Origin of the sequence: Faecousia intestinalis, from assembly GCF_040096185.1 — a bacterium.
Taxonomy (GTDB): Bacteria; Bacillota; Clostridia; order Oscillospirales; family Oscillospiraceae; genus JAZOXB01.
The window spans coordinates 1-45,968 of record NZ_JBBMFF010000145.1 but is presented as its reverse complement, the minus strand read 5'-3'; the positions used below and the strand labels follow the sequence as shown (position 1 = coordinate 45,968).

Below are 45,968 nucleotides of genomic sequence, written 5' to 3'. Positions count from 1 at the left end.
GGAACGCGCCGGGGGCTGCGGCCCCCGGTCCCCCATTAGGGGTGGAAAAGGAGTCGCGCACCGACGTACGAGTACGAGTACGACGAGGCGTTGCCCGCGTTCAAGCAGAAAAGGCCGGCATAGCCGCCGAAGATCCAGTAGCCACCGACGAGGAGGACACGCCAGCCAGAGTTGTAGTAGGCGTAGTCCGGAATGTAGGTCGTCTCGCTGCCGCCGACCGCCGTGGGATAGAACGCCCAGGGCATGGCCGACGATACGCCGATGGCCGTGATGTACCCATCGCTCTGTATCTTGGAGCCGATGTTCGTATAGTTGGCCGCGGTGTCATCTGCATAGCTCGCAGGGTTCAGGCAGACATATACCGTTCCGTCGGAGAAGTTGATCCCGTCGATAAACTCGAAGACATTGCCGTAGGGATTCTCGATGTGCCGGTACTGGACGGCGGTCTTTCCGTTCGTCCCAGCTGCGCGTCCGGTGTGGTAGGTCATACTGTCCGTGCCGCCGGAAGAAATGGCAGAGCTGTTGCCGTCGACATAGCCGCGCCCGATTTTGCTCTGGCTGTCCCAGTCGGAAAACTCCACCAAATAGAGCAGCCAGACCGCGCACCAAGACGCGAAGTCATACTCGCTCCACTTACTACCCTTTCCTCTGGCACCGGAACGAGCCGATGCGCGGGTCAGGTTGACCAGCGGCGCAGCGCCGGTCTTGGAATAATGGCCGGAGATCGTGTTGTAGCGGCCGACATACTTGCCGGAGCCGGGGTGCTTGGTGAAGCCGCTCTTGGCCTTATCCGCGATGTAGAAGTACCGTTTCTTGTTGGCGGCATCGTCGATAATACGGAAGTAATACTCGGGGATAAAGACAACGGTATCGTAGCTGCTTCGAGAGAAGCCGCTCTGCCCCTTCTTGTAGCTTACGGCATTGTTGATGATGTTGTACTCGTCCATGCCGCTCCACGGGAGATAGTTGTCGAAGGGAGAGCTGCCGGCGCCGGTACCGACCGCAGGCGCGGGATTCGTGGTGATGTCGACATTGACCAGTCCGTTCGGATCGGTGGCCTTCTTCAGCCGCGTCAGAGCCGTCGACTGCGCATTGTAATTCCAGCAAACGCCGAAGACCTTGACATAGGACAGCTCCAGCGTATAGCCGGTGTAGGAGCTGCAAGCTACGCTGCCGGTGGCCGTCTCGCCGTTCTTGGTGGCGGTGACGCTCCACGTGCCGGTGTTCGGCAGGTAGAACTTTGCCGTTCCGCTGCTGGTGGCCGTGAGTGTGGTGGAGCCGTTGACCGCCTTGACCGTAGAGCCGCTGTCGATGGTGACGGTGAGGGTGCAGAACTTCACCGTTGCGGTGTAACTGCCGCCGGAGGTCGACACCGATGCGGACGCCGTGGACGAGGATACCCCGCTTTTGGTGGCCGTCACGGAATAGGTGCCGGCATAGTTGACGGTCAGCGCACACTTGCCGTTGCTGCCGCAGGTGCCGGTATACTGCTTCGTGCCAAGCGCGGCGGTCACGACTGCGCCGGATTCCGCCGTTACGGTCAGCGTAGCCGCGAAGTAACTCAGCGTCACCGCGTACTGCTTGACCTGATCCACGACCACAGTCTCGGTGGCGGTGGTCTGCCCGTTCAGCGTGGCATACAGCGACCATGTACCGTAGCCAGGGAGATCAAAAACGCATTTACCGCCGACGCTGGTGCCAGTCAGCGTAGTCTCGCCGTTCGTACAGGTGATAGCCGATCCGGTGGCAACAGAGACCTCCAGCTGTGGAGCCACGCCGCCGCCCTTGGGCTTTTCCCATGTATATACGCCGGTCTGATCGTTGGCTGCCGTGCAGTAGAAGGTCTGCATGGTGTCTGTGTTCAGATACGACTGGCCGACCGAGCCCTTCGTGCTGGAGGTCGGATCGGTCTTGCCGGTGAGTGGCTTACTTCCGTCCAGCCCCTTGGAGAGAGTTTCGAGGTCGCTGGAAACGCCATCAAGGAAGGTGTCGAGCGATTCACCGTTATAGGTCAGATCGGCCGCGTCGCTGGCGCCGGACAGCTTCCACTGATACTTGCCGCTGCTGTCCTTGCCGCTGCAGACGTATTCCTTGCCCGTAGCGCTGTCATAGTAGTGCTGCCCTGCGGTACCCTCGGTCGTGTCTGTCGGCGCTCCTGAGCCTGTTGCAAGCGGATAACCGTAGTCCTTTCCGGCGACTGCCGCAGAGATATTCCCGTTCCCGTCGCCCAGCAGCAGACCCTTGACCATGATCTTGTCCTGCTTGGTCTTTACCGCCTCAGCGATGGCGGCGGACATATCGCCCTGTGTGACGCAGGCGCTGGTGTCGACCGTCACCGTCCATGTGCCGGTATTCGAGCAGGAGATCAGAGCGTAAAAGGTGTAGACGAAATCCGGCGATTCTGTCTTGCTGGGAATGGGAACGCCCTGTTCCAGCTGGAACAAGGCGATCATGGCGGACGCTCCTCCGCCCACGCTGGCAGATACGCGGAACTGATTCAGCGTATAGGCCGTATTCGGCGCAGCGATGCGGAGCTTCAGGCGAATGCCGGAAGATACCCTCTCGCCGCCCAGCAGGCTCGCGGTCTGCTTTTCATTGACGAGGGCGGTCTGTGCCATCATTGCCGCCGCCGCGACGGTGCCCTGCCCCGCAGCTGCGCTGTCGAAGTTCAGGGTCTTTTCATTCACCCACTCATTGAGCAGGCTGTTGCCGGCGTTGGTGATGACGCCGTTCCATGTTGCCATAGTAAAACACCTCCGTGTCAGTATCGAATGGCGGCCGCGCTGTCGACCAGCTCGCAGCCGATACAGGCCGCGCCGAAATACTCTGTTGCCAGTCCTCCGGCGTCGTAGTATTCTACCTCGTCCAGCACCGAGCGCAGATTCTTGTAAAAGGCAACGCGGTCGATCACGCGCTGATGTCTGACGGGGTCGACATCCTCATAGGTGGCGTCGATCAGCAGCTTGAAGTGGTACGGCTTGCCGCCGTATTCCCACCATTCGCTGACCTGCGTATCGGGGTAGATGGCGGAGATCGCCAGCACGACCGCCGCCTTGGTGCCGAGCTTGCGGTGAACATTCCATGAGTCTTTCAGCGTCCGGCGCTTTTCCTCCAGGGTGTAGTTGGCGTCCCACCAGTCAACCTTGAAGTCGTTCGCCAGAATGTCCAGTAGCTCGTTCGGGAGCCGGTCGATCTGTGAGTAGATCGACACGCGCTCGATCTCGCCTACGCGGGCAGCCAGCACCTCGGCAACGGCAGAGGCAAGTGCTGCCATATTGTCGTCATTGGCAAGGACTGCCGGCAAGGAGGCCAGCAGGTTTTCCTTCGTGATGCCGTGCGCCTTATTCATCCTCATAGCCCCCATTCGTGGCCGTGATGGTCCCGACCGACGCAACCTGCGGCGTCGCGTCGTCGGAGCCATCCCGCAGCGTGGTAAAGACCGGGCTGGTCAGCGCCACGCGCTTGATGCCGGTCTGCATGAGCTTTCCGATCAGCACGGAGGGGTTGATGTCGCGCCCCAGCTTCCCGCACTGCCACGCGACGAACTCAGCCACGGCCTTGTCGACCGCAGCCTTGATCTCTGTGGAGCTGAGGGAGCTGTCCTTCGGCACATAGTAGGTGAAGGTGATATTGTAGCTCACCTTCTGCGGGTCCTTGACAGAGACCTTGTCCGTCAGCGGCCGCACCGTGTCATCGTTGCAGGCGGAAAGGACGGCATTCTTGATCTCCGTGGTAGCGATGGTGCCGTCGTCCATGAGGACATAGAGGTCCACCGCTCCGTCGCTGGGGCTGTTCGCCACCACGTCGGCGATCTTGGTGCTGACCTGCTTGGCAAAGTAGATATACCCGCCCTTGGCTCCGGCGCAGCTGTAAGCGTCCTGACTGGCGCGCATCAGCTCATAGAACTCGTCGTCAGTGGCCTGGTCTGCGCCGTCATCGCTGGCGGTGAGGTTTTCGCAGCGCTCACAGTAGTCGAACAGGTCAACGAAGGTGTTGATCTGTCCCACTGCGTAGCCGTTGCCTACCGCACCAACAGTCTGGCAGCGGATCTGCACATCGGCATAGGTCTCGCCGATGGATACATAGGCATCCGCGACCGTCTCCCATGTCAGCGTACCGCTGGCGTCAGTGACGCGCGTACCGGCAGGAATGAGGATCGCCGTGGTCTGTGCCTCGGAGATATGGAAGCGCTCGGTGCAGACCGCAGCCTGCGCCGCCGGGCGCTGCGTGACATAGAACAGCTCGGCCAGCGCGTCCAGGTTTTCCCCTTCCGCGCGGCTTGGGATATTCTGATTGCCTGTGTAATTGTTCAGCCCGCGCTCCTGAATCACCACGGCGGCTACGAACTGGATAAACAGTTTTTCGGGGCTGGCAGGCTTCACGCTGACGCCGGTGATTTTTTCGTAAATGGAGATCAGCAGCGATTCCACCGCTTCGGTGTCGGTAGAAACAAACTGATATCCCGTATTTCTCTCACTCATTGATGATGTTCACCTCCACGGTAGGGATCAGCCTGCCCGGGGCGTTTCTGTCGGCCGCAAAGGTCACATTCACCACCTCGGCGCGGGGCTCATATTCTTCCACAGCCTCTTTGACCTCGGAATACATCATAGGCATAGCTACCGGCAGAGGCTTATCCACGAACTTCTGAGGAAGCCCGAAGCCGCGATACAACGGACAGGTCCCCTGCCGCGTGGAAAGGATAATGGCGATATTCTGCAAGACAGAGCGGACGGTGTCAGTCTCGTTGAGCTGCACCGCGCCGATGTCAGATGCGGTCACCTTGTAGCTCATGGCAGCTTTACCCCCTCAGATACTCTTGCAGGCTGACGGACACGGTGGCGCTGGTGACGTTGCCGCGTCCGTCATAGGTTTTCATCTTCATCTTGTGATCAAGCACGGACCAGCGATATTTCCCGTAGCCCTTGTTGCCGATCACCAGCGGGACGGCGATGCCGCCGCGCTCATAGTTCCACAGCTTCACGACCTCGGCGATAGGATCAACGCCGAGGTAAGCGGAGAGAACAATGTCGAAGGTCATCTTGTCGGGGTCAAGGCCGGTGAACTCCGTAAGGGCGTGTGTGCCGTGCCGCTGATGGGTCGCGTACCGGGCAGACCCAGACCAGGTGACATTATTGATCGTTTCGATTGTGCGGTCAGACACCGTAAAAACGATGTCGCCCAGACAGCCGACCATTCCCATACTCAAAAACCTCCTAACACAAAACCGTCCCCGTTGAATACCGGAAGGTATAGGCAGAGGACGCGGTCATTCACCTTCGGCATCCAGTAGGTCAGATGCGAGCCGGGCAGGTGGTCGTGGTCGGGGAATTCGCTGGCTGTGCCGCCGCCGGTGAAGGTGTCCGTGATCTCATGCGTGTGCTTTGCGTCCGGCTTTATGTAGAAATTCGCTCCGTAGTGCTGGAGCACATAGAGCCAGTCCGAAATGATGCCTGTGTCCTTAAACTTGACACGAGCCCTGCGCTTTGCGCTGTCGACGGCCGTTACCGTACCGGTCTGAACGAGCCTCGAAAGGATATTCTGCAGTTCGTCCATCAATATCCCTCCAATGTCTTGCGCAGCTTGACCTGCGTGGTATAGCCGGACGAGCCGACCGAGTGCGCGGCCTGCTCCACAATGTATTTCCCGTCCCACGCACCCCAGCCGGTGAGCTTGGCTGTGACACCGGCCACGATATCCGGATTGCCGGGCAGCGTAAAGGTTGCGGTCTTTGCGTACTTGTTGTGCAGCCGGAGATATTTTTCAGCCTTGGTCTTGGCCTCGGCCACGCTTGCCACCTTCGCGGTGATCTCCAGTTGCTGGTTGTTCTTGGCCTTGTCGTTGTAGTCCTCTACCTTGACGGTGGCCTCGATGCACTTTCCTGTGCCGGGGTCCGTGTAGCTGACGCGGCAGGAAGCGTACTGCGTTCCGGCCGTTCCCGCGTTCAGCTTGTGCTTGGTGTAGCTGCCGCTGCCGCGGACGATGGTCAGCACGGGGGATTTCTTCTCGTAATCCTCCTGGTCGAAAAGTACGATCAGGTTATTGGTGGCTTTCAAAGAGATGCCCGCCTCGTGGCACAGCTTGGAGAGAAAGGCGATGTCGCTCTGCTTGTACTGCTCCACGCGGCCATAGGACGGGTCGCTGTTGGCGAGGAACATACAGGTCATTCCGTTGGCAGCGGCCATCTCGTTTGCGATGCCGGAAAGCGTGTAGGCCTCCCATGCCTTGGATTTCTCCGTCTGGCGGATCTGTGCGCTGTACGGAAGAGCCGTCGCCTTGATGGTGATGGTGTTCGGCGGGCCGGAGGCGTCAACGCTGTCCAGCTCAAACTGTCCGCAGTCCAGCACCTTATCCCTGCCGCCGCCCGTCCAGTTCTCCCGAACGAACACGGCGCTGATCTTGAAGCCGGCGCCGGAAGCAGAGGCAGGAGCGGCGGCAGAAGCATCGCCGCCCCCGCCGCCGGATTCCTTGATGTACGATGCGCTGACATAGGCGGTTTTGCCGTTATAGCTGACCTTCGCCCAGCCGTTTTCGATGCCCTCGACCTGCAGCTCCGCGCCGCAGACCAGAGCACCGTATTTACCGTAGCTGGTGCTGGGGCCAGAGCGGACATTCAAGCCGCTTTTGGCGGTGACCTTGTAGGACTTTGCCGCACCATCGGTCTTGGCCTTGGAGGACGCGGACAGGCTCCCTGCGGAAGCTGCTGCGTCGATGGCATCGGCCAGCCACTTTTTGAGCCATATATCATCGCGGTCCTGAAGCTTCAGCTGCAGATCGTCGGTGCCGTCCGCCTCCTTGTCGGTGTAGGTGGCCGACAGGAAATAGGGGCGCATACTGCCGGTGATGTCCGCGCCCTGGAAAAATATCTGCGCCGTGACGCGGCGCGCCTGATTCGGGCTGCTCATCCGACCACCTGCTTCCACGGGGGCAGGGCGTCGCCGACATCCTCAGCAGGGTCGGGCAGCTTCAGCACGATCCCGGCCGGAAAGGTGTAGTACCCGAGATACTGCGGATTGAGATTCATCAGCCGGTCGGTGTACGCTTCGCTCCCCAGCTGGGAGAAGGCGATGCTGTCCCACATATCGCCCTGAATGGTGGTGTAGGTCTTACTCATTTGTAGGCCCTCCTTGCGGTGTCGATGCCGGCCTCCTCCATGACTTCAAGGACGCGCTCGGTGAACTCGTCTCCGTACTCACGCAGAGCTTCCACCGTCTCGGGCGATGCGCCGCCGTTGATCTGAAACACGATCTGCAGCTCCACCGATCCGGCGCCGGAGCCTGCGCCCGGCTCTGCCGAAAGCGCGCCGTCGCCATGGATGGCGTGCAGTGCCTCCAGCAGCTGCGGGGCGAAGGTGATGGCCTGGATCTCCATGCTCTCGCGCATAGCGGCGGTCTCCTCGGCGGTCATGACCTGCTCGCCGCCGTTGAAGTAGACCAGCTCCGGGCCGTTTTCGCCGACGAGGGCAAAGCCGGGTGCGGCGGACTGCGTACCAACTGCGTAGCCGGGAATGCTGCCGGCCGTTCCGGTACCGGACGCGGACAGTGCGGCTCTGGCTGCGGCGGCGACGCGGTTGTAGGCAGCGGTCACCTGGGGCAGCATACCGACAGCTCCGTCGATAAATCCCTGAATGGTGGCCTGCGCGCTTGCCTTGGCCTCGTCGCCAAGGTCCATCGCTTCAATGTCCTCAGCAAGCGCCGTCTGCAGCTCGTCCATGGTGGCCGTGAAGTCGGTCTTGAGGTCGGCTACGCTCCCCGCCGCGTTCTGCTGCTCCTGCTGCAGAGTCTTCCAGTTGGCTACCATCGTGGCCAGCTGCTCGTCGGTGGCGCCTGCCATGCCGGCGATCGCGTTCACGCTGTCGGAGCTGCCGTCAGCAAAGGAGGCGATCATGTCGCTCAGCCCCTCGATGTCGGTGCTGCGGTCAGTCAGGGATTGCAGGTTGGCGTTGTAGTCCTGCCAGTAGGCGATCTGGCTCTCCAGTGCGGAATTGATGCTGCCCGCGCTGGTTGCAACGACCTTTGCGGCCTCGTCCCAAAGCTGATACTGTCCGGATATGCTTTCGTATGCCGCGCTGTACGCCTCGTTGTAGGACTCCACAAGGGCGTTGATCTTTTCCTGCACGCCGGAGATGGCAGCCTGGAACTCGCTGACCTGTGCAGCAGCCTCCTCGGACGCGCCAGTGCCTTCGTTCATGAAGGCGGTCAGATTCTTGACCGCCTCTTCCGCGAGGGCGATCTCCGCCTCAGCATCGGAAACGGCGTCTGCGTCCTCTTCCATCGCCTTGTTGTAATTTTTGATGGACTTCTCAGCCGCCCATATCTCGTTGTTGGTGTCGTAGATGGAGTTTTGCAGGTCGTAGTATTCCTGCGAGAGAAAAGCGGTCGCATCGGTGTAATAGCCGTACTGGTCGTAATAGGCATCCGCCTGCTTCTGCGCGTCTGCCCATAGCGCATCCATCTGCGCGTAGGTATCAGACAGCTTCTGCTGGGCGGCCTCCAGGCTGTACTGCGCCTTGGTGAGTCCGATGCTGTTTTCTTCTGCCTCGATCAGCACGGCGGAATACTGGGAGTACAGCTCGGTGAGCTGATCCTGATAGGCCTGCTGCATGGCATTCTGCTTCCACGCCTCGGTGTTGGCGCGGAGCGCTTCGGTGCCACCATTGATGGTGTCGGTTTCGAGGTCGATATAATCGGCCAGCTCCGGCACCACCTGGCAGAGCAGAGCCAGGGTGTTATGGTACTGCCTGTGCTGCTCGTCGGTATTGAGCCCCGCCGCCTCCATCTCCTCCAGCTTGCCGATGTAGGTGTCTGCGACGCCTGCAGCGGCCATGGTGGAGGTAACGGTATCATCATAGGTGGCCTTGGCCTCGTCCATCGCCTCCCGCATTCCGCGGGCGGCTTCGGTCAGCTCCTTCACACTGGGTACGGCGTCATTCGCCGCAGCGGTGGCCAGGGCAACGATGCCCGCCGTGATTGCGGCCACGGCAGCGGTAACGCCCATGATGACATTGACGCCGGGGATCGCCGCTGTGAGGATGGCACTGGCGGCTGCGGCTATCTTTGCAGCGACCGCATAGGCAGCCAGCGCGGCGACGACCGCGCCGATCACGCCTGCAAAGGCGGTGATGGCATTGACCAACGCCGGGTTCTTCTGAATGAACGCCGTAATGCTGTTGAGGACCTTCGTGCCGACGCCGTAAGCCTCGCTGAGCGCGGGAGTATAAGCGTCGCCGATGGCTACCTTGAGGTTGTTGTAGGCGTTCTGCATCATGGTCAACCGGCTCTGCGCGGTGGCGTAGCGCTTGTTGGCCTCGTTGGTGAGGGCGGTATTCTGCTGCCAGGCGGTATTTGCAGTGTTCACCGCGCCGGTCATCTGGTCTGCGGCAAGACCCAGGGCTTTGAGCATATTGCTCTGCCGGATGCCGGTCAGACCCAGGTCTTCCAGTACGAGGACGGTGCTCTCGCCCTGCTCGTCCAGCTTGCCGAGCCCGCCGATGAAGGAAGTCAGGGCGCTCATGGCGTCGTTCTTCCACGCAGAAGAAAATTCTTCGGAGGACATACCCGCGATACGGGCGAACTCCGCGAGGTCGTCCCCACCCTTTGCAACGGCCTTTTCAATGGCGTTGAGCGTCTGGGTCATGGCGGTACCGCCCGCCTCGGCTTCGATGCCGACAGAGGACATCGCCGCCGCCAGAGCCATGATCTCCGGCTCGGTCAGTCCGGCCAGCTTACCCGCCGACGCCAGGCGCGTACCCATCGCCACGATCTCGGATTCCGTTGTGGCGAAGTTGTTGCCAAGGTCAACGATGACAGAGCCGAGCCGTCCGTAATTGTCCGTTGCCATGCCGGTAATGTTGGCGAAGCGCGCAAGGGCGGTTGCTGCCTCGTCAGCTGTCATGTTGGTGGCAGTGCCGAGCATGGTCATGATCTCGGTGAAGTCCAGCAGGGCGTCCTTTTGGATGCCGAGCTGTCCCGCGGCTTCGGTTACCGCTGCGATCTCCTCTGTGGTGGCGGGGATCTCCGTGGACAGCGCCTTGATGGAATCCGACATTGCCGCCAGTTCCTCGTCTGTGAGGTCTGTGGTCTTGGCGACGCCGGTAATGGCGCTCTCAAAGTCCATCGACGCCTGCGCGCAGCTGGCGAAGTATTCGTAGATCTCTTTCAGGGCGACGGCGATGCCTGCGGCCACGATGGCCTCGTGTACCTGATTAAAGGCCTGCCCCGCCTTGTCGCCGAAGGTCATAGCTTTATCGGCGGCCTCGCCCTGCTTCTTTTTTAGCGTGTCGATCTTGCCGGCAAGCTGCTCGGAGCTGTGGGAGAGGTCGTCGGTATTGACACCCGCCTCTTCCAAAGCCCCGCTCAGCTCGTTCAGCTTTGCCGTCTGCTTCTCCAGCGAGGCGGAGGTCTTGTCGATCTGAAGCTGCTTTGCCAGCAGCTTGTTCTTCATGTCGGCGGACTCGTTGCCGGTCTCCTCCATCTCCCGCTGGATATTGTCATATTGCTGCCGCAGCATTTCCAGCCGCTTCCGCGTCGCTTCCACGGCTGCCTGCTGCTTTTGGAATGCGGAAATATCCGCCTGTGTCTTTGAGAGGGCCTGGATTTCCTTCTGCATGGACACAATTTCCTGCTGAGCGGCCTTGAAGGTCTTGCTGTAACTGCCTCCAAGCTGCGCGTTCAGCTGGAATAGCATCTCATACTCTTTGCGGCCTGCCATAGACGGCCCTCCTTTCAGATTTATTTATTCTTGCGTCGCTCCCGCGCCTCCTTCACAAGCTGGTTGCTGACTTTGATCCACTTGCACAGGGACGGCAGGGGCAGCGACAGCCAGTAGGAAACGGGGGTCTGATTGTTTTTCGCCATCGTAAGACATTGCCTGCGGAGCCAGACGCCGCCGTCGCCGGTTACAGCTCCGATGCCAGCAAAAAAGAGCGGGCCTTGCCTCTGACGCGGTTGAACTCGAAGATGGGCAGGGCGCGCAGGGCGTCGTCGCCGATACGGCGGGGACGGCCGCTGGCGTCAATGATGGTGTTGGTGCAGGCTCGCGCCGCCATGCGCACCAGGAACTGGCCGGAGAAGGTAGGCGAGATGGTGGGCTTGCCGATGGCCTGAAGCTCGTCCTCAATGGCAAGGGCGTCATCGCCGGTCAGCCCCTCAAAGTCGAAGTTCAGCTCGTCAAAGGTCTGCCCCTCGAAGGTGAAGGGCCTTTTCAGCTTGAGGGTATAGTTGCCTACGCTCTCCTTGGCCTGCGCCTCGGCGGCGGCGTACTCGTCGTGATCGACGGTGGAGAAAGCGTCGGCGGGAACAACGGTCTTGTTGATATCAGCCATGGTGATAACTCCTTTCAAATCTCAAAAAGATGCCCGGAGCGGATGTTCCGCCCCGGGCTTTTGTCAGGTCTCTTACATGCCGAGCGCCTTGCGGACGTCGGCCAGGTAGTCGGTGCCGTTGACATAGCAGATGAAGTTGAGCTGGTCGACCTCACGCACCTTCTTACCGTCAATGTAGGTCGCCCAGTAGCGGACGGCGTACTCGCCGGAGCCGTTGGAGGGCGCGGCGGGGGCGACGGAGCCGCCCTTGTCACTCTTGGGAATGACCACAAGAATGTGCTTGACGGCGCGGACGACCACCTTGCCTGCCACGACATCTTCGTCCTGCTGTGCAACGCGCAGGTCGATGGTGTGACGGCGAGGCTCGGAGAGCTTCACGCTCTGATCGGTGACAGTGCGGAAGTTAAGGCCCAGCGTCATCGCGTCGAAGTGGCCGAGAATGACCGACTCCACATTGCCTGCGATGCCGGCGCCAGAGATGGACTGCGTCAGCGCGGTCAGGTCAGGCAGGGTCGCCTGTGCCATACCGACATATTCAACAGAGTCCTCGTAGACCTTGAAGTTGATAATGCTCTGATCCATGATTCAAACCTCCTTTTAGCCCTGCAGGGCGCTGGTGACATAGCTGGCGTCATACTCCAGCACGAAGTCGATCTCCTGAGCGGGAGAGGGCGGCGTCATGTAGACATGGAGCTTGATGATGCCGGCCATGAGGTTGGTCAGCGGGTTTTCGTTCTCCAGCATCTCCACGCGAGCGCCCAGAAGGTAGCCCATACCCACCAGACCGTTGAGCCAGATGTTGGCGGAATCGAGAACGGTGTCGATCAGGCGGCGGGTCATAGGCTTGTCCAGCTTGCTCCAGAAGGTCTTGACGAGGGAGTTGCCGACCCAGCCGAACATACGGCTGACCGGGATAAAGTAATCCTTGACATCGGTGTTGGAGGGATAGCAGGCGGTGTAGTTGCCCCACGCCACCCAGCCGCTCATGAAGTTCAGCGCGGTATCCACGCCGACGCCGTTGAGGTAGTTAGCCTGCGCAAGCGTCAGGTTGACCTCGGTGCCGTCCTCCAGGCAGAGGCCGTCGCACTGCAGCCCCTTATTGGAGGGAGACTCATAGGGGCAGCCGCCGTTGCCGGTGTCGATCTGCGCCATCAGCCCCGCCATCTGGGTAGACAGGTGGAACTTGTAATCGCCCAGCTTCGCCATCGGCCAGAAGGCGATCTCGTCCTCGTCGGCGATGTTGGCGGCGTTCTTCTTGGTGAGAACATCGGAATAGGCACGCGCGCCGGAAGCACCGCAGTCGATGTCGATCAGCGCCTTGGCGCGGAACAGGCCGTTGATGTTGCCTGCCTTGGCGGTCATTGCAGCGGCCACGGTAGACTGCTGAGAATAACCGGGGGCGCACAGCAGATCGGGGACGATGCCCAGCAGGGTCAGGCACAGCTCCACATTCTCCATCGCGGAGGCGATGTCAGATGCGGTGACGGTGGATGCCTTGACCTTGTTGTAGGCGATGTTTACCTGCTCGGCATCATAGGCGCTGCCGGTAGACAGCAGCTCCACCACCAGATGCTCGCCGCTGTAATAGGCGTTATAGTCGGTGCCGGACACATAGGCAGAGCCGGTACCGCCGGCAGGCTTGATGACCAGAGCGGAATCGTTGATGGCCGCGATGGGAAGCTTTACCTTGTGCTCCGTCACCGCAACATCAGCCGCAGCAGACGCCTCCTTTGCGGTGGCGATATCCAGAACATTGCAGAAAATGACAGGCTGGCAGGCGAACAGCTTGAAGTGCGAATACATGAATTCGCAGAGCGTGTAGGTTGCCCAGTCGTCGGAGTAGCCCAGCTTCTCCACTGCCTCAGACCAGCTGGTGCAGAGAACAGGGGTGCCGGGGGCAGCAGGCTTATCCGCCGCCTGAACAGGAGCCAGACCGACCACGAAGGGGACGCCGGACTCCGCCACGACAGGGGTGCTGACGCTGGTAGCCTGCTGAGAGACATATACGCCGTGGTTCATTGAAATTTCCTCCTTACTTCATGCCCTTGGCCAGCTTGTGATAATTCACATACAGCAGGTTCCCAGGCGTTTTGACTTTGATGCGGTCGGCGGGGAGCGTTTCGTCGCTCACCACCAGCGACGCGATCAGCGGGTGCTGCTCGATCACCGGGGCAAGGGAGTCAAGGACTTCCTTCCGGCCGCCGCGATAGATGGTACCGCGCTGGATCACGCCCATCATGGTCGGACCGAGATAGACGCAGAAGCCGCCGGTGTCGGCGACCTTCTTCGGCGCGGCAGGCTTTTTCTTTGCCGTCTTTGGTGCGGCGGTCTGAGCCGCCGTGTCGATGATTTTTTCGCTCATAGGTTAACCTCTCTTTCCACAGGGGGAAGCTTCCATGTGGAGATCATTTCCCCCACGAAATAGGGGGCGGTGTCATCGGGATAGACCAGCGTTTCAAGCCCCGCCTCCAGGTCAAGGGTAAACTGCCCCCCGATCACGACCTGCCTGAGCATCGCAATGCGCAGCCGTTCCATGAGATTCAGCAGCATCAGCCCGCCCTCCTGCTCGTCATCGTTATAGACACAGCAGATAGACCGGACCTTGGCGCTGGAGGTCACACGCTGTCCTTGCGGCTGTTGATCCATGCCGGTAATGACCTGGTGCAGCACATAGGGAGCCTTCTTGGTGGCAGAAGTGCCGTCCGGCAGGCGCATCAGGTAGACCTTTGCAGGGCGGAAGATCTGCTCCGTGTCGCCCTTCTGCAAACGGGTCGGCATGATCAGGTCGGCGGTGACCTCCTCGGTAAAGGCCCGCAGGCGTTTCAGCAGAATGGTTCTTGTCATAAATCAGCCTCCCCATCCGTTCAGCACGCGCAGGATTTCATGCTCAACGCGCTTTTCGTAGGTGTCGCGGATCGTTTCGTCCATCTTCTCGATGACTTCTTCGTTCCGCATCATGTGTCCGGTAGACGGACCAAACTTCTGCTCCACAGGAAAGCGCGGAGAGCCGACGCGCTCGAAAACGGCAGTCGGGCCGAAAATGCGGGCCACGAATGCGTGTTGAAGCGTCGCAGCTCCGCCGTTGCGCTTTACCTGTGTCTGCACGGTGCCGTCCCGGCTGTATGTGGTGTTGAAGGTCAGCAGCGGGAGCACGGTGCCGGAGAAACTGATGCTCATACCCATCACGCCTCCCGCACCGCCTGTGATGTGGGTCTTGGAGTGAACTCTCCGCATGAATTCACCCTTGTTGATGGTGTACTCGGCGGCTGCGAACTGTCCGGCGCGGGTCTTGGCTGTATCTCCGGCGCGCCTCAACGCGGAGAAAGCCGCCTTGTAAACGCCGCCCGGAACATTGTGCAGCAGCTTGTTCACGCGCTCCAGGCTGCCATCGCCGACCTCATTGACGCGGATAAAGCTCATTCGTCCACCGCCTCCAATTCCACGCGCAGCATACCCATCTCACAGACCGAGGACGCGACATAGAACTCCCGGAAGAAGCCGCCGCCGCCCTCCTGGTCGTTGATCCTGATACGCTGCCCCCGCTCCGGCTGCACCCCGCCGAGATCGGACAGGGCGCAGTGGAGAACGGAGGAAACGATGTAAAGCCCCTGGGCATGGTCGCTCATCAGCTGGCGGCGGTCCTTCTCCTTCAGGCCGGAGAGGACGATGGGAATATCCTCGTAGGTCGCCCCGTCGTACTTGACGGTGCGCTTTTCCGCGAACTCGTCGCAGTTGAGGAACACGCCGAAGTTGTCGCGGGCGACCATATCCTTGAAGCCGCTCATACCACAGGCGCCTCCGGCGTCAGCACAGGGGGCGCTTCGCCGTCGTCCACGCCGTCATCGTCCTCGGCGATCGCGTCCTCCAGCGGAACATCCGTAATGGCGGCGATCAGCTGCGCCTTGGTCTTGAGCTTAGCGGTGTCGATGCCCATCTCCTTGGCAAGCTCCGCGAGCTTGGCGTTGGTCAGCGTTTTAAGCTGCTCGGGGTCAAGATGGGCGCTTTCCGCGCCCTCTGCGCCCTCGTCGCCGTTAGATGGGTCAGCGCCAGCCCCGCTGCCGTCCTCGCCCTCATGGGGCGTTGCAACAGCGGGAGAGGGCGTTTCCTCGGCGGGGCGGGCGACACACAGGGCAAAAAGGCGCTGCGCCTCCTCTTCGGAGACCTCGCAGATACCGCCGCGGTCGATGGGAATGGGGTGCTTCGAGCCATCCGGCCTGTAGCCGTATGTGCCGCAGATGATCTCAATTTTCGTCATAGCCGTCTCCTTTCCGCGCCGGGTCAGGACACAACTTCGGCCGCGTAGATGTACGGGCAGTAGTTGTGAGGAGCAGCCAGGGGGCGAGCGCCCAGACGCAGCTTGCGGATGTCCGCCTCCTGGTTCAGAGAGAACTTCGGAACGCGGGCCGCGGCATGACTGGCAAAGGCGGTGGAGCCGTAGTCGATCTGGGTGATCTGACCGTACATCAGATGGCCGCAGCCAGGGGCGGTGACCATCGCAGAGGTGGCGGGGAAATACTTCTGCTCGGTACCGTTGTTGTCGATGTAGGTTTCGTCTACGGAGATCAGGTTCAGCTTGAAGCCGCCGAAATTAAGCGTACCCATATAGACCACGCCATCGTAGCGGCTGAGCTCCTGGTCGATAGTACCGATGATGATGCCGCTGTTGCGGTCGAGCAGCTTCTGCACCTTCTCCATGTCGAGGATCGCGTCGGCTGCGTCAGAGCCGAGCACCAGGTCGGCCGCGCGCAGGCCGCGCTTGGAGAGCTTGCGGCACATGGCCTTCACATCGCCGAAGAAGTCGCCGCCCGTGGCGTTCCACTTGGTGGCCACGGTATAGGTGTGGTCGCTGGCGTCATCGAAGAACTTGACATACAGCTTCTCACCCTCGGTCTTGTCGTCGATGTAGGTCTGCATGGTGCAGGCGTTGTTGATCATGGTCTGCGCGCATATCCACTCCTCGCGGCACACGATGCGGCGGTCCATGTCGGTCAGATCGTCCAGCTGCAGACGCGCCGCGCGCTGGGCAGGGGTGCTGTTGGCGTAGATCGCCTCGCCGAATCCGCGCTTGGTCAGGTCGTCCAGCGTCAGCAGACGGGACGGCGCGATGAAAGCAGGCTGGTACTCATGGATGGCATAGCCGATGCGGTCCATGGGGATGTCACCGGCGCGGGCGGAGACGAACGCCGCCATCTTACGGTCGCCCTTGCGGTACTCGGTCAGCACCTTGTCGCAGGCGAAGATGTCGCGCTCCCCGGTGGGGAAGTAGCGGTCGCGGAAAAAGGTCTGCTGAGGAACGATCTCCTCGGTGATCGCCATCAGCACATAGGTGTCAAAGAAATTCAGTTCAGAAGCCATTGTTGATTCCCTCCTTAGTTGGCAGCGGCAGCAGCCTTGAAGACGATGCCGCGCATACGCAGATTGTCCTTGTCGCCCTCGGTAATGTTGTAGGCGCTGGCAACGGTCACCTTGCCGATGTCGAAGCAGCCGGCGGTGTAGACCGCCACCTTCTCGTCGGCAGCGGTGCCGACATCGATGTCGTCGCACAGGATGCAGTCGGGGGTCAGGGTCTCGTTTTCCTTGGCCGTGCTGCCGAGAACGACCAGCTTGCCGTCGCCGGCCGTGCCGGAGGACTTGGCAAGAATGGTGCCGCGCTTGAGCGTGGCCGCAGCGGACAGCTTGCGGATAACGCCGCCGCGCACTTCGGGCGCGGGCTTGATGTCGGTAATCAGACCGTCAAAGGTCATCTCGCCGAGCTTTTCACTCAGATTGATCATGTTCTTAGCCCTCCTTCTTCTTGCCCAGCAGGTCAGCGACCATGCTCCGGGCGTTGGTCATGCGCGCCTCGGGGGTGTCGTTCTCCTCGCCGTCTTCGCCCTCGGGCTTTTCGACTGCGGGGGCAGGAGCGGCGGGAACGCCCTCGGCGCCGGATTCCTCGCTGTCGTCCTTCAGATCGGACAGAAACTTCTTGCCCTGCTTGGCGGCGTTCTTGGCCGCTGCCATCAGCAGGTCGGCAGCAGAGCAGGGCTTGTCGCCGTACTTGGCCTGCTGCACGTCCGTCGCGTCGAGCAGACCGGAAATCTCGTCGATCTCCTGCATACGCGTACGCTCGGCCTGGATCGCGGTGTTGACCGCCTCAGTGTGATCGACGGAAGCGCGGGCGTCGGCCTCCACCTGGGCGATCTCGTCCGGGTACTTCGCCCGGAGCTCTTCCTTAGTCATGGAAATTCCTCCTTCATCGCCGGTGACTTCCGGCTTGTTTTTATCTGTCTCAACCGGGGCGGAGGCCTCGGGTGTGACCGTGGGAATGTTGTCCGGCGCAAACATGCCGGGGGCAAGGTGTATCTGCCGCCCGTTCACGAACAGGCAGCGCCCGTCCGCGCTGGCGGCGATGCTGGTCGGCTCCGCGTCCTCGATCAGCTCGTCCGCAAAGCCCTTGTCGATGGCCTCGCGGCCTGTCATATAGGTCGTGTCCGCCATCATGTGGGAGATCACCGTGGCCGACAGCCCGGTCTTGCGCGTGTAGACCTCCATCTGCATCTTGTCCCACGCATCCTGCTGGGTGGCCTGTTCCCGCAGCTCGTCGGCGTTGTAGCCGCCCCACAGGAAGGTCCAGCATTTGTGGATCATGACGAGGCTGGAGGGATTGACCCTGACCGTATCGCAGGCGCACATGATAAGACTGCCGCCGCTCATGGCAACGCCGTCCACGATGCAGGTAAGCTTCGTGCCGTTCCGCGCAAGCTCCCGCAGGCGGTTGTGGATCATGTTGGACGCTCCGGCGTCGCCGCCGTAGCTGTTCATGCGGATAGTGATGGACGTGCAGCCGGAGATCTGCTTGAGGTCCTCCAAAAACTCGGAGAGCAGGATGTACTGCCCCTCGACGGGCTCGCCCCACCAGTTCGTAGGCTGCTCCTCGTAGATGTCTCCATACATGGTGATCTCGGCATCACTGCCGTCCACCGTGGCCATCGTATAGACCTTTTTCGAGATGCTGACGGCGGGAGACTTTCGCCCAGCTCTCTTTGCCGGAATACTCATGCGCATTACCTCTTTTCTTTCCAAATATCGCTTGACGGAATGTAGGGACTGTTCAGCCACTCGCGGATTCCCGCACGGCAGTTCTCGTTGCAGCGGCGCTCCATGTTCTTCGGGCAATAGGCGCAGTAGTCGCTTGCATAGTTCCAGATGGCGAGCGCCATGCTCCGCACATTCAGGCTCTGCAGATGCTCGAAGTTAGTCTTCATCGCCGTCACCTTCTTTCGGCGATGCCGATACAACGGTGACCTTGTTGCCTCCTGCCTGTGTCAGCAGCTCGTTTTCACGCTGCAGCTGCTCCACGTTCTCCTCCCAGTCGCCGCCGCTCATTTCGCGGCTGACCTGTTCGTGGGTCTTGATGGCGTTGTCGATCAGCATGAGGGCGGCTTCCGCCTCCTTCTTGGGGTCAAGGCTGCCCTGCACAGGGCCGATCCAGCGCGCACCGCACCATGCCTCCCGCACAAGGGGATCCGTGAAGAAGCCGGGGGCGTTGATGCGCCCCAGAGCGACCGCTTCGGCCAGGAACATCTCATAGACCGGCTGGCAGAAGTCGTCCACAAACCACTTCCGGCGCATTTTGAATGCTTCCCACGCCTCCAGCAGCGCGCCTCGGCTTGCGGAATAGGAGCTGTTGAACTCCTTGATCAGCACATCGTAAGGCAGCTCTAAGGCTGCGCCGACCAGCTTGCACAGCGTCTTGACAAAGGTCTCAAAGCCAGCGGTGGGGATGTTCGGATTGCCGAAGTTGACCTTTTCCCCGGGGGCGAGGTGCGTCACCGTACCCGGTCCCATCTCGTACTCGTTGTCATCATCGGAGATGTTGTTCGCCACCGGTCCGCCGTCCGCGTTGACCTCGGCGGGGACACTGGCAATATCTCCTGCGCCGACCTCGTTGAAGGGTGTATCGGAGGGGTCGGTCTCCGTTTCGATCCATGCAGTGAAGAAGCTCTGCACCAGCGCCGCCATCAGCTCGGACTCCGTATAGCGCCGAAGCTGGAGCAGCGGCTCGATGACCTGCGCCAGATAAGGAACGCCGCGGTACTGGTCCGGGCGCTCACTGTCCATGATGTGGAGAATGTTCGGCAGGCCGGTCTTGGCGCCGTAGGCCTCAACACGCTGCCACTTCTGCGGCTCGCTGGTGATCTGGTGCGGGTAGGTGTTGCTGATGTGATAGGCGACCACGCGGCCGTTGCCATCCACCTCCACGCCGTCGTAGACCTTGTGGCCTGCGCCGGGCTTTCCCTCGGGGATCTTGCCCTCCACGAAGCCGCCGATGGTTACACCGCCGCCATATTCGCTTGGCGTGCAGGCGCGGTCCGCCTCCACGATGTGCAGCCGCAGGGTATAGGGGTTTAGCGGTGTTGCCGGGTATCGCTTGACCAGCGCGAACACGTCGCCGCTGAGCAGCCACGACTTCAAGGCGAGCTGCTGCAAACTCTCAAAGTTGTTCAGGCCCAGCGCGTCGCAGTTCTGCTTTTTCCCTGCCCACAGCCGGAATTCCATCTCCGCCGCGTGCTGCCACTTCTTCGCCGCCTCCGGGGAGATGCCCAGCACCTCGCGGTCCACGGACGCTTTGAGCGTCAGCCCCGTCCCGATGACCTTGGTGCGGTTGGTATTGATCGCCGCCGTAGCCACCGGCGCGGCCATGTAGAGCATTCGCGCCCTCTGCCGCAGGGTGGCGTTGTTGCGGTTGATGTCCTCATTGGGAGCGCCGCTGTCCGGAACAAATCCCTTGAGCGCCCGCCGCGTCAAGCTGGCCCCGGCTTCGCTGTACCCCTTCGCCTGCGGCGCGGCTGCGCGGCGGCGGTCTTTCTTGTTGCTCAATGCTTATCGCCTCCCGTTTTCGGAATAAAAAAACAGGCCGCCCGGCGGCGAAAGGAGCAAACTCCGCCAGGCTGCCTGTGCAAAAAGCCCTTTCGGGCGCTTTGCCGGTATCATTTTCGTGACCTCACGAAAAAGGTCACCAGTCGCGTGGAACGATGCCGAAAGCCTTTCTCGGCTTGCGGCCGTTCAGCTCCGCTAAAAGCTCATCGACCTTCTTCTCCGCGTCCTCGATCTCGTCCTTCAGGTCGGGCAGGTCGAAGCGCGTCAGCTCGCGGTCGTCGATGACATAGCTTTTTACGCCGCCATCCACAAGAGCCAGATATGCGGCGCGCAGCTTTGAGAGGGCGCTCTGCCAGAAGTCCAGCCGCGCCCGCAGTTCAACTTTATCCATATCGGACACCTCACCAATCGTCGTAGTATTTCTTTCCGCTTCTGCGCTTCGGCCTCTGCTTGGCGGCGGGAGGCGGCATGACAGGCGTTGCAACAGGGGCAGGAGCGTGTTCGCCGCCCGCCTCCTTTAGCCGCCTGTCTATCTCGTCCAGGTTCTTAGGAAGCGCCTTGAACGCCGCCAGCGCATAGTTGCGGCAGTCCAGCGCCTCGTTGCGCTCGTGGCCGGGGATCTTCTTCCACTGCCACGGCTGCTTTTTGTTGGGGTCGTAGACCTTGACCTCGGAGAGCAGCCCTGTGAAGTAGCCGGAGCCGTAGTCATCCCGCTTGGGGAAGTGACAATATTTCGCGCCCGGTGTCTGTACGCGCAGGTTGTCCATGATGACCTCCTTGCCGGAGTCAACGCCGATCTGGTACTGCCAGCAGGTGCCGACCGCCGTCTGCTTGATGATGATCTTCTGCTTTTTCGGCGGCGCGGTGTAGGGCTTATCGCTGCCGGGCATACCCTTGATGCAGAACACCTTTTTGCCCAGCCGCGCCCGGCACTGCATACGGACCTCCTGCGTGAAGTGTCCGCCCTCGTCCACAAAGGACATTGACATTTTCAGCCCCACGCCGTTCTCAAAGCGCAGAACGCGATCAAATACCAGCTCGTCCAGCTGCGCCCATACGGCATCGTCGTCGGGCCGTCCCATGACGATGCCCTTCTCAATGCCCCAGGTCTCACCAAAGTGGCCGTGGCCGACGATCTCATATTCCATGCGGTCGTCCTGGGTATCGACACCGGCCGTCAGAACAAGCACGCCCTCCGGCAGCTCAGCCGGGTATTCCTCCCGGCGCGCCATCAGACTGTCCTCGTCCTCCAGGTCTCCGCGATCCTCCCACAGCTCGCCGAAGCAGGTGTTGTAGACGACCTGCATCTTGCGGGTACTGCCGATGGCGTTCAGGTATTTCAGAATGATGGATTCCCAACTCGCCCACTGGCTGACAAAGGCGTTCAGCCAGAACGAGCGCGTGCCCTGCTCATAGGCGGCGGGGTTGTCCGCCTCCCATCTTGCCGGGGCGCGCTTCATTTCCGCCTCGGTGGAGATGCAGCCGCAGCCGGGGCAGGCATAGCAGACGCTGCGGACCTTGTAGGTCTTTTTCCCCGCGACGATGATCTCGTCGTGCTCAAAGCGGATGTCCGCCCATTGGATCTCGTGATACTCGCCGCAATGAGGGCAGCGGGATTTCCACCGCTCCATCGTGCCGGTCGCGTAGGCGGCTTCAATGGCGCTGGCGTTTTTGACGGTGGGCGTGGACACCTCAGCGCTTTTCGCGTTGTAGAATGTCGTCTGCCGCGCCATCGCCAGATCCCACGGGTCGCCCTCGTTACCAGCAGACAGCGCCCAGCGGTCGCGCTCGTCGCCCAGCACATAGCGGATAGGCTTTGACGCCAGAGCGTGGGCCTCGGTGGAGCCGCACATCGTGAGGATGCCTCCGGGGTAGGTCTTTTGCAGAATGGTGTTGCCGCTGTCACGGCTCTTGGGGTCGCTGACCTTCTTTCGCAGCGTGGGGCAGTCGCGGATCATCGGCGCGATGCGGAGCTTGGAATACTCCTTTGCGTCAATGGTGGTAGGGTGGACAAACAGGATCGAGCCGGGGTCCTGGTCGATCACATAGCCGATGCAGTTATTGAGAAATTCAGACTTACCGACCTGGGACGCAGCCACCATGACGATGTGCCGTATCTTTGGGTCGGTCCATGCGTTCATCGGCTCGCGGAGATAGGGGGTGCGCTCGGTGCGCCACGGTCCGGGCTCTGCGGCGCTCTCGGCAGACAGGCGGCGATTCTGCTCCGCCCATTCGGTCACGGTCAGGTCGTCCGGCGGCTTCATGCCGGCCAAGACTTTCCCGATGACGGCATTCAGCCTCTTTACCCGCTCGCGGGCCTCTTTCTCCTCTATGAGCCGGCGCGTTTCCTTATCCGTCATCGGCATCACGCCCGCTGTCAGCTTCCCAGGCCCTCCGCTCCCGGACGCGCTCCTCGTATTTCTTTGGGTCATAGCGGTAATTGGAGAGCTCCCGCATGGCCTTGTTGACCTCGCGGCGGATAATCTCGGCGGCCTCCGCTGGGGAGTTCGCCGAGGCCACGTCCACGGCCAGGCGGCCGGGCAGGGCCATCATCGCCCCGCGAATGGCATAGATCAAGTCGGTAGTCATCGCGGCCACGTCCTCGCTCCGGTGCATGGTACCTTTCAGCTCCTCGGCCTCCAGCTTGGCGATGGTGGCCTTGGACGCTTTCATCGTCGTTTCCGCCACGCGGCGGGTCTTCTCCAGCTTCTTGTCCTCCTCGTCCATCGGACCGTCAGACAGGAACTTGATATATCGCTGGACGGAATCAGCCAGCCGGAAGAAACCCTTGCGGCAGGTCGGCACGGTGCCGTCCTGCGCCATCTGCTGCACGCGCCGGGCAGACACGCCCAGCACCGTCGCCAGCTCTGTTGTGCTGACCTCAGTCTCGTCGGTAATCTTCTCGCTTTGTCCAGCCATATAGCAAACTCCTTTCCGTGGCGATGGAGCGGGACTCACCAGAATTGCACTGGAGCACCGCCCAGAGGCGGCGAGACCATTATCCCGCGCTGTGGTCTTATCTTCATAGGAGGCCTTTATCGAAACTCTCCCCACATTCTCGCGGAGAAGAGCGGATAAAGCAGAGGGAATTACGGCAGATACCGCCGCAGGTGCCTCGATTGGCACCAAAAGCATCGGCTGGTGCGTAACGAAATGCCTGATTTTTGCCTTGGTAACTACGCTTTTTTCGGGGTCGGCGAGCCCGCGGCGTGTGGGGCGGGGGTCGTCACAGTACCTTTTGCCGTCGTCGCCTGTTGCAACGCATTTCCCCGCCCTCAGCGCGACGATGCCGAGAGGGGGAGGGAGCAACACAGCCAGACGCAGATACGCCGCTCTCGTGCGATGTATGCGCCTGGCTGTGGTATTGTGTTATAACTTCGTCAGCAATTCCGCATGGCTATACCCCTTAACGCCCTTGGTCATCATGCCGAGGAAGTCATCACGCGAGAAATCAGAGAGCCGGAATACTTCTTCGGGTTTCATTCCGAGCTGTTTGCCGATCTCCTGAACGGACTTGCCCTCGTCCAGCAGCCGCTTTACGATGGCTTTCATCGGCTCAAGCAGATGTGTACCACGAGCGCGGTTGTGTGTGACGGTGCCGTAAATATCCTCGGTCGCGTCATCATGCCGCACGATTACCACCGGCACCTTGCCTTTGAGCATGGTGTGCAGCGGCTCCTCTCCGGCCACGGTCCAGCGGTGAAAGCCGTCGATGATGGTGTAGTCGGGACGCACGACGATGGGAAGCGTCCAGCCATTGGTCATGATCGATTGCACCAGCAGTTTCAGATTCTCACGGTTGACCTTGTTGGGGTTGTAGTCATTGGGCTTGAGCTGCTCCCGGTCTACCCATTGCAGGGAGGATAACGGGGCGAACAGATCCGCGTCAGCCATTTGCCTCACCTCCCTTCCGGAAGCGCTTGGCGTAATCGGCATAGGCGCAGGATATGTCCTGATAGATGGCGCGCAGGGTGCGGAGCTTGGGATCTCCAGCAGTCAGACCGCCGTACATTTTCTTGTAGTCGCGCGGCCGCGCCATTCCGTCCATCTGAATGAACATCTTGCGGTACTGCTTGGCGATCTTGCGCTTATGCTCCGTATTGAAGAAGTCTCCCGGGCGGACGAACAGCATCTCCTTCAGGAGCGCACGGTAGTCCTTGGTGTCCTCGCCCTCCAGCTCCCGGCGCTTCCTTGTGGTGCGGTGGAACATTTCGCTGTCCCAGTACAGCATGGCAAGGTAGGCGTTCGGCTCGCGCCGAAGGACGCGCTCCATGAGCGATGGGTCATATTCGCCCAGGTGTACCAGCACGGGTACGGTATCAACAGAGAAGAACTGCGACACGCGCAGCTGATTCCGATTGACGCCGACCTGATACATCTGCAGGTAGACCTCGGGGACTTCGATGCGCTGGTCTCGCAGGTACAGCCAGACGTCCGCCGTCTTCCAGTCGTAGATGGGATAGATGGTGTTCGTGCCAGTGATGCCCTTCGCGCCCATATTCAGTGCCGCCATGTATTGGAGCCGCTGAATGGACTCTGCCGCGCGGACGCCGGTGATCATGATGCCGTCCATCGTCACGCGGGGCAGGAAGGATTGATAGTTGTCGATGCGCGGCCGAAGCTGCGGGTGATTGCGGATGGCAAAGGGCGGCGGCTGCCGCACCCAGACATCGCGCTTGCGTCGATCCCAGCAGACGAAGGTTTCATCGCTGGACAGCTCATTGAGACAGCTGAAATGCTTGACCTCGATGCACCACCATTGAAACTTGGCGCCGGCAAGCAGGAACTTCTTCCGCCACGCCTTGGTCGTTGCTTCAATGGAATCGAAGATTGCCTCCTCGTCCACGAAAAGGACGGTCAACTGCGAGGGATTGATCTCTCCAGCCTGGATCAGCTTATAGGTCAGGTCGGCAAGAACGATGCTGTCCTTGCCGCCGGAAAACGAGAGGTATACGGGGACGCCGTTGGAAAATACATTCTTGATCCGCTGGCGCGCCGCAGTCACAACGTCGATGTCTGAGCTGATGCGCTTTACAGCCATATCCGCTCACCACATTTCGGGCAGAGGATAAACCTCTTAGCGGGCTCGGTGGAAGACGCTGTGCCGCTCTGTGCGGGTGCAACTTCCTCAGCCTGCGCCGCAGCAGCTTCTTCCCGGGCGGCGTATTTCTCGCGCGTCTCGGTGATGGCCGCAGCCTGCTCCGGCTCAATGGTGCCGTACTCAAGCAGGGCGTCGCTGGCTTCGTCAGCCTCCATCACCATCGCACGAAGAAGATCCTCTTCGTAGCCGGGAATGTCCAGGTCGTCTTTCAGGTCAAGGATAAAAGCGTCCAGCGCGGCCAGATCGTCAACGCCCAGGTCAAAGACGCGGTTATCGGCCAGCATGAGCTTTTTCTTCTCCGCCTCAGTCAGTCCAGACACGACATAGCAGTCCGCCTCTGTGCGGCCGAGGGACAGCAGCGTTTCATACAAGCCGTTGCCGGCGAGAATAACGCCGTCCTCGTCGACCACGATGGGGCGGATCTGACCGAACATTTCGACAGAGCGTCGGAACTCCTTCAGCTGCTTGTCGGTGTGCATTCGGACATTCCGATCCGGTCGCCGCAGCTCGGTCAGAGGCTTCTTTATGACCTTCATGCCTGCACCCCCTTCAAGAAGGCGCGAGCGCTGTCGATCTTTTCAGCCGCCGCAAGGACGATGCTGGGGTCGATATCGTAGACCTCGTGCCAGCCGTTCTCGATGCTGCCCGTCCATTGGCGGGCGGGCCACGGGTGAGTGCCGCACAGATATCCGTTCTTCCAGCCGTAGATCGGCGGAAGCGGGAGCTGATGGTAGTGAATATAGGCAAGGATGTGCTCATGCTTCCACGCAGCGAGCGGGCTGAATCGCGTAACACCTTTGCCATCGGTATAGATATTGCTGTTGCGACCGACATAATTGCCGTCCGCACGGCGGCGGCCGAGAATGATGACGTCCAGCTCGTGCGCCTTGAAGTATTCACGCTGCGCTCGGTGCTGCACGATAGAAAACCATCGTCCGGCCGCGGCGGAGTCCTTGGGGAAAAGCATCTCTTGATGCTTTGCCAGCCAGTCGATATCCTGATGCGTGTTGATGACTTCGCAGCCCGCCGGCTTATGCTCCCCAATCCACGCGGCAAAGGCGGGGTATTCCAGGTCGCACACGCCGATCATACTATCGGTGACGCCGGCCGCTTCACAGAGCTTGCCAAGGACAATACTGTCCTTACCAGCGCTCCATGCGTAGGCAGCACACTTCCCAGCCGTCACGGCCTTGATGTCCGCCACGGTCGCGGCAGTAAGTTCGTCCAGCTCTGCGCGGGAAACGGCTTCTTCGATAGTTGCAACGGCATCCAGCCACGCGCCGTTGTCGATCCTCTGCTTCCTTCCGAGACTCATGCTCTCACCGCCTTTCTCGAGGCGATAACAGCGACAAGGCCGCTGGACAGGACGGTCGTCAGACTGCCTGCCGCTTTCACAGCCGGTATGCCGGCGAGATTGCCGTAGGCGAAGATCGGAAGCCCGACACACAGCGCGGTCAGCACACCGGCAAAAACGCCCTTGCCCGTCAGCTTCTTACCGAGCAGCGTCATGACCGTCGGCAGCAGCGTCGAAGCGCGGAGCGTTCCGTAGAACAGGAACAGGTATGTCACCGTCAGGCCGGGAATGTTGGCGATGGCGATAGCCACGATCAGCAGGCAAAGCATGGTGCGGCGCGAAGTCTGCACCGTATCCTTCCCAATGCCGAGCCAGTCTGTCGTGAGCGACGCTGCCGCGCAAAGGTTGCTATCCACCGTGGAGAGCAGGCCGGAGATAATCATAAACAGGAACGGGACCAGCACCCATGTCGGAAGCAGCGAGGAAACGAATTCAAAGTTGACCATGCCGGTGTCGCTGGCCGCAAAGCCGGAGCCTGCGGCAAGGAAGCCCACCGTTCCCATGCAGATCGGAACGAGCGCAAACAAAAGCGCACCGGCAAAAAACGATCTGCCGATGCGGTCGCGCCTGATTGCGAAAGCTCGTTGCCAGAAGCACTGATCCCCGAACGGGCCGGAGATCAGACCGACAGCCATCGGCAGACCGTAGCCCAGCAAGACTTCAATGCCCGCGGAGGAGGTGAGCGAGGTATATTCTCCGGAGACAGCACCGAGCCCTGCCCGTACCGTGTCAAAGCCGCCGGTCATGCGAAGGCTCAGAACGACCAGTAGAGCGCCACCTATGAGAATAATGCCCAGCTGGACAACATCGGTGATGATGGAGGCTTTCAGCCCGGAGAAGCGGGAGTAGGAATATGCGATAGCTGCCAGGGCGAGCGTCATGCTCCAGAATGGCAGCCCCGTAATGAGGGCCAGCGTCTTTCCCCCGGCGAGCAGCTGCACTGCCGTTGAAAGAACGGCCAGCGCGCCGAGCTGGAATGAGTAGACGCCCTTGACCTTGCCGGAGTGATAGCGCTCCGCCATGTAGCCGGTCAAGGTGATGCCCTCCGGGTACTGCGCCCGGATTCTTTTTGCAAAGGGGATAAACAGGATCAGGCACAGCACATTCGGTACCGTAAACCAGAACATCCCCGGGATGCCGCGCGTATAGGCCATCTCCGAGGAAGTGAACAGTGAGGGAGCCCAAATCCAAGTGGCGGCGATGCTCATGGCGGCAATCACCGAGCCGATGCGCCGGTCCGCCACATGGAAGCCCTCTGCGTCGGTCGTCTTTCGGGTGAACATCAGCGTGACACCGATCATCAGCACCGCATAGACGGCCAGAATGACAATTCCGAACATTTTGGAAATCTCCTTTTATGATGTCACCGCTGCCCTCTGCTGGCGAACATCGGACCCGGCGCATGACCGGCGCGCAAGGAGTAACGCGCAGGCCTCAACCTCCTTCCCAAACGAATGACGGCCACCCCGCGAGGGATGGCCGCCTGGCTTATGTAGGATTTTACGAGTCTAATCCTAATACATGGTGCGGGGAATATCAAGAAACGAGTTGCAACAGCGAAGAACAGCTTTTAACTACCGAGGTAGCGGTAACACACCATCTTTACCGAATCCTCCGAATTGCGGCCTCCTATGACCGCTGCGACCTCTTTCCATGCGAGCCCTCTCAGGAAGCGCAGCCGGAAGATCAGGCGCGTCTGGTCATCGTCGATGCCTTGAATGAACGGCATGATCTGCCCCTCGCTGGCCTTGACCTCTTCCTCCAGAAAGCCGACACGCGCATCCATATCCACGATCTCAGCTGCGAGGTCGCCGACCTTATCCTTTATGCCGGGAGTATGCGGCATACCTGTGAGGGCAGCCGCGCCGGGGCAAGCCGCGTCACGCAAGGACTGTAGCATCTCCCTTGCCCTTGCCAGTTTCTCTATCAGCTCAAAATGCTGATTCAATTCCGAAAGCGTCGTAATAGCTCACCCCAATCTGTTCTTACTTCCTCTTGCCACCCTGTCGGCTGACAGTCTCTCCAATCTGCATTTGCCGGTATGTTGGCTGCACTACCTCTACCGACACCACACGGGTATCTCCGTATCGCTCCAAATCCTGAGCGATCTGCTCCTTTATGCCAATGGCCTGCCCCGCCGGGGCGTTCACATGAACGGTGATGACGAGCATCATCGCACCGTCTGATAGGCGCGAGCTTTCTTGTTATAGGCCAGATCGACCGGCGCGCCGCAGGAAAGGCAGCTGTATGTGAAGACGTCCTCCTCGAAATTCGTCCGGTATTTGAAGTGCTTTCCGCACTTGCAGCGGATGTGCGCCGACGTGAGATCGTGCAGCGGCGTCTCTCCGTTGCAGGTTGCGCACCGATAGGACGAGATAGGCTGTTTTGCACAAAAGCCGCGCAGCTCGCCGCATTGTGCGCACCGAATAAGCAGAAATCCCTTGTATGTCTTCGGCGCGGTCTCCTCGGCTTCCGCTCTATCAGGGATAGCCCAGGCCTCTTTCGGCCCGAACATAGTCTCCGCACGGCTGGGCTTTGCACGAAGCAAAGTCGGCTCTGCCTTGTGTATCTCCGGCAGGGAGGCCTTCGTTGCAGCGCCGCGCCACACAGGGCGGCAGTCTATGCCGTTTCCGAGACGGCAATGCCATCTGTTCGCGCCGCTGAACTCCTCTTTCTCTCCGTGCTCACAATATTCGCAGTTGCCGTTCAGCCACAGCAGGGCGGCAATATCGGTCGCGGCGGCGTTGATTGCCTCCTCCGCTCCTGCGAACTCCTGCACCAAGTCAAAAAGGCGGCTGTAATCGTCATACTGAATACGCCCGTTCTCATTCAGCTCATTGATAAAATCGAGCAGGTTTTCAAATCGTTCCATAGAAGCTCCTTTTCATTCCATCACCACGCAACCACAGACTGTACATTGACCGTGAAAGTGTCCGTTGCTGCGCGCCCTTGCCCCGACCATCGTGCTCTTTCCTCCGCAGGAGGGGCAGTCCATGCGAACTTCCTCCGGCGGCTTGCTCCATTCCTCCGTAAGCGCATCGGGCAGAAACCTTTGACCGCAGAAGACACACCGCTCCAAGCTGTACGGCATATTCCCGCAGGAGGGGCATTCGGGATATCTGCCGCTCCAATAATCCTCAGCCCAGCGAATATGTACCGGCTCAGCCTTGCCGTTTTCCTTATCATCGGCGGCGGGCTGGTGTTCGCAGGTATCGCAGTAAAACTCCTTCTTGCAGACCAAGCCCTTATCCCAATGGCAGTACATAGTGAGATCTCCGGTATCAATCATTTCTGTCGTCCTCCTTCGGCGGCGCAGGCAGCGGCATCCAATAGACAACTGCAACATCGCTTCTATCTCCGATACCGACATGGACGCTCCATTCCGCCCTTTCGGGAGCGCACCAGCCCATATAGACGCCCCATCTTTCGTGCCAATACGCGACAACGAGGACATTGCTACGATCTTCCGGTAACCTCTCTTTTACAGATACCCATTTTGGCATCCGTTTTGTCGCAGCATTCAGCTTCAATTCGAGCCGGCCGGAATAGCGCTTGCTATCCTCGAACATCATCCCCATCTTTACGATTTCGTCCGGCATCAACTCTGTTGCTTCGTAGGAGGCAAGCCGCGCCAGTGCAACCTCGTACCCACGGCGGCAGTAAAGCCGCCCATCCTCGTCATACCATGTCAGCTTATCCATTGTGTTCCTCCCTCGACTTGAAGCTGCCTGCCGCCCGGCAGCCCCCCCAGTGGGGAGCGAAGCCGGTGCCGGTGGCCTTGTGCGGATCTTCGGTATACTCACAGGAGATAACCTCGCCGTTCGGCGTCACGATCTTTTTACTGCCGGAACGGGGCTTTTCGATGTAATAGCGCGGGGTGGCGTCACATGGCATAGACTTCCCGCCGGGTGTTCTGATCCAGACGATAGCCGCGCCGCAGCCTTTGCAGGTAGACGCTCTCATTCGTCGGTCACCTCCCCGAAAAGCTCATGTGTTCCGTCCTGGAGAGCCTTTTCATCGTCGGACATCTCGTAGCCCAGCTTGACGAGCAACGCATAGATGCGGTCCAGCTTCTCGTTTTCCTCATGCTTCATGGTGTAGCTGTTCCAGTAGCTGCGGAAATAGCCCTCGGACTTTCCGTCACCCAGGCGCGCATAGATCATTCGCAGGAGCGCCTTTTCGGGCGTCTTGCCGATCGCGTCGGTCACGGCCTGGAGCGTAAATGCGGCATCGTCCTCGCCGTCCTCGTCATCTTCGGCAAGGGTCTCGGCGCCAGTAGCCTGCGCGATCTCCTCTTCGGTGAGCCAACCGGTATCGTCCCAGTATTCGGCGTAGGCCCACAGCGCCACGATGTCCGCAAGGCGCTTTTTGATGGCGGCTGTGGAAACGGTAGCCACGAAGTCGGCGCGAAGCTCGTAGGCGCGGGCGGTTGCTTCGGACAGCGCCTTTTCTGCGGCGTCCTTTCGCTCCTGCTTCAGCTGCTCCTCGCGCTCTTTCGCTTCTTCCTCCGGGGTAAGTGCGGTAGGCTCATCCTTGACCATCAGCACAATATAACCCCATGTTTCGACGAAGAAGAAATACTCAATGGTATCGGCATCCTCCGGGCGATCCACTTTGACTTCGTCGTTAGTATAGAAGCTATTGACTCTCTTATATCCGGTCTTGTCGGTGATCTGCGTCGCAAAGGTACTCAGCTGCTCTACCCATAGGGCTTTACGCGCTTCTGCGGCTTCATCATTGATGGCCTGTTTCAGCTTGTACTTGAAGTTCTCGGTGCCGATGTAATCAAGCATTTCGTTCTTGCGCTCCGGGCTTTTCAGCTTGTCCAGCTCCATGTACTCGAACAGGCTGACGCCGCGCTCCTCGGACTTCTTGAATTTGTCCTTATCCAGCTCCAGGAGCTTCACACGGCGCCGGACAGTGGTGGCGGAAAAGCCGGACTTTTCCGCGATGTCCTCGACGGTATCGCCCATGTCAAGCATCATCTGGAAGCCCTGCGCCTGCTCATAGACCGTCAGATCGGACCGCTGCATATTCTCCGTGAGCATCGTACTCAGCTGCTCCCGCTCCGACATCTCGACCACGACGCAGGGAAGCTCCTCCAGACCGGCCAGCTTTGCGGCCGCAAGACGGCGGTGGCCGATGATAACGCGGTAGCTTTCTCCGTCCCACTTCTTTGTGATTTCCCCGATCAGCGGAACAACGGTGAGGTTTTGGAGTACGCCGTTGACCTTGATGCTCTCAGCCAGCTCGGTCACATCGCCCAGGTCCTTACGGGGGTTATCGGGATGCCTCCACAGTTTACTGACCGGAATGTACTTGATTTCTGCCATAAAACGCTCCTTTCTTACGCCGAGCTTTGCCCCTCGGCTGGGACAGTTTATTATTTTCGGCTCATGCCGTTCACGCGGCACCAGTGCCGCTGGGCCTGCTTCTTCCTCGCGGTGCGGCAGGCCGCGCAGAAGCGGTTTTCCTTGCGCTCGTAGAAGGTGCCGCCGCACCGTGCGCAATACTGAGGCTGAATACGCCGGAATGCTGTGCAGCTGTCGCAATCCGTACACCCTGCGGAGCATCCGCCAATGTCGTCCCAATTCATGCACATAAACCGCTGCCAGTAAGGATCATAGCCGAGATCGTTCATGCGCTTACGAAGGACCGTTGCCAGCGCGGATAGGTCGCGCCTGACCTGATGGCGGGTGCGGGAGATATAGAAGCCATGACGGACGTCCATTTCCGGCGCACCGTGCCCCCACGCGCCATCACCGAGCATTTCCCGCACCTTGTCGGCGTTCTCGGTCAGATAATCGTTGTAGACCTTGGAGCGGACGCACTTTTCGGAACGGCCGACCGCCTTGCCTATGGCAGCGTAGCTGTCGCCGTGGCGGATGCCGTCTGCCAGTATTTCAAAATCCTCGCTGGTCCATGTGCCGCGCTTTCCGGTCAGCTCCATCGAAACGGGGCGGTCCTTGATGCCGAGGTCACGACAACGGCGCGCGATCGCACCGTGAGAACGATGCATCATCTCGGAAATTTCCGCCCATGAGTACCTGTGCTTACTGAGCAGCATCTTCAGCCGAGAGTCCTCGTCCTCTCCCCACGGGTCTTTCCTCTGAATGGCGTATGCCTCAAAGTCTTTCTTGCGCTGCTCGGCTACCCAGCCCGGCTCCTCGCCGAGCGCCAACGGCTCCATTTTGGAAAAGTCGATGAAGCTGCGGTATCGCTCGGCCCACTCCCAGAACTCTTCAATGTAGACCACCCGAAAGCTGCAGCGGTTGACCTTTTTTGTGTGGACGGGCAAGCCGCGATTTTCGACCCAGCTTTTCATCTTGTAGCCGTAGGAGCTGCTTCCTCCGTTCACCGCCAGCAGGAGTTGATTTAGAGTGACATACTCGCCAGCCATCAATACCGCGCCTAAACCCAGACGCTGAGCTTTGACCTTGACGGCGTTTGTAGTACGATTGAGTTTCTTTGCGATGGCCGGAACAGAAATCTGCCCCCACTTTTCCATCAAATAATCTTCTTCCTCGGGCTTCCATGTCCGGCTCCCGAGAGGCGGCGGCTGCCGCATTCCGTTCCCTCCCATCAAAATAGAGTGAGCTGGCCGGTTTTCGTTTCCGCCAGCGGTTGAGATTGTTCCGGCGGCGCGGCAGGCGCCGGCGGCTCTGCCGGTACCTGCTCTGCCGCGTTCCGAAACAGGATATCCATTTGCGCCCCGATGCGGCGGTAGTGCCAGACATCGCGGAAATACATCGGTGTGTACCAGACCTGCGGACCGTCCTTTGGCAGCAGACCGCGGGCGTCGTAGCTGACGGACGGGCGCAGGAGCGAGTCGTCAATGACAACATAGCCGGGGCAGCCGAGCAAGCTAAGTTGGATGTAGCACATACACCCAGCGAGAAAATCTATGTCCTGCGCCACGAACAGCACCGAGGTCTGATAGTTGATATGCTGTCTCCGGCACTCATTGGCGAATGCGAGCAGCAGCGCACCGGCTCCGCAGGCGGGGTCGTTCACGGACACCCAGCCCTGCTTTTCTATCTGCGCCGTCATATCAGGCGCATAGGTCATCGCGGACATCGCCCTGCAGACACTGTACGGAGTGAAGAACTGTCCTTTCCATTCGTTTCCGAGGCCAAGTGCCATAAAAAGCTCACCGAGGAAGTCCTGCTCGGGATCACGCTCCAATTCGGCTACGACCTCAAGCAACATATCTGCAAAGACTTCCAGCTCCTTAGCGGAATACTTCTCTGCGCGGCTGCGGTACATTTCTTCCCTGGCCTTGGCCTGCGGGCCTCCCATCGTGTTGGCGATTGCGATGGCCGACATGATGATGAAGTCCTGCCAGATGTCCCAGCGGGAATACTTCCCACTCAGCCCTTCTATGAAGCGGACGATATTCTTCTGACTTTCCCCTCTGACGTGCCGCAGGGCGTTTCCCATGACTTAGCCCTCCTTGTCCGCTGCTTTCAGTTCTGCAGCTTCGCGCAGCTGCGGAGCGACTGACTTAACGGCGGCTTGATACCCGGCGTCATACCCGCGTTTCCACACGCGGCTGAGGTAGGCCGCAAGCGTCGCCTTGTCCATGTGCTTGATTGTCTTGTAATCCTCGCGGCGCATCTGACCGGCAAGCTGCAGGTCGTGCGCGGTATGCTTATTGGCATTTACGGTCGGCATCAATCTTCACCGCCTTCCGTGTCGTCAGGCTCGTCGGTAGGGAGGACCTCGCGGCCATCGGAGCCGTTATACGGGCCGACGACACCCAGCTCCTCCAGTGCGTCAATCAGACGCGCAGCCTTTGCGTAGCCAACGCTCATACGGCGTTGCAACAGCCCCACAGTCGCTTTATTCTCTGCCCGAACAATGGTAATGGCCTGCTGAATGTCGGGGTCGTCCAGGTCAACCTCGGGGCCATCCTCGCCCTGCATATCCCCCTCGTCCTCCGGCTCCTCGTCGGTATCGCCAGCCTCGTCCTCGTCAATGACCGGCATGAGGCCGCTGCGCAATGCGTTCTTTTCCAGCACATCGCGGAAGAAATACTGCTGCCAGTAGGTAATCATCTTCACCAGAATGGACTCGATCTTGGTGCGGAGCGTCTTGCTGATGGTAAAGGTGCCGCCCGTTACCTTCGTGTCCAGACCGCCGTCCTCGAAGATCCAGGACATGGAGGCGTCGGGGCTGCGGTAGCCGACCTCCTCGACGTTCTCCAGCATGGAAATCTGCGCGTCCATGCCCTGTACGGGCTTGATGGTAAAGATGATGGGGTATCTGTCTTTTTCAAAGCGATAGACGAGATCGTGCTCATCGCACAGGCCCTGCATCTTCTTCTTTTGGGCTTCATACATGGAAATTTCGCTCATGGTGGTAACTCCTTTCAATTCAGTTGAGCAGAAGCAGCGTGCCATTCCACGCCGTCTGCACTTGATATTTCTCCAAGTCGGCCTCAGTCACATACTTGCGGCCGAAGTGGTCTTTCATGGTCTTCCAGATGTCCCAGGGGACGCAATAGACCATGCCGGAGCTGAAACCGGCGATGACAAAGCAGCGAGCGCCGAGCGCCTGATGCCTGTCCATATAGTCCTGCTGGCTCTGGAGGACGCGGCTCTGCTCCATTCGGTCGGCGGCGGTGAATTTCGCCTCGAACATGACCGTCCTGCCGCCCTTGATGGTGCCTTTATAGTCCGGCTGTGCCTGCTTTTCGTAGTAGGCGATGAACTTGCCATTGCCGAGATTTTTCGTGGGGTGCATCGGCTCCGGCGTCTTTTCGATGATCGCAAAGCCTTTCTGTGCGTAGTAGGCAAAGGAATCGTCGATGCGGCTCTCAAACTGCTTACCGCGGGCTTTTGCGATCTTGCCGAGCAGCTGGCGCTTCGGGTCTTTCTTCACAGTCATGAGAGATACCCTCCCAGCCATAGCCCGCCGGCGAGCATTCCCAGCCCGATGCAACCTTGCCGGAGTATCTGGCTCATGGGGATAAGGTCGCAATCGCTGGCGCCGGCAGTTCCGAGGACCAGGAGGAAGCCGAGCGCGGCGATGATGCCGCAGGCTTGCCGAAATCTCTTTCGCGTCATGCTCGTTACCTCCAGATGTATTCGCGGCAGAAGATGTGATCTCCGATCTGCCCCCATACGCGGTCATTCTCTCCATTGCGGGAGAAGAAAACCACGTCGGCGTCAAGGATCGTGTCTCCATACAGAGCGCCGTTGATGGCGTCATACTGCGCTTGCGTCGGCGTCGCGGTGCTGACCGTGTAGATGGTGGAGAACTGGGGAACATCGCCGTTCTCTCCTTGGTGCAGCACATCGTGTACTGTGTCCGGGAAAGCGGAGTGCAGCACGCGGTTGAAAACGACTTCGACAACGGCCTGCTGCCCCTCGGCGCTCTGATTGCCGGCTTCGAGGAATACGACCGCAGCCAGCTCTGCCAGCTCCTCGTCAGTCATTTCGATGTTGACATACCGAGCTGCACGGGCGGGACGATCTTCGGCCCAGGTAACTTGCTCAGCCTCGGTCTTTTCTACCTCTAAAAGCCTGACAGGTGCTGTCGTTGCTGGGTTTTCTAACTTGCCGGTCATTTGTGCTGACGCTGCGGTTTCCTCGCTGACACTAATGCGGAGAGCTACGATGCAGGCTAAAACTGCGAGCAGGCAGATAAGCGGCGCCGGCGAAGCCCTCCTTTTTCTTCTTCGTTTCATGTTTTCCCTCCTATCTGCTTCATGCCCGGCCCGACCGCTTTGCGCGGCCCGCTGTTGAGCGCGCTTGTCTGCCGGATGATCGTTTCATATGCGGACTTGAAACCGTCGTAGTTGTAATACTCGTATGTCTTTACGGTGCCGTCGCCAAAGGTGCGCTCTCCTGTTGCAATCAACCGAGAGGGGCCACCCATAGCCTCAATGACGCGCCTGATATCCGTTCCCTCCGGCAATCTCGCCACAGCCTCCTCCGGCGTTTTCCCAAGGCCCATATCGAGCTTGAGGTAATTCCACGCCTGGTCAATCCGCGCCCTCACTTCGGCCTGCACCTTTTCGGCTTTTTCCTTGAATTCTGCGATAGTCGGCGGGAATTTACACTCGCGCACCAACTTTACAACAGCCTGCTGCCCCGTCCAGAAGTCGATCTCCGGCAAGCAGGTCACCCACAGATTGATGGTAGGGCCGAGCTTTGCGATGCCGCCCTTGAAAACCTCTGCATTCGGATAGGCAAGGAGCATCACGGCGAATATCTCGCTCATTTCCTTGTGTGTCATAGGCTTTCCTCGCTGGCGTACATCTGGTGGAGCTGCTGCAGGTCGTCCATAGCACTCCCGCTGGCGCTTGGTCGGCTGCCGTTGCCGCCACGGATGCCCCAGCGTTCACGGCTACACTTCCGAATGACAAGATTCCAGTCGCGCCACTTGTTCTTGTTGCCGTGCATTTGAGCGGACTCGTCTATGTAGTCGATGCAGCGCGTCAACTCTTCTTCGCCGAGGTCGTCGATCAGCCGGGCGTATTCCTCTTCAGTGAGCCGCACCCATCCATGCGCGCCGTGCTTATGGCGGGGGACCTCGTGGTGGCCATCTTCTGCAGCGTTATACTGCGCCGTTACGGTAGAACGCTCGTTGTAGCGCGCTGCCAGGTACTCGCGGAAACGATCGTTCTTGACCTTGCGAATCTCGCTCAGCAACGGCTTGTTGAGCTTTTCGGACGTCGACCAGTTGTATCGACACCAGTTAAGGATCAGCAGCTCCTTGGTCTGCGCGCTGTACCGAATGACATTGTGCGCGCTATCCAGGCGTTTCAGCAGGCGTTCCACGGAATCGTTGTTGTACCCTGTCTCGTTGGCAATTTGCTTGATGCTGACCTCGTAACAGCCGCAGAGATTGGTGTGCGGATTGGTCATGCAGTAGAGATAGATGTACCGATCCTCGGGCGTAAAGTCATCGACGACCTTGCTGTCCGTCCAAAAGTCCATGCTGATATTCCGATAGCTCGCCATAGTGTTCACCTCCTTCGGTGGGCTGTCGCCCGGTTTCCCGGGCGACCATATCAGAACGGAATCTCGCCGTCGTCCTCACTGACTTCCGCAAAGTCACCGCCGTAATCCGACGCAGGATAGCCTCCGGAGGCCGCGCCATAGGAGGAGCCGCCCGGCGCACCGTAGCTCGGTCCCCGCTGGGGGTAGCCTCCCTGCGGAGCATAACTACCTTGCGGATAACCGCCGCCGTCACCGTCGCGTTTGGAATCCCCAAAGTAAACATTGTCGGCTACAATTTCGGCGGATCGGCGCTTGTTGCCGTTGTTGTCCTGCCAGTCGCGGATCTGCAGTCGCCCCTCGACGACCGCCATGCGTCCCTTGCTGAAATATTTGCAGACGAATTCAGCGGTAGTTCGCCAGGCAACGATGTCGATGAAATCCGTTTCCTTTTCCCCGGACTGGCTTTTGAAATCGCGGTCGCAGGCGACGGAGAAGCTGGTCACAGAAAGACCGGACTGCGTACGCCGCAACTCTGGGTCGCGGGTCAATCGACCCATGACGATGATCTTATTCAGCATCGGCCGTAGCCTCCGGCTCGTCAGCGTTTCGCAGCACCAACATCTTCATGCGGTACAGCGCACTGCGCGCCTGCTGAATGGCGTCGAGAACTCTTTCGACATTGTAGCTGTTCTCACCCTTGATGGTCGCTTCCAGCACATCACGCTCAGTTTCGGCGCGGATCAGCTCCTCGTAGCGATCCTGCGGAACGAGGACAAAGCCGGGGTCAAGCATCAGGTCAGCGACCAGCTCAGCGGGGGTCTTTTTGGTATCTTCCATAACGGTCTCCTTTCGTTTCTTTCTCAATGATTTCGATGGCCTTGCGGCACTGGCCGACATCAAACATTCCGATGTGGGTCTTCTCCACGGGCAAGCCCATCTTCTGAGCCAGCCACGCATAGGCCGCGTTGCGGTGGCCGCGAAAGCGGCCGTACTTCCACAGAGGGTCAAATACGGCGTGTGCAGCCTTTTTCCAATTCCGCAGTTCCGCATTGGCGAGGCGGCCAAGGGGCTTATCCGTCCCCTTATGAACACCGACATACGCCATGCAGTTCCGGCAGAGATAGATTTTGCCGTAGCTCTTGCCGTAGATGACCTTGCTGTCGACATACTCGGTCTCTCGACCGCAGTAGTCGCAATAGACTTTCCTCACGGATGCCATGCCTCCTTGTATCTGGCGATCTGCTCGGGGGTGTCGGTTTCGATGCCGACCTCCTGGCACTCGGAAATGATGCCGTCCAGAAAGACGCTCATTTCTTTCGTGGAATATTCGCTGGTGCCTTTGATCGCCCGGTAATGAATGAACTTCTTCCCCTCGACATAACCGACGCCGGTTTCGGCGTAGTGCCGCGCCACCAGCGCGGGAGGGACGCCCTCCCGCAGGGAGAACAGCACCTTGCACTCGTTTCCGGCCTCGTCGGTGTATGTCTCGCCGGTGCCGTAGCGCCGGAGCATTTCCTCGTAAACGGAGTCCTTGTCCGACTTCACCGCGACGGCCAGTTTCTCAATCAGCGACCATGCGTAGTTGTTCGCGTTGAGACTTCGGGGGACGACGCGTCTTTTGATGGAGAATGTAATCTCCTGATCGCCGAGCGCGTCCCACAGCTTCTTGCAGCTCTCTCTGGTCGTGATGGTCAGCACGCTTTCTCCGGTGCGGGAGAACGACCAGTCTTTCAGCTTGCCGTTCATAGCGTCGCCCACTTCTCCTGGTATACCTGCATCAGATCGGTCGCGCGCAGCCAGTCGAGGAAATCGGAAATGACAGGAAAAATACTGGGTGCTTCCTCACGGCGGTACGTTTCCGGCCATACTGCACTCCCGTTGCTGGCAAGATAGGTGAACTGCCGCGCTTCAGGAATCAGCTCGAAGTAGGTGGGGTGCTGTGTGCTGGAAAAGAACTTTCCGGTGTCGTAGCTCTTGGTAAATTTGATGTCGATGATCTCCCCGGCTTTCAGGCAGTCCAGACGGCCATACAGAAGCAGGCTCACGCCGCCGACCTCGATGGTCTTTTTGACCTTGTACTGGAGGACGCCTCCGGCGCAGCGCCGGGCGACCTTTTCTGCGGCGGCATACCACGGATCGTTGGGATCGGCGCAACCGTTGATGATGTCCGTCACCATATCCTCGAACTTGATGCCGTTCTGCATGGCCTCCGTGGTCGGCGTCGGATCACGGCGCAGCGTCTGCATGAATTCGCTCATCGGATCGCGCTCTGTCGTCATGTCCTCGTAGGGGTTTTCCTTCATGGTGTAGAGCCAGGACGCCAACAGGGAATGGGTCATCAGATAGCGTCCCATTTACTCCGCCTCCTTTGCCTCCTCGGGCGCAGGCGTGTATTTCTTCAAAACCTTGTCGAAGAACAGGCCGCATTCCTTGATCTTTTTGTTCCAGAGAACGCCCAACTCCTTGTTGGAGGTCAGCGCGTGCTTAATGGCCTGATATTTCGGCATGGCGGCGTTGGCGGTGTCTGCATCGACAATGTCGGCGATGATGGCCGTGCCCTCAACCATCGCGGCCTCGTATGCCGCCTGATCGACTGCGTTCTGCTCGACCTCGGCGGTGGCCTTGGCGTTGTACTCGGCGAACAGCTTCGTCAGGAAGTCGTTAGGGCTGGTCGGGCCGAGTGCGGGGATCTTGCGAATGCCGGAGATACCGCGCGTCCCCTTGGCGAAATACCTCTCGCAGTTGGAGAAGCCGATGGTGCGGTCATTGCCGTAGATTTCCACGAAGCCGCCCAGGTCCATAGGCTCCCAGACGTTGTTTTTCGTCTGGCCCTCGACCTTGATGCGGAGGCGGGTGTTGTCGCCGTCCTTTTCCTCCGTGGCGTGGAACACGATGACGATGTTTTTCTGCAGCTCATAGAAGCAGTAGTCCATCAGCCGGACGAATTCCTTGCCAACAAAGCCGTAGCCTTTGAGGGAGAGGCTGCCGTCGCGCTGACCATACTTCGGGTCTTTCTTGATGGCCCACAGGGACATCAGCGAGATCAGCTTGCCGCCGGTATCGAAAACCAGCGTGTCGAAGTCCTGAAGATTGATGGGGGTGAGATCGCCGAGGATCTCGTCGTAGCTCTGGGGCTGGATGTACGGCTTGCGGTAGCGCGGCTCGATGCGGTCGATACCGAAGTCAACGTCGATGTGCAGGGGATTGGGGGCGGACAGCGCCAGAGTGGATTTCCCGATGCCGGGATAACCGGCGATCAGCATGCGGATTTTCTTCGCGCCCTCCTGGATGTCGTTCGGGTTTCTAATCATGGTGATAGCTCCTTTCAGTTGGTAGCGGCTTCGCGCCGCAGAGTGATGATTTCGTGGCACCGGAAACCGAAATTGCTTTCCCGGTACATTTCGGTCAGCTTGAAGTGCTCCTCATCATAAACGCTGGAACAGTTCAGCAAGCCCTCGGTCTTGTCCGGGTGATAGGCGCGGAATGCGGAGCAGGCCGAGCGACGGTCCGGGGCGTCAACCTCAGTCCAGCCGCCGAAAAACGGCTGGCCGTCCGTGCCGTAGGTAAAATAGAACTTTGCCATTATCGCGCCTCGCTTTCCCACTTGATACCGCCGCCGCTCAGACTGACGGCCATTGCGCCGAGGAATTTGATGTCGTCCTCGTCCAGCCCGATAAAGTCTCTCTCGCCGGGCGTGGTGAAGCCTTCTTTGAGAATCACGATGTCTCCGACAATGGGATTTCCGTGGCGCACGGTATCGTAGAGAATGCAGCCAAACAGGTTGAGCGGCAGACCGTGCAGCAACCCCTCTTCGTTGACGACCATGCAGAACGGACCGGGCAGGCCTTTCGGGTGCACGACCTCGATCCATCCACCGACAGCCTTTCCGATGGTCTCATAAGCAGGCTCGTTGAACTCCCTGACCTGCATCTTGTTTTCGGTGGTGATAACCAGTCCTTTCATCAATACTCCTTTCCGGGGAAGCACTCCGGCTCCTCCCATGCGTCGGACTGCTTGATGCAGATATCGCAGCCGACGATATTCAAATCTTTGTCTCTGAAAATTTCCTCGCACTCTTCACCACAGACGGGGCAAATCGGGAAGGTCGGCTCCTTGCCGTCCGGGTAGCCGGTGCGCTCCATGTTTTGGATAACGGGGTGGTCTGGCAGATTGTAGCTCATTCGGTTTCACCTGCCTCTGTGATGTAGCGGCGGACGGTGGCGGTCAGCCAGTCCTGTGTGGTGGCGTAGCCCTCAGCCTCTATCAGCCGTTGCAACGCCTCGTAGTCAGCGGTTTCAAGCCTTGCCGAGATACGACAGGTCAGCCGGTGTGCGTCCTTTTTGGCCGTCTTGCGGCTCTCTGCCAGTTCCGGTGCGAAGTGCGAATAAAGCGCCGCCATCGCGTCCGGCCGCAGGCTCACGCCGTAGGCATCTCCGTTCTCGCACTTGCTTTGAACGGTCTTGTCGTACTTGGGGTAGATGGCTTGTACCACCGCGACCATATCCTTGGCCGGTATCTGCTTGGAAAGCCGGAGCTCTCTCAACTCTTCTGCCACGGTAGCACCCCCTCACCTCTTGACTTCGCACAGAGCGGTTGGTAAACTGACTGTGGGTAAGCATTTGCCCGAGGTCGTTCCCGATGCAGCGGGGCGACCTCTTTTTTCGTTTCGCGGCAATCACAGGCTTCGCCCGGGTCATTATTGCTCCCGCAAAGCGGGCAAGTCCGGTAATATGCCATTCTTTCAACTCCCTTCATTTTGCGGATCTGCCTGCGCGTCTGGCTGCGGTTTTTGCGTCCAGCGCTTCGCGCCCACCTGGCTGCCGAAGTATTCCGTGGATCAGATCCAGCGTCGCTGCGGCGAGGTTGTCCCGTACAAAATCAGGAATCTCCGCCGTGTTGATATGTACTTCGTTCACCAGCTCGCTTTCCTCGGTTGGCGTAAACCTTGCGACCTGCATCGGAACCTCCTCTCTCCCATTAGTTCAAAGCTATTGAACTTCAATGGTAAAAAAATAAGCAGGAATGTCGGAATCGCCAATCTCCAGCAGAGAACAGGCCTTGGAAATCTCCGGCTGCTTAAACGGTACTTTGCTGTTGAGCTTCAGAGAAAGACTGCGCTCAGACATTCCCATCGCGCCGGAAAAGCGAGCCTGCGTTCCAAACTTTTCGGTGATGCGACCCAAGAGCTTGCTGTAATCGTACGCCATTTTTATCCTCCTTTCAACTTGTTCAAAAGTTCAATTTCCTTGAACCTGTCGTTAGAATACCATACGCCTTGATGATTTGCAACACATTTTTTCAAAAAAGTTGAACTTTTTTTCTTTTTGCTGTTGAACTTTTGTTCAAAGCCCTTTATAATGATGTCATCTGCAAGGGGAGGATAGACCAATGAAAGAGTACAGCACTTCTCAGCGTTTGAAGCAAATCATGGACATCAAGAAGATGCGCCAGGTCGATATTCTTCACGCTGCAGAGCCTTATTGCAAACGGTTTGACGTAAAGCTCAACAAGAACGATTTGAGCCAGTATGTTTCAGGGAAGACCCTTCCTGGGCAGGACAAGCTTACAATCCTCGGCCTCGCACTCGGCGTTTCCGAGGCCTGGCTTATGGGGTATGATGTCAGCATGGAAAGAAGCGTAACGCCCACCGCTGAAACGAGCGATGGGCGCACAAAAGAGTATATTGAGCTATTCGAGCTGCTGACCCCGGAAAAGCAAGATATCATCATCAATGTGATAAAAGGGCTTTTAGCTGGCTGATTATCATATCCTGCTGGCTTTCGGAAAGCTTTGAAAACAGCTCGGCCGCGAGCAGCGTTTTTAATATACTCCTCGCTGCTGCTTCCGATTGATGATCGTGTCCCATGCCCGGACTCCTTTCTTTGCAAAATTGCCATCTACGGCATCGTTATTCTATCAAAATTTATGCAGTTTCGCTTTGAAAAGATATATTATCACTTTCGACTGACTTCGCATCGTGGTATGGTGTAGGAGCGGGAGTTTGAGAAGCGAGGAGGTAAACATGAAAAGAGTGTTCAAAGGCTGGTCAGTTTTCTTATGCTGTGTATTGGCATTATCATTAGCTGGGTGCTCGTCCGAAGTCCAAGAAAGTGCCTCTGTCGATCAGGAGCTACAAGCCCACGAAGATAGCCTTTCTTCTATGCTGTCCGGAGATGTACCTGTTTTATCTTTGTCCGTTGGAGAAGAAGACGGGATATATAGCCTCCGTGTTTCCGTTGGAGCCTCCGGGAAAGTATCGTCTTTCGGGGACTATGTACTGGCAACGCGCGAAGCATTTGAAACTGAGTTCGATGCCGATTCTCGAGATTGTTTTTCTGTTAGCATGGCTGTGACTGGAAATTCAATGCTTCGCTTCAGCAGCGATGGCTATTCTGATGAGGCTGATACAATAAGTGGTCTATTTTCTGATACGAGATCCGGCTCTGTGGTAACCACCCAGATTTCCAGTCTCGACGATTTATTCGAGAAGTTCCCCGCAGCGCGCTTATATGCGGAAAACCATAAAATCGAACAATAGATACCCTATGGATATGGTATCTATACCGTATCTATAGGGTAGCGATACATCGCGTGCGCGCGTGCGTGTGCGCGCGATCGTGCGCGCACTGTCTCTGTACCTGTATCTGTATCTGAGACTGTATCTGTAATCTGTTTCTGATTCTGAATATCTACTACTGCAAATCTATCGTTAGAAGGGGGTGGCGCTGTTGCCGAGAAAACCTGCAAAGCACCCGGCGAAGCCGAAGCGGGGCAAGAAGCTGGAAATCGAAGAGCCGGGCGTTCTCTATGGCCGGTACAGCAGCCACAACCAGAAGGACATTTCCGTAGAGCAGCAGTTCGAAAAGGGCTACGAGCTGGCGGCGGAGTATGGCATCAGGATCATTGACACCTATGCCGACCGCGCCGTTTCTGGCCGCACCGACAAGCGCCGTGACTTCCAGCGCATGATGACTGACGCTGCAAAAGGGAAGTTCCGCTATGTAATCGCGTGGAAGTCTAACCGCATGGGGCGCAATATGCTGGAGGCTCTGATCAACGAAGCTCGGCTTCAGGATCTGGGCGTTCGCGTTCTCTATGTGGAGGAGGATTTCGACGATACTGCGGCTGGACGCTTCGCCGCCCGCTCGATGATGAATGTCAACCAGTTCTATTCCGAGAACATGGCCGAGGACATCAAGCGCGGCCTATATGACAACGCCGCGAATTGCATGGTGGCGAACGGCCATCTGCCCTACGGCTATAAAGCGGACGAAACGCTGCACTATGCCATCGACGAGCCGAAGGCTGCGGTTATCCGGGAGATATTCACTCGCGTTTCCTGCGGTGAGGCTTTCGTTGATATCATGGCCAGCCTGAATGTCCGGGGAATCAAGACCTCGTACGGTCGCCCGTGGGGGCGGTCGAGCTTTCAGAAGATCCTTTCCAACGAACGGTATCGCGGCATCTATATCTACGGCGATGTCCGCAAAGAGGGCGGCATCCCGAGGATTATCAGCGACGAGCTTTACTTCAAGGTCCAGGAGGTGATCACCACGAAGAAGAATCCGCAAGGGCGTCACCGCGTCAATGGTGACTATCTGCTTACCGGCAAGCTGTTCTGCGGGCATTGTAAAAGCCCCATGACTGGCGTCTCCGGCACCGGACGCTCCGGCAACCTGCATTACTACTACGTCTGCCAGAAGCGTCGAACGGAAAAGACCTGCGATAAAAAGAATGTACGCCGAGATGAAATTGAGCTGCAGGTCGCCCAGGCCATCAAAGACTATGCTCTGAAGGACGATGTTATCGAGTGGATCGCCGACAGCACGGTCGCCTACAATGAGCGCAAGGAAGCCGAGAGCAAGGTCGGCATTTTGGAAGACCAACTCGCCGGCACGGAGCATGGCATAAAAAACATCATGTCCGCCATCGAGCAGGGCATCATCACCGAAACCACGAAAAGCAGGCTGGTCGAGCTGGAGTCTGAGCGTGCTACCATCAAAGCTAATATCGCAGCGGCTCGGGCAGACATCGTGACTGTCAGCCGCGATGACATTATATCCGGCTTGGAGATGTTCCGAGATGGCGATGTTCACGATAAGAAGTACCAAGCGCGCCTATTTGACACATTCCTGGTCGCGGTGTATGCTTATGACGATGATCTGCGGCTGGTGTTCAGCTTCTCCGGCAATAAAAATACAATCCAAATCCCAATAGAATCCGCAGTTAACGCAGTAGAGAATAACGAGGCTGAGTGTTCGTTTAAGCTCTGCTCTGCTCCACCAGAAAAAAGCACTTGCGTAAGCAAGTGCTTTTTTCAACGAAATCCACCCTTTCGGGTGGGTGAAATACCGCTTCGCGGTGTGATATACGCCTGCGGTG

The 45,968-nt window shown here is 59.0% G+C and carries 61 protein-coding genes; 3 read left to right on the top strand and 58 right to left on the bottom strand.

Annotation, left to right across the window (positions count from 1 at the left end; all coding sequences use genetic code 11):
* Window positions 1-35: 35 nt before the first annotated feature.
* The 58 genes from WMO66_RS03630 to WMO66_RS03345 form a co-directional block, all read right to left on the bottom strand.
* On the bottom strand, window positions 36-2,744 hold the full coding sequence (locus tag WMO66_RS03630) for a hypothetical protein (protein ID WP_349135019.1): 2,709 nt from the start codon (window positions 2,742-2,744) through the stop codon (window positions 36-38).
* 17 nt (window positions 2,745-2,761) lie between these two features.
* Window positions 2,762-3,349 carry a phage tail protein I gene (locus tag WMO66_RS03625; protein WP_349135018.1) on the bottom strand — a complete coding sequence of 196 codons (588 nt, stop codon included), beginning with the start codon at window positions 3,347-3,349 and terminating at the stop codon, window positions 2,762-2,764.
* Window positions 3,342-4,481, bottom strand: a complete 1,140-nt coding sequence (locus WMO66_RS03620) for a baseplate J/gp47 family protein (RefSeq protein ID WP_349135017.1) — start codon at window positions 4,479-4,481, stop codon at window positions 3,342-3,344. Before WMO66_RS03620 ends, WMO66_RS03625 begins: the two co-directional genes overlap by 8 nt.
* Window positions 4,474-4,794, bottom strand: a complete 321-nt coding sequence (locus WMO66_RS03615; RefSeq protein WP_118358568.1) for a GPW/gp25 family protein — start codon at window positions 4,792-4,794, stop codon at window positions 4,474-4,476. Before WMO66_RS03615 ends, WMO66_RS03620 begins: the two co-directional genes overlap by 8 nt.
* Window positions 4,795-4,801: 7 nt before the next feature.
* Window positions 4,802-5,203 (bottom strand): phage tail protein, encoded by a 402-nt coding sequence (locus tag WMO66_RS03610; RefSeq protein ID WP_118358570.1) that lies wholly within the window; start codon window positions 5,201-5,203, stop codon window positions 4,802-4,804.
* Between the two features lie 2 nt (window positions 5,204-5,205).
* On the bottom strand, window positions 5,206-5,556 hold the full coding sequence (locus WMO66_RS03605; RefSeq protein WP_186963005.1) for a hypothetical protein: 351 nt from the start codon (window positions 5,554-5,556) through the stop codon (window positions 5,206-5,208).
* Window positions 5,556-6,905: an SH3 domain-containing protein gene (locus tag WMO66_RS03600; protein ID WP_118729375.1), complete on the bottom strand. Its 1,350-nt coding sequence runs from the start codon at window positions 6,903-6,905 to the stop codon at window positions 5,556-5,558. Before WMO66_RS03600 ends, WMO66_RS03605 begins: the two co-directional genes overlap by 1 nt.
* Window positions 6,902-7,114 carry a tail protein X gene (locus WMO66_RS03595; protein WP_118729374.1) on the bottom strand — a complete coding sequence of 71 codons (213 nt, stop codon included), beginning with the start codon at window positions 7,112-7,114 and terminating at the stop codon, window positions 6,902-6,904. Before WMO66_RS03595 ends, WMO66_RS03600 begins: the two co-directional genes overlap by 4 nt.
* Window positions 7,111-10,710, bottom strand: coding sequence for a phage tail tape measure protein (locus WMO66_RS03590; RefSeq protein ID WP_349135016.1), 3,600 nt, complete (start codon window positions 10,708-10,710; stop codon window positions 7,111-7,113). Before WMO66_RS03590 ends, WMO66_RS03595 begins: the two co-directional genes overlap by 4 nt.
* 20 nt (window positions 10,711-10,730) lie before the next feature.
* Entirely contained in the window at window positions 10,731-10,856 is a 126-nt protein-coding gene (locus WMO66_RS03585; RefSeq protein ID WP_262564185.1) for a hypothetical protein, read from the bottom strand.
* 41 nt (window positions 10,857-10,897) lie between these two features.
* On the bottom strand, window positions 10,898-11,323 hold the full coding sequence (locus tag WMO66_RS03580; RefSeq protein WP_349135015.1) for a hypothetical protein: 426 nt from the start codon (window positions 11,321-11,323) through the stop codon (window positions 10,898-10,900).
* A 72-nt stretch (window positions 11,324-11,395) separates the two neighbouring features.
* Window positions 11,396-11,905, bottom strand: a complete 510-nt coding sequence (locus WMO66_RS03575; protein WP_118729372.1) for a phage major tail tube protein — start codon at window positions 11,903-11,905, stop codon at window positions 11,396-11,398.
* 15 nt (window positions 11,906-11,920) lie between these two features.
* A complete protein-coding gene (locus WMO66_RS03570) occupies window positions 11,921-13,342 on the bottom strand; it encodes a phage tail sheath family protein (protein ID WP_302635328.1) in 1,422 nt (473 codons plus the stop codon).
* Window positions 13,343-13,355: 13 nt separating this feature from the next.
* Window positions 13,356-13,685, bottom strand: coding sequence for a hypothetical protein (locus WMO66_RS03565; RefSeq protein WP_118729370.1), 330 nt, complete (start codon window positions 13,683-13,685; stop codon window positions 13,356-13,358).
* Complete coding sequence (locus WMO66_RS03560; RefSeq protein WP_118358586.1) at window positions 13,682-14,167, bottom strand: hypothetical protein; 486 nt, start codon at window positions 14,165-14,167, stop codon at window positions 13,682-13,684. The genes WMO66_RS03565 and WMO66_RS03560 overlap by 4 nt, the downstream gene beginning before the upstream one ends.
* A 3-nt stretch (window positions 14,168-14,170) precedes the next feature.
* Window positions 14,171-14,743, bottom strand: coding sequence for a hypothetical protein (locus WMO66_RS03555; RefSeq protein ID WP_349135014.1), 573 nt, complete (start codon window positions 14,741-14,743; stop codon window positions 14,171-14,173).
* Complete coding sequence (locus WMO66_RS03550) at window positions 14,740-15,108, bottom strand: hypothetical protein (RefSeq protein ID WP_118358590.1); 369 nt, start codon at window positions 15,106-15,108, stop codon at window positions 14,740-14,742. Before WMO66_RS03550 ends, WMO66_RS03555 begins: the two co-directional genes overlap by 4 nt.
* Entirely contained in the window at window positions 15,105-15,578 is a 474-nt protein-coding gene (locus WMO66_RS03545; RefSeq protein ID WP_349135013.1) for a Rho termination factor N-terminal domain-containing protein, read from the bottom strand. The genes WMO66_RS03550 and WMO66_RS03545 overlap by 4 nt, the downstream gene beginning before the upstream one ends.
* 23 nt (window positions 15,579-15,601) lie before the next feature.
* Window positions 15,602-16,678, bottom strand: coding sequence for a major capsid protein (locus WMO66_RS03540; RefSeq protein ID WP_349135012.1), 1,077 nt, complete (start codon window positions 16,676-16,678; stop codon window positions 15,602-15,604).
* 14 nt (window positions 16,679-16,692) lie between these two features.
* The gene (locus WMO66_RS03535) at window positions 16,693-17,097 is read right to left on the bottom strand and encodes a head decoration protein (protein ID WP_349135011.1); all 405 of its coding nucleotides are present in this window, start codon (window positions 17,095-17,097) and stop codon (window positions 16,693-16,695) included.
* A gap of 4 nt (window positions 17,098-17,101) precedes the next feature.
* Window positions 17,102-18,361 (bottom strand): head maturation protease, ClpP-related, encoded by a 1,260-nt coding sequence (locus WMO66_RS03530; RefSeq protein WP_349135010.1) that lies wholly within the window; start codon window positions 18,359-18,361, stop codon window positions 17,102-17,104.
* A gap of 5 nt (window positions 18,362-18,366) precedes the next feature.
* Complete coding sequence (locus tag WMO66_RS03525) at window positions 18,367-18,567, bottom strand: hypothetical protein (protein ID WP_118729363.1); 201 nt, start codon at window positions 18,565-18,567, stop codon at window positions 18,367-18,369.
* Entirely contained in the window at window positions 18,557-20,182 is a 1,626-nt protein-coding gene (locus WMO66_RS03520; RefSeq protein ID WP_349135009.1) for a phage portal protein, read from the bottom strand. Before WMO66_RS03520 ends, WMO66_RS03525 begins: the two co-directional genes overlap by 11 nt.
* A gap of 136 nt (window positions 20,183-20,318) precedes the next feature.
* On the bottom strand, window positions 20,319-20,573 hold the full coding sequence (locus WMO66_RS03515) for a DUF6148 family protein (protein ID WP_118358604.1): 255 nt from the start codon (window positions 20,571-20,573) through the stop codon (window positions 20,319-20,321).
* 10 nt (window positions 20,574-20,583) lie between these two features.
* On the bottom strand, window positions 20,584-22,542 hold the full coding sequence (locus tag WMO66_RS03510) for a phage terminase large subunit family protein (RefSeq protein WP_349135008.1): 1,959 nt from the start codon (window positions 22,540-22,542) through the stop codon (window positions 20,584-20,586).
* Window positions 22,532-23,101 carry a hypothetical protein gene (locus WMO66_RS03505; RefSeq protein ID WP_349135007.1) on the bottom strand — a complete coding sequence of 190 codons (570 nt, stop codon included), beginning with the start codon at window positions 23,099-23,101 and terminating at the stop codon, window positions 22,532-22,534. The genes WMO66_RS03510 and WMO66_RS03505 overlap by 11 nt, the downstream gene beginning before the upstream one ends.
* 450 nt (window positions 23,102-23,551) lie before the next feature.
* Window positions 23,552-24,076, bottom strand: a complete 525-nt coding sequence (locus tag WMO66_RS03500) for an IbrB-like domain-containing protein (protein WP_055270154.1) — start codon at window positions 24,074-24,076, stop codon at window positions 23,552-23,554.
* Entirely contained in the window at window positions 24,069-25,223 is a 1,155-nt protein-coding gene (locus WMO66_RS03495; protein ID WP_055270156.1) for a phosphoadenosine phosphosulfate reductase domain-containing protein, read from the bottom strand. The genes WMO66_RS03500 and WMO66_RS03495 overlap by 8 nt, the downstream gene beginning before the upstream one ends.
* Complete coding sequence (locus tag WMO66_RS03490) at window positions 25,214-25,819, bottom strand: ParB/Srx family N-terminal domain-containing protein (RefSeq protein ID WP_055270158.1); 606 nt, start codon at window positions 25,817-25,819, stop codon at window positions 25,214-25,216. Before WMO66_RS03490 ends, WMO66_RS03495 begins: the two co-directional genes overlap by 10 nt.
* Complete coding sequence (locus WMO66_RS03485; RefSeq protein WP_349135006.1) at window positions 25,816-26,598, bottom strand: phosphoadenosine phosphosulfate reductase domain-containing protein; 783 nt, start codon at window positions 26,596-26,598, stop codon at window positions 25,816-25,818. The genes WMO66_RS03490 and WMO66_RS03485 overlap by 4 nt, the downstream gene beginning before the upstream one ends.
* The gene (locus WMO66_RS03480) at window positions 26,595-27,977 is read right to left on the bottom strand and encodes a sodium:solute symporter family transporter (RefSeq protein ID WP_349135005.1); all 1,383 of its coding nucleotides are present in this window, start codon (window positions 27,975-27,977) and stop codon (window positions 26,595-26,597) included. Before WMO66_RS03480 ends, WMO66_RS03485 begins: the two co-directional genes overlap by 4 nt.
* Window positions 27,978-28,207: 230 nt before the next feature.
* Entirely contained in the window at window positions 28,208-28,525 is a 318-nt protein-coding gene (locus tag WMO66_RS03475) for a hypothetical protein (RefSeq protein ID WP_349135004.1), read from the bottom strand.
* A gap of 282 nt (window positions 28,526-28,807) precedes the next feature.
* Complete coding sequence (locus tag WMO66_RS03470; RefSeq protein WP_349135003.1) at window positions 28,808-29,509, bottom strand: hypothetical protein; 702 nt, start codon at window positions 29,507-29,509, stop codon at window positions 28,808-28,810.
* A 12-nt stretch (window positions 29,510-29,521) separates the two neighbouring features.
* Complete coding sequence (locus WMO66_RS03465) at window positions 29,522-29,926, bottom strand: hypothetical protein (RefSeq protein ID WP_147574093.1); 405 nt, start codon at window positions 29,924-29,926, stop codon at window positions 29,522-29,524.
* Window positions 29,919-30,338 (bottom strand): DUF551 domain-containing protein, encoded by a 420-nt coding sequence (locus WMO66_RS03460; protein ID WP_147574092.1) that lies wholly within the window; start codon window positions 30,336-30,338, stop codon window positions 29,919-29,921. The genes WMO66_RS03465 and WMO66_RS03460 overlap by 8 nt, the downstream gene beginning before the upstream one ends.
* Entirely contained in the window at window positions 30,331-30,600 is a 270-nt protein-coding gene (locus tag WMO66_RS03455) for a hypothetical protein (RefSeq protein WP_349135002.1), read from the bottom strand. Before WMO66_RS03455 ends, WMO66_RS03460 begins: the two co-directional genes overlap by 8 nt.
* Complete coding sequence (locus WMO66_RS03450) at window positions 30,597-31,970, bottom strand: ParB/RepB/Spo0J family partition protein (RefSeq protein WP_349135001.1); 1,374 nt, start codon at window positions 31,968-31,970, stop codon at window positions 30,597-30,599. The genes WMO66_RS03455 and WMO66_RS03450 overlap by 4 nt, the downstream gene beginning before the upstream one ends.
* 50 nt (window positions 31,971-32,020) lie before the next feature.
* A complete protein-coding gene (locus WMO66_RS03445; protein ID WP_349135020.1) occupies window positions 32,021-33,145 on the bottom strand; it encodes a hypothetical protein in 1,125 nt (374 codons plus the stop codon).
* 74 nt (window positions 33,146-33,219) lie between these two features.
* Window positions 33,220-34,077 carry an N-6 DNA methylase gene (locus WMO66_RS03440; RefSeq protein ID WP_349135000.1) on the bottom strand — a complete coding sequence of 286 codons (858 nt, stop codon included), beginning with the start codon at window positions 34,075-34,077 and terminating at the stop codon, window positions 33,220-33,222.
* A 3-nt stretch (window positions 34,078-34,080) separates the two neighbouring features.
* Window positions 34,081-34,311 carry a hypothetical protein gene (locus WMO66_RS03435; RefSeq protein WP_118729347.1) on the bottom strand — a complete coding sequence of 77 codons (231 nt, stop codon included), beginning with the start codon at window positions 34,309-34,311 and terminating at the stop codon, window positions 34,081-34,083.
* Window positions 34,311-34,994 carry a DNA translocase FtsK gene (locus WMO66_RS03430; RefSeq protein ID WP_279036567.1) on the bottom strand — a complete coding sequence of 228 codons (684 nt, stop codon included), beginning with the start codon at window positions 34,992-34,994 and terminating at the stop codon, window positions 34,311-34,313. Before WMO66_RS03430 ends, WMO66_RS03435 begins: the two co-directional genes overlap by 1 nt.
* A 19-nt stretch (window positions 34,995-35,013) precedes the next feature.
* Window positions 35,014-35,526: a Holliday junction resolvase RecU gene (locus WMO66_RS03425; RefSeq protein ID WP_118729345.1), complete on the bottom strand. Its 513-nt coding sequence runs from the start codon at window positions 35,524-35,526 to the stop codon at window positions 35,014-35,016.
* Complete coding sequence (locus tag WMO66_RS03420) at window positions 35,523-35,705, bottom strand: hypothetical protein (protein WP_349134999.1); 183 nt, start codon at window positions 35,703-35,705, stop codon at window positions 35,523-35,525. Before WMO66_RS03420 ends, WMO66_RS03425 begins: the two co-directional genes overlap by 4 nt.
* 5 nt (window positions 35,706-35,710) lie before the next feature.
* Complete coding sequence (locus tag WMO66_RS03415) at window positions 35,711-36,328, bottom strand: cell wall hydrolase (protein ID WP_349134998.1); 618 nt, start codon at window positions 36,326-36,328, stop codon at window positions 35,711-35,713.
* Window positions 36,325-36,879 (bottom strand): replicative helicase loader/inhibitor, encoded by a 555-nt coding sequence (locus WMO66_RS03410; RefSeq protein ID WP_342982921.1) that lies wholly within the window; start codon window positions 36,877-36,879, stop codon window positions 36,325-36,327. Before WMO66_RS03410 ends, WMO66_RS03415 begins: the two co-directional genes overlap by 4 nt.
* The gene (locus tag WMO66_RS03405; RefSeq protein ID WP_147574085.1) at window positions 36,876-37,607 is read right to left on the bottom strand and encodes a hypothetical protein; all 732 of its coding nucleotides are present in this window, start codon (window positions 37,605-37,607) and stop codon (window positions 36,876-36,878) included. Before WMO66_RS03405 ends, WMO66_RS03410 begins: the two co-directional genes overlap by 4 nt.
* A 50-nt stretch (window positions 37,608-37,657) precedes the next feature.
* A complete protein-coding gene (locus tag WMO66_RS03400) occupies window positions 37,658-38,164 on the bottom strand; it encodes a single-stranded DNA-binding protein (protein ID WP_349134997.1) in 507 nt (168 codons plus the stop codon).
* The gene (locus WMO66_RS03395; RefSeq protein ID WP_118729339.1) at window positions 38,154-38,423 is read right to left on the bottom strand and encodes a hypothetical protein; all 270 of its coding nucleotides are present in this window, start codon (window positions 38,421-38,423) and stop codon (window positions 38,154-38,156) included. The genes WMO66_RS03400 and WMO66_RS03395 overlap by 11 nt, the downstream gene beginning before the upstream one ends.
* Entirely contained in the window at window positions 38,395-38,796 is a 402-nt protein-coding gene (locus WMO66_RS03390) for a DUF3268 family zinc-finger domain-containing protein (protein WP_147574083.1), read from the bottom strand. Before WMO66_RS03390 ends, WMO66_RS03395 begins: the two co-directional genes overlap by 29 nt.
* On the bottom strand, window positions 38,793-39,332 hold the full coding sequence (locus WMO66_RS03385; RefSeq protein ID WP_147574082.1) for a hypothetical protein: 540 nt from the start codon (window positions 39,330-39,332) through the stop codon (window positions 38,793-38,795). Before WMO66_RS03385 ends, WMO66_RS03390 begins: the two co-directional genes overlap by 4 nt.
* Window positions 39,329-39,940 (bottom strand): hypothetical protein, encoded by a 612-nt coding sequence (locus WMO66_RS03380; RefSeq protein WP_349134996.1) that lies wholly within the window; start codon window positions 39,938-39,940, stop codon window positions 39,329-39,331. The genes WMO66_RS03385 and WMO66_RS03380 overlap by 4 nt, the downstream gene beginning before the upstream one ends.
* Window positions 39,941-40,897, bottom strand: a complete 957-nt coding sequence (locus tag WMO66_RS03375) for an ATP-binding protein (protein WP_147574080.1) — start codon at window positions 40,895-40,897, stop codon at window positions 39,941-39,943.
* Between the two features lie 14 nt (window positions 40,898-40,911).
* A complete protein-coding gene (locus WMO66_RS03370; protein WP_147574079.1) occupies window positions 40,912-41,169 on the bottom strand; it encodes a hypothetical protein in 258 nt (85 codons plus the stop codon).
* On the bottom strand, window positions 41,169-41,549 hold the full coding sequence (locus tag WMO66_RS03365) for a DUF3846 domain-containing protein (RefSeq protein WP_262564162.1): 381 nt from the start codon (window positions 41,547-41,549) through the stop codon (window positions 41,169-41,171). The genes WMO66_RS03370 and WMO66_RS03365 overlap by 1 nt, the downstream gene beginning before the upstream one ends.
* Complete coding sequence (locus WMO66_RS03360) at window positions 41,549-41,767, bottom strand: hypothetical protein (protein WP_349134995.1); 219 nt, start codon at window positions 41,765-41,767, stop codon at window positions 41,549-41,551. Before WMO66_RS03360 ends, WMO66_RS03365 begins: the two co-directional genes overlap by 1 nt.
* A complete protein-coding gene (locus WMO66_RS03355; protein ID WP_147574076.1) occupies window positions 41,764-42,141 on the bottom strand; it encodes a hypothetical protein in 378 nt (125 codons plus the stop codon). Before WMO66_RS03355 ends, WMO66_RS03360 begins: the two co-directional genes overlap by 4 nt.
* A 196-nt stretch (window positions 42,142-42,337) precedes the next feature.
* Window positions 42,338-42,544 carry a hypothetical protein gene (locus WMO66_RS03350; protein WP_147574075.1) on the bottom strand — a complete coding sequence of 69 codons (207 nt, stop codon included), beginning with the start codon at window positions 42,542-42,544 and terminating at the stop codon, window positions 42,338-42,340.
* A gap of 30 nt (window positions 42,545-42,574) precedes the next feature.
* Window positions 42,575-42,793: a DUF739 family protein gene (locus WMO66_RS03345; RefSeq protein WP_147574074.1), complete on the bottom strand. Its 219-nt coding sequence runs from the start codon at window positions 42,791-42,793 to the stop codon at window positions 42,575-42,577.
* A 181-nt stretch (window positions 42,794-42,974) separates the two neighbouring features.
* Between WMO66_RS03345 and WMO66_RS03340 the strand changes: the two genes are divergently transcribed.
* The 3 genes from WMO66_RS03340 to WMO66_RS03330 all read left to right on the top strand — a co-directional run.
* Complete coding sequence (locus WMO66_RS03340) at window positions 42,975-43,346, top strand: transcriptional regulator (RefSeq protein ID WP_147574073.1); 372 nt, start codon at window positions 42,975-42,977, stop codon at window positions 43,344-43,346.
* Between the two features lie 262 nt (window positions 43,347-43,608).
* Entirely contained in the window at window positions 43,609-44,124 is a 516-nt protein-coding gene (locus WMO66_RS03335; protein ID WP_147574072.1) for a hypothetical protein, read from the top strand.
* Between the two features lie 190 nt (window positions 44,125-44,314).
* The coding region (locus WMO66_RS03330) for a recombinase family protein (RefSeq protein ID WP_349134994.1) at window positions 44,315-45,968 on the top strand (1,654 nt) is incomplete at its 3' end.

Excerpts from the sequence above, each read along its gene's own strand:
- WMO66_RS03370 (WP_147574079.1), bottom strand. The coding sequence starts at position 41,169 with ATGGCAAAGTTCTATTTTACCTACGGCACGGACGGCCAGCCGTTTTTC.
- WMO66_RS03395 (WP_118729339.1), bottom strand. The coding sequence starts at position 38,423 with ATGGAAGATACCAAAAAGACCCCCGCTGAGCTGGTCGCTGACCTGATG.
- WMO66_RS03380 (WP_349134996.1), bottom strand. The coding sequence starts at position 39,940 with ATGGGACGCTATCTGATGACCCATTCCCTGTTGGCGTCCTGGCTCTAC.
- WMO66_RS03605 (WP_186963005.1), bottom strand. The coding sequence starts at position 5,556 with ATGGACGAACTGCAGAATATCCTTTCGAGGCTCGTTCAGACCGGTACG.
- WMO66_RS03565 (WP_118729370.1), bottom strand. The coding sequence starts at position 13,685 with ATGAGCGAAAAAATCATCGACACGGCGGCTCAGACCGCCGCACCAAAG.
- WMO66_RS03360 (WP_349134995.1), bottom strand. The coding sequence starts at position 41,767 with ATGAGCTACAATCTGCCAGACCACCCCGTTATCCAAAACATGGAGCGC.
- WMO66_RS03365 (WP_262564162.1), bottom strand. The coding sequence starts at position 41,549 with ATGAAAGGACTGGTTATCACCACCGAAAACAAGATGCAGGTCAGGGAG.
- WMO66_RS03575 (WP_118729372.1), bottom strand. The coding sequence starts at position 11,905 with ATGGATCAGAGCATTATCAACTTCAAGGTCTACGAGGACTCTGTTGAA.
- WMO66_RS03410 (WP_342982921.1), bottom strand. The coding sequence starts at position 36,879 with ATGACACACAAGGAAATGAGCGAGATATTCGCCGTGATGCTCCTTGCC.
- WMO66_RS03585 (WP_262564185.1), bottom strand. The coding sequence starts at position 10,856 with ATGGCGAAAAACAATCAGACCCCCGTTTCCTACTGGCTGTCGCTGCCC.
- WMO66_RS03430 (WP_279036567.1), bottom strand. The coding sequence starts at position 34,994 with ATGAGCGAAATTTCCATGTATGAAGCCCAAAAGAAGAAGATGCAGGGC.
- WMO66_RS03385 (WP_147574082.1), bottom strand. The coding sequence starts at position 39,332 with ATGAACGGCAAGCTGAAAGACTGGTCGTTCTCCCGCACCGGAGAAAGC.
- WMO66_RS03610 (WP_118358570.1), bottom strand. The coding sequence starts at position 5,203 with ATGGGAATGGTCGGCTGTCTGGGCGACATCGTTTTTACGGTGTCTGAC.
- WMO66_RS03620 (WP_349135017.1), bottom strand. The coding sequence starts at position 4,481 with ATGAGTGAGAGAAATACGGGATATCAGTTTGTTTCTACCGACACCGAA.
- WMO66_RS03400 (WP_349134997.1), bottom strand. The coding sequence starts at position 38,164 with ATGCTGAATAAGATCATCGTCATGGGTCGATTGACCCGCGACCCAGAG.
- WMO66_RS03335 (WP_147574072.1), top strand. The coding sequence starts at position 43,609 with ATGAAAAGAGTGTTCAAAGGCTGGTCAGTTTTCTTATGCTGTGTATTG.
- WMO66_RS03480 (WP_349135005.1), bottom strand. The coding sequence starts at position 27,977 with ATGTTCGGAATTGTCATTCTGGCCGTCTATGCGGTGCTGATGATCGGT.
- WMO66_RS03515 (WP_118358604.1), bottom strand. The coding sequence starts at position 20,573 with ATGGATAAAGTTGAACTGCGGGCGCGGCTGGACTTCTGGCAGAGCGCC.
- WMO66_RS03470 (WP_349135003.1), bottom strand. The coding sequence starts at position 29,509 with ATGGAACGATTTGAAAACCTGCTCGATTTTATCAATGAGCTGAATGAG.
- WMO66_RS03510 (WP_349135008.1), bottom strand. The coding sequence starts at position 22,542 with ATGACGGATAAGGAAACGCGCCGGCTCATAGAGGAGAAAGAGGCCCGC.
- WMO66_RS03350 (WP_147574075.1), bottom strand. The coding sequence starts at position 42,544 with ATGCAGGTCGCAAGGTTTACGCCAACCGAGGAAAGCGAGCTGGTGAAC.
- WMO66_RS03595 (WP_118729374.1), bottom strand. The coding sequence starts at position 7,114 with ATGAGTAAGACCTACACCACCATTCAGGGCGATATGTGGGACAGCATC.
- WMO66_RS03545 (WP_349135013.1), bottom strand. The coding sequence starts at position 15,578 with ATGACGAAAATTGAGATCATCTGCGGCACATACGGCTACAGGCCGGAT.
- WMO66_RS03540 (WP_349135012.1), bottom strand. The coding sequence starts at position 16,678 with ATGGCTTCTGAACTGAATTTCTTTGACACCTATGTGCTGATGGCGATC.
- WMO66_RS03440 (WP_349135000.1), bottom strand. The coding sequence starts at position 34,077 with ATGGGAAACGCCCTGCGGCACGTCAGAGGGGAAAGTCAGAAGAATATC.
- WMO66_RS03580 (WP_349135015.1), bottom strand. The coding sequence starts at position 11,323 with ATGGCTGATATCAACAAGACCGTTGTTCCCGCCGACGCTTTCTCCACC.
- WMO66_RS03600 (WP_118729375.1), bottom strand. The coding sequence starts at position 6,905 with ATGAGCAGCCCGAATCAGGCGCGCCGCGTCACGGCGCAGATATTTTTC.
- WMO66_RS03375 (WP_147574080.1), bottom strand. The coding sequence starts at position 40,897 with ATGATTAGAAACCCGAACGACATCCAGGAGGGCGCGAAGAAAATCCGC.
- WMO66_RS03445 (WP_349135020.1), bottom strand. The coding sequence starts at position 33,145 with ATGGAAAAGTGGGGGCAGATTTCTGTTCCGGCCATCGCAAAGAAACTC.
- WMO66_RS03550 (WP_118358590.1), bottom strand. The coding sequence starts at position 15,108 with ATGAGCGGCTTCAAGGATATGGTCGCCCGCGACAACTTCGGCGTGTTC.
- WMO66_RS03505 (WP_349135007.1), bottom strand. The coding sequence starts at position 23,101 with ATGGCTGGACAAAGCGAGAAGATTACCGACGAGACTGAGGTCAGCACA.
- WMO66_RS03530 (WP_349135010.1), bottom strand. The coding sequence starts at position 18,361 with ATGAGTATTCCGGCAAAGAGAGCTGGGCGAAAGTCTCCCGCCGTCAGC.
- WMO66_RS03535 (WP_349135011.1), bottom strand. The coding sequence starts at position 17,097 with ATGATCAATCTGAGTGAAAAGCTCGGCGAGATGACCTTTGACGGTCTG.
- WMO66_RS03555 (WP_349135014.1), bottom strand. The coding sequence starts at position 14,743 with ATGAGCTTTATCCGCGTCAATGAGGTCGGCGATGGCAGCCTGGAGCGC.
- WMO66_RS03340 (WP_147574073.1), top strand. The coding sequence starts at position 42,975 with ATGAAAGAGTACAGCACTTCTCAGCGTTTGAAGCAAATCATGGACATC.
- WMO66_RS03455 (WP_349135002.1), bottom strand. The coding sequence starts at position 30,600 with ATGAGAGCGTCTACCTGCAAAGGCTGCGGCGCGGCTATCGTCTGGATC.
- WMO66_RS03420 (WP_349134999.1), bottom strand. The coding sequence starts at position 35,705 with ATGACGCGAAAGAGATTTCGGCAAGCCTGCGGCATCATCGCCGCGCTC.
- WMO66_RS03415 (WP_349134998.1), bottom strand. The coding sequence starts at position 36,328 with ATGAAACGAAGAAGAAAAAGGAGGGCTTCGCCGGCGCCGCTTATCTGC.
- WMO66_RS03345 (WP_147574074.1), bottom strand. The coding sequence starts at position 42,793 with ATGGCGTACGATTACAGCAAGCTCTTGGGTCGCATCACCGAAAAGTTT.
- WMO66_RS03490 (WP_055270158.1), bottom strand. The coding sequence starts at position 25,819 with ATGAAGGTCATAAAGAAGCCTCTGACCGAGCTGCGGCGACCGGATCGG.
- WMO66_RS03500 (WP_055270154.1), bottom strand. The coding sequence starts at position 24,076 with ATGGCTGACGCGGATCTGTTCGCCCCGTTATCCTCCCTGCAATGGGTA.
- WMO66_RS03625 (WP_349135018.1), bottom strand. The coding sequence starts at position 3,349 with ATGAATAAGGCGCACGGCATCACGAAGGAAAACCTGCTGGCCTCCTTG.
- WMO66_RS03560 (WP_118358586.1), bottom strand. The coding sequence starts at position 14,167 with ATGACAAGAACCATTCTGCTGAAACGCCTGCGGGCCTTTACCGAGGAG.
- WMO66_RS03615 (WP_118358568.1), bottom strand. The coding sequence starts at position 4,794 with ATGAGCTACAAGGTGACCGCATCTGACATCGGCGCGGTGCAGCTCAAC.
- WMO66_RS03460 (WP_147574092.1), bottom strand. The coding sequence starts at position 30,338 with ATGGATAAGCTGACATGGTATGACGAGGATGGGCGGCTTTACTGCCGC.
- WMO66_RS03405 (WP_147574085.1), bottom strand. The coding sequence starts at position 37,607 with ATGGCGAGCTATCGGAATATCAGCATGGACTTTTGGACGGACAGCAAG.
- WMO66_RS03590 (WP_349135016.1), bottom strand. The coding sequence starts at position 10,710 with ATGGCAGGCCGCAAAGAGTATGAGATGCTATTCCAGCTGAACGCGCAG.
- WMO66_RS03425 (WP_118729345.1), bottom strand. The coding sequence starts at position 35,526 with ATGACTGTGAAGAAAGACCCGAAGCGCCAGCTGCTCGGCAAGATCGCA.
- WMO66_RS03435 (WP_118729347.1), bottom strand. The coding sequence starts at position 34,311 with ATGCCGACCGTAAATGCCAATAAGCATACCGCGCACGACCTGCAGCTT.
- WMO66_RS03465 (WP_147574093.1), bottom strand. The coding sequence starts at position 29,926 with ATGATTGATACCGGAGATCTCACTATGTACTGCCATTGGGATAAGGGC.
- WMO66_RS03495 (WP_055270156.1), bottom strand. The coding sequence starts at position 25,223 with ATGGCTGTAAAGCGCATCAGCTCAGACATCGACGTTGTGACTGCGGCG.
- WMO66_RS03485 (WP_349135006.1), bottom strand. The coding sequence starts at position 26,598 with ATGAGTCTCGGAAGGAAGCAGAGGATCGACAACGGCGCGTGGCTGGAT.
- WMO66_RS03450 (WP_349135001.1), bottom strand. The coding sequence starts at position 31,970 with ATGGCAGAAATCAAGTACATTCCGGTCAGTAAACTGTGGAGGCATCCC.
- WMO66_RS03570 (WP_302635328.1), bottom strand. The coding sequence starts at position 13,342 with ATGAACCACGGCGTATATGTCTCTCAGCAGGCTACCAGCGTCAGCACC.
- WMO66_RS03630 (WP_349135019.1), bottom strand. The coding sequence starts at position 2,744 with ATGGCAACATGGAACGGCGTCATCACCAACGCCGGCAACAGCCTGCTC.
- WMO66_RS03525 (WP_118729363.1), bottom strand. The coding sequence starts at position 18,567 with ATGAAGACTAACTTCGAGCATCTGCAGAGCCTGAATGTGCGGAGCATG.